The 54112-nt window shown below is 71.0% G+C and carries 56 protein-coding genes (1 of these 56 cut by a window edge); 15 read left to right on the forward strand and 41 right to left on the reverse strand.

Annotation, left to right across the window (positions count from 1 at the left end):
* Nucleotides 1–121 precede the first annotated feature (121 nt).
* From ABZ887_RS37575 to ABZ887_RS37600, 6 genes are all read right to left on the reverse strand, one after another.
* A complete protein-coding gene (locus ABZ887_RS37575) occupies nucleotides 122–1810 on the reverse strand; it encodes a DoxX family membrane protein (RefSeq protein WP_361299981.1) in 1689 nt (562 codons plus the stop codon).
* Nucleotides 1811–1927: 117 nt separating this feature from the next.
* Nucleotides 1928–2869, reverse strand: a complete 942-nt coding sequence (gene rlmB, locus ABZ887_RS37580) for a 23S rRNA (guanosine(2251)-2'-O)-methyltransferase RlmB (RefSeq protein WP_361299984.1) — start codon at nucleotides 2867–2869, stop codon at nucleotides 1928–1930.
* A gap of 117 nt (nucleotides 2870–2986) precedes the next feature.
* Complete coding sequence (gene cysS / locus ABZ887_RS37585; protein WP_361299987.1) at nucleotides 2987–4384, reverse strand: cysteine--tRNA ligase; 1398 nt, start codon at nucleotides 4382–4384, stop codon at nucleotides 2987–2989.
* A gap of 117 nt (nucleotides 4385–4501) precedes the next feature.
* Nucleotides 4502–4993, reverse strand: coding sequence for a 2-C-methyl-D-erythritol 2,4-cyclodiphosphate synthase (ispF, locus tag ABZ887_RS37590; protein WP_361299990.1), 492 nt, complete (start codon nucleotides 4991–4993; stop codon nucleotides 4502–4504).
* Complete coding sequence (ispD, locus tag ABZ887_RS37595; protein WP_361299993.1) at nucleotides 4983–5747, reverse strand: 2-C-methyl-D-erythritol 4-phosphate cytidylyltransferase; 765 nt, start codon at nucleotides 5745–5747, stop codon at nucleotides 4983–4985. Before ispD ends, ispF begins: the two co-directional genes overlap by 11 nt.
* A gap of 354 nt (nucleotides 5748–6101) precedes the next feature.
* Nucleotides 6102–6584, reverse strand: a complete 483-nt coding sequence (locus ABZ887_RS37600) for a CarD family transcriptional regulator (RefSeq protein WP_003953493.1) — start codon at nucleotides 6582–6584, stop codon at nucleotides 6102–6104.
* Between the two features lie 662 nt (nucleotides 6585–7246).
* On the opposite strand from ABZ887_RS37600, the gene ABZ887_RS37605 reads away from it, so the two are divergent.
* Complete coding sequence (locus ABZ887_RS37605; protein WP_361299996.1) at nucleotides 7247–7906, forward strand: DUF461 domain-containing protein; 660 nt, start codon at nucleotides 7247–7249, stop codon at nucleotides 7904–7906.
* A gap of 154 nt (nucleotides 7907–8060) precedes the next feature.
* On the opposite strand, the gene ABZ887_RS37610 is transcribed toward ABZ887_RS37605, so the two are convergent.
* Together ABZ887_RS37610 and ABZ887_RS37615 are read right to left on the reverse strand one after the other, a co-directional pair.
* Nucleotides 8061–8741 carry a response regulator transcription factor gene (locus tag ABZ887_RS37610; protein ID WP_010358452.1) on the reverse strand — a complete coding sequence of 227 codons (681 nt, stop codon included), beginning with the start codon at nucleotides 8739–8741 and terminating at the stop codon, nucleotides 8061–8063.
* Nucleotides 8738–9994, reverse strand: coding sequence for an ATP-binding protein (locus ABZ887_RS37615; RefSeq protein WP_361299999.1), 1257 nt, complete (start codon nucleotides 9992–9994; stop codon nucleotides 8738–8740). Before ABZ887_RS37615 ends, ABZ887_RS37610 begins: the two co-directional genes overlap by 4 nt.
* A gap of 223 nt (nucleotides 9995–10217) precedes the next feature.
* Here ABZ887_RS37615 and phoU point away from each other — a divergent pair, with 223 nt between their 5' ends.
* The 3 genes from phoU to ABZ887_RS37630 all read left to right on the forward strand — a co-directional run bounded on the left by phoU (nucleotide 10218) and on the right by ABZ887_RS37630 (nucleotide 11595).
* Nucleotides 10218–10907, forward strand: coding sequence for a phosphate signaling complex protein PhoU (gene phoU, locus ABZ887_RS37620; protein ID WP_361300002.1), 690 nt, complete (start codon nucleotides 10218–10220; stop codon nucleotides 10905–10907).
* Between the two features lie 147 nt (nucleotides 10908–11054).
* On the forward strand, nucleotides 11055–11210 hold the full coding sequence (locus ABZ887_RS37625) for a hypothetical protein (RefSeq protein ID WP_361300005.1): 156 nt from the start codon (nucleotides 11055–11057) through the stop codon (nucleotides 11208–11210).
* A 133-nt stretch (nucleotides 11211–11343) separates the two neighbouring features.
* The gene (locus ABZ887_RS37630; protein ID WP_361300008.1) at nucleotides 11344–11595 is read left to right on the forward strand and encodes an SCO4226 family nickel-binding protein; all 252 of its coding nucleotides are present in this window, start codon (nucleotides 11344–11346) and stop codon (nucleotides 11593–11595) included.
* Nucleotides 11596–11624: 29 nt separating this feature from the next.
* Here the strand turns inward: ABZ887_RS37630 and ABZ887_RS37635 are convergent, their stop codons facing one another.
* From ABZ887_RS37635 to ABZ887_RS37645, 3 genes are all read right to left on the reverse strand, one after another.
* Entirely contained in the window at nucleotides 11625–12620 is a 996-nt protein-coding gene (locus ABZ887_RS37635; RefSeq protein WP_361300011.1) for an alpha/beta hydrolase, read from the reverse strand.
* A gap of 126 nt (nucleotides 12621–12746) precedes the next feature.
* Nucleotides 12747–13937, reverse strand: coding sequence for a CapA family protein (locus ABZ887_RS37640; RefSeq protein ID WP_361300014.1), 1191 nt, complete (start codon nucleotides 13935–13937; stop codon nucleotides 12747–12749).
* A gap of 134 nt (nucleotides 13938–14071) precedes the next feature.
* Nucleotides 14072–14833 carry a phosphoglyceromutase gene (locus tag ABZ887_RS37645; RefSeq protein WP_361300017.1) on the reverse strand — a complete coding sequence of 254 codons (762 nt, stop codon included), beginning with the start codon at nucleotides 14831–14833 and terminating at the stop codon, nucleotides 14072–14074.
* 165 nt (nucleotides 14834–14998) lie between these two features.
* On the opposite strand from ABZ887_RS37645, the gene ABZ887_RS37650 reads away from it, so the two are divergent.
* A complete protein-coding gene (locus tag ABZ887_RS37650; protein WP_361300020.1) occupies nucleotides 14999–16255 on the forward strand; it encodes an MFS transporter in 1257 nt (418 codons plus the stop codon).
* A 59-nt stretch (nucleotides 16256–16314) separates the two neighbouring features.
* Here ABZ887_RS37650 and ABZ887_RS37655 read toward each other — a convergent pair whose 3' ends face one another.
* Together ABZ887_RS37655 and ABZ887_RS37660 are read right to left on the reverse strand one after the other, a co-directional pair.
* A complete protein-coding gene (locus ABZ887_RS37655) occupies nucleotides 16315–17508 on the reverse strand; it encodes a hypothetical protein (protein ID WP_361300023.1) in 1194 nt (397 codons plus the stop codon).
* A gap of 163 nt (nucleotides 17509–17671) precedes the next feature.
* Entirely contained in the window at nucleotides 17672–18136 is a 465-nt protein-coding gene (locus ABZ887_RS37660) for a DUF2000 domain-containing protein (protein WP_361300026.1), read from the reverse strand.
* Between ABZ887_RS37660 and ABZ887_RS37665 the strand changes: the two genes are divergently transcribed.
* The gene (locus tag ABZ887_RS37665; RefSeq protein ID WP_361300029.1) at nucleotides 18135–18959 is read left to right on the forward strand and encodes an AraC family transcriptional regulator; all 825 of its coding nucleotides are present in this window, start codon (nucleotides 18135–18137) and stop codon (nucleotides 18957–18959) included. The genes ABZ887_RS37660 and ABZ887_RS37665 overlap by 2 nt on opposite strands.
* Here the strand turns inward: ABZ887_RS37665 and ABZ887_RS37670 are convergent.
* The 4 genes from ABZ887_RS37670 to mshA all read right to left on the reverse strand — a co-directional run bounded on the left by ABZ887_RS37670 (nucleotide 18952) and on the right by mshA (nucleotide 23456).
* The gene (locus ABZ887_RS37670) at nucleotides 18952–19758 is read right to left on the reverse strand and encodes a hypothetical protein (RefSeq protein ID WP_361300032.1); all 807 of its coding nucleotides are present in this window, start codon (nucleotides 19756–19758) and stop codon (nucleotides 18952–18954) included. The two genes, ABZ887_RS37665 and ABZ887_RS37670, sit on opposite strands and share 8 nt — an antisense overlap.
* A 65-nt stretch (nucleotides 19759–19823) precedes the next feature.
* Nucleotides 19824–21476 (reverse strand): glycosyl hydrolase family 28-related protein, encoded by a 1653-nt coding sequence (locus ABZ887_RS37675; RefSeq protein WP_361300035.1) that lies wholly within the window; start codon nucleotides 21474–21476, stop codon nucleotides 19824–19826.
* A gap of 131 nt (nucleotides 21477–21607) precedes the next feature.
* Nucleotides 21608–22117, reverse strand: coding sequence for a YbjN domain-containing protein (locus ABZ887_RS37680; protein WP_361300038.1), 510 nt, complete (start codon nucleotides 22115–22117; stop codon nucleotides 21608–21610).
* Entirely contained in the window at nucleotides 22110–23456 is a 1347-nt protein-coding gene (gene mshA / locus ABZ887_RS37685) for a D-inositol-3-phosphate glycosyltransferase (RefSeq protein WP_361300041.1), read from the reverse strand. Before mshA ends, ABZ887_RS37680 begins: the two co-directional genes overlap by 8 nt.
* 307 nt (nucleotides 23457–23763) lie before the next feature.
* On the opposite strand from mshA, the gene ABZ887_RS37690 reads away from it, so the two are divergent.
* The 3 genes from ABZ887_RS37690 (at nucleotide 23764) to ABZ887_RS37700 (ending at nucleotide 27459) form a co-directional block, all read left to right on the forward strand.
* Complete coding sequence (locus tag ABZ887_RS37690) at nucleotides 23764–24558, forward strand: class I SAM-dependent methyltransferase (protein WP_361300044.1); 795 nt, start codon at nucleotides 23764–23766, stop codon at nucleotides 24556–24558.
* Nucleotides 24559–24747: 189 nt separating this feature from the next.
* Nucleotides 24748–25860: an NlpC/P60 family protein gene (locus ABZ887_RS37695; RefSeq protein WP_361300047.1), complete on the forward strand. Its 1113-nt coding sequence runs from the start codon at nucleotides 24748–24750 to the stop codon at nucleotides 25858–25860.
* A gap of 288 nt (nucleotides 25861–26148) precedes the next feature.
* On the forward strand, nucleotides 26149–27459 hold the full coding sequence (locus ABZ887_RS37700; protein ID WP_361300050.1) for a fused response regulator/phosphatase: 1311 nt from the start codon (nucleotides 26149–26151) through the stop codon (nucleotides 27457–27459).
* Between the two features lie 115 nt (nucleotides 27460–27574).
* On the opposite strand, the gene ABZ887_RS37705 is transcribed toward ABZ887_RS37700, so the two are convergent.
* The 3 genes from ABZ887_RS37705 to ABZ887_RS37715 all read right to left on the reverse strand — a co-directional run bounded on the left by ABZ887_RS37705 (nucleotide 27575) and on the right by ABZ887_RS37715 (nucleotide 29219).
* Entirely contained in the window at nucleotides 27575–27925 is a 351-nt protein-coding gene (locus tag ABZ887_RS37705; RefSeq protein WP_361300053.1) for a DUF2516 family protein, read from the reverse strand.
* Between the two features lie 110 nt (nucleotides 27926–28035).
* Nucleotides 28036–28668 (reverse strand): hypothetical protein, encoded by a 633-nt coding sequence (locus tag ABZ887_RS37710; RefSeq protein ID WP_361300056.1) that lies wholly within the window; start codon nucleotides 28666–28668, stop codon nucleotides 28036–28038.
* Nucleotides 28669–28745: 77 nt separating this feature from the next.
* Nucleotides 28746–29219 carry a helix-turn-helix transcriptional regulator gene (locus tag ABZ887_RS37715; protein WP_361300059.1) on the reverse strand — a complete coding sequence of 158 codons (474 nt, stop codon included), beginning with the start codon at nucleotides 29217–29219 and terminating at the stop codon, nucleotides 28746–28748.
* A 270-nt stretch (nucleotides 29220–29489) separates the two neighbouring features.
* On the opposite strand from ABZ887_RS37715, the gene ABZ887_RS37720 reads away from it, so the two are divergent.
* Together ABZ887_RS37720 and ABZ887_RS37725 are read left to right on the forward strand one after the other, a co-directional pair.
* Nucleotides 29490–30068, forward strand: a complete 579-nt coding sequence (locus tag ABZ887_RS37720; RefSeq protein ID WP_361300062.1) for a class I SAM-dependent methyltransferase — start codon at nucleotides 29490–29492, stop codon at nucleotides 30066–30068.
* A 62-nt stretch (nucleotides 30069–30130) separates the two neighbouring features.
* Nucleotides 30131–30799, forward strand: a complete 669-nt coding sequence (locus ABZ887_RS37725) for a class I SAM-dependent methyltransferase (RefSeq protein WP_361300065.1) — start codon at nucleotides 30131–30133, stop codon at nucleotides 30797–30799.
* A 91-nt stretch (nucleotides 30800–30890) separates the two neighbouring features.
* Here ABZ887_RS37725 and ABZ887_RS37730 read toward each other — a convergent pair whose 3' ends face one another.
* Together ABZ887_RS37730 and ABZ887_RS37735 are read right to left on the reverse strand one after the other, a co-directional pair.
* Nucleotides 30891–31259 carry a VOC family protein gene (locus tag ABZ887_RS37730; RefSeq protein ID WP_361300068.1) on the reverse strand — a complete coding sequence of 123 codons (369 nt, stop codon included), beginning with the start codon at nucleotides 31257–31259 and terminating at the stop codon, nucleotides 30891–30893.
* Nucleotides 31244–31888 carry a DUF6817 domain-containing protein gene (locus ABZ887_RS37735; protein WP_361300071.1) on the reverse strand — a complete coding sequence of 215 codons (645 nt, stop codon included), beginning with the start codon at nucleotides 31886–31888 and terminating at the stop codon, nucleotides 31244–31246. The genes ABZ887_RS37730 and ABZ887_RS37735 overlap by 16 nt, the downstream gene beginning before the upstream one ends.
* A 206-nt stretch (nucleotides 31889–32094) precedes the next feature.
* Between ABZ887_RS37735 and ABZ887_RS37740 the strand changes: the two genes are divergently transcribed.
* The gene (locus ABZ887_RS37740; RefSeq protein WP_361300074.1) at nucleotides 32095–33003 is read left to right on the forward strand and encodes a LysR family transcriptional regulator; all 909 of its coding nucleotides are present in this window, start codon (nucleotides 32095–32097) and stop codon (nucleotides 33001–33003) included.
* Between the two features lie 29 nt (nucleotides 33004–33032).
* On the opposite strand, the gene ABZ887_RS37745 is transcribed toward ABZ887_RS37740, so the two are convergent.
* The 6 genes from ABZ887_RS37745 to ABZ887_RS37770 all read right to left on the reverse strand — a co-directional run bounded on the left by ABZ887_RS37745 (nucleotide 33033) and on the right by ABZ887_RS37770 (nucleotide 40539).
* On the reverse strand, nucleotides 33033–33509 hold the full coding sequence (locus ABZ887_RS37745) for an HAD domain-containing protein (protein ID WP_361300077.1): 477 nt from the start codon (nucleotides 33507–33509) through the stop codon (nucleotides 33033–33035).
* 52 nt (nucleotides 33510–33561) lie between these two features.
* Nucleotides 33562–35565 (reverse strand): AAA family ATPase, encoded by a 2004-nt coding sequence (locus tag ABZ887_RS37750; RefSeq protein ID WP_361300080.1) that lies wholly within the window; start codon nucleotides 35563–35565, stop codon nucleotides 33562–33564.
* A 54-nt stretch (nucleotides 35566–35619) separates the two neighbouring features.
* Nucleotides 35620–36222, reverse strand: a complete 603-nt coding sequence (locus tag ABZ887_RS37755; RefSeq protein WP_361300083.1) for a TetR family transcriptional regulator — start codon at nucleotides 36220–36222, stop codon at nucleotides 35620–35622.
* Nucleotides 36223–36246: 24 nt separating this feature from the next.
* Entirely contained in the window at nucleotides 36247–37050 is an 804-nt protein-coding gene (locus ABZ887_RS37760; RefSeq protein WP_361300086.1) for a hypothetical protein, read from the reverse strand.
* Nucleotides 37051–37209: 159 nt separating this feature from the next.
* Nucleotides 37210–39318: an aminoglycoside phosphotransferase family protein gene (locus ABZ887_RS37765; RefSeq protein ID WP_361300369.1), complete on the reverse strand. Its 2109-nt coding sequence runs from the start codon at nucleotides 39316–39318 to the stop codon at nucleotides 37210–37212.
* A gap of 348 nt (nucleotides 39319–39666) precedes the next feature.
* Nucleotides 39667–40539 (reverse strand): winged helix-turn-helix domain-containing protein, encoded by an 873-nt coding sequence (locus ABZ887_RS37770; protein WP_361300089.1) that lies wholly within the window; start codon nucleotides 40537–40539, stop codon nucleotides 39667–39669.
* 175 nt (nucleotides 40540–40714) lie between these two features.
* Between ABZ887_RS37770 and ABZ887_RS37775 the strand changes: the two genes are divergently transcribed.
* Complete coding sequence (locus ABZ887_RS37775; RefSeq protein ID WP_361300092.1) at nucleotides 40715–40873, forward strand: hypothetical protein; 159 nt, start codon at nucleotides 40715–40717, stop codon at nucleotides 40871–40873.
* Here the strand turns inward: ABZ887_RS37775 and ABZ887_RS37780 are convergent.
* Both ABZ887_RS37780 and ABZ887_RS37785 read right to left on the reverse strand, forming a co-directional pair.
* A complete protein-coding gene (locus ABZ887_RS37780; protein ID WP_361300095.1) occupies nucleotides 40870–41664 on the reverse strand; it encodes an HAD family hydrolase in 795 nt (264 codons plus the stop codon). The genes ABZ887_RS37775 and ABZ887_RS37780 overlap by 4 nt on opposite strands.
* A complete protein-coding gene (locus ABZ887_RS37785) occupies nucleotides 41613–42482 on the reverse strand; it encodes a GntR family transcriptional regulator (RefSeq protein ID WP_361300098.1) in 870 nt (289 codons plus the stop codon). The genes ABZ887_RS37780 and ABZ887_RS37785 overlap by 52 nt, the downstream gene beginning before the upstream one ends.
* Nucleotides 42483–42625: 143 nt before the next feature.
* On the opposite strand from ABZ887_RS37785, the gene ABZ887_RS37790 reads away from it, so the two are divergent.
* Nucleotides 42626–42817, forward strand: coding sequence for a hypothetical protein (locus tag ABZ887_RS37790; protein WP_089101768.1), 192 nt, complete (start codon nucleotides 42626–42628; stop codon nucleotides 42815–42817).
* A 29-nt stretch (nucleotides 42818–42846) separates the two neighbouring features.
* Here ABZ887_RS37790 and ABZ887_RS37795 read toward each other — a convergent pair whose 3' ends face one another.
* The 3 genes from ABZ887_RS37795 to ABZ887_RS37805 form a co-directional block, all read right to left on the reverse strand.
* Complete coding sequence (locus ABZ887_RS37795; RefSeq protein WP_361300101.1) at nucleotides 42847–43767, reverse strand: winged helix-turn-helix domain-containing protein; 921 nt, start codon at nucleotides 43765–43767, stop codon at nucleotides 42847–42849.
* 317 nt (nucleotides 43768–44084) lie between these two features.
* Nucleotides 44085–45329 (reverse strand): GNAT family N-acetyltransferase, encoded by a 1245-nt coding sequence (locus tag ABZ887_RS37800; protein WP_361300104.1) that lies wholly within the window; start codon nucleotides 45327–45329, stop codon nucleotides 44085–44087.
* A 131-nt stretch (nucleotides 45330–45460) separates the two neighbouring features.
* Entirely contained in the window at nucleotides 45461–46054 is a 594-nt protein-coding gene (locus ABZ887_RS37805) for an aerial mycelium formation protein (protein ID WP_361300107.1), read from the reverse strand.
* A gap of 169 nt (nucleotides 46055–46223) precedes the next feature.
* Between ABZ887_RS37805 and dtd the strand changes: the two genes are divergently transcribed.
* Nucleotides 46224–46649, forward strand: a complete 426-nt coding sequence (gene dtd, locus ABZ887_RS37810) for a D-aminoacyl-tRNA deacylase (protein WP_294005195.1) — start codon at nucleotides 46224–46226, stop codon at nucleotides 46647–46649.
* Here the strand turns inward: dtd and ABZ887_RS37815 are convergent.
* The 8 genes from ABZ887_RS37815 to ABZ887_RS37850 form a co-directional block, all read right to left on the reverse strand.
* Nucleotides 46627–48501: a helix-turn-helix transcriptional regulator gene (locus ABZ887_RS37815; protein WP_361300110.1), complete on the reverse strand. Its 1875-nt coding sequence runs from the start codon at nucleotides 48499–48501 to the stop codon at nucleotides 46627–46629. The genes dtd and ABZ887_RS37815 overlap by 23 nt on opposite strands.
* Nucleotides 48502–48657: 156 nt before the next feature.
* Nucleotides 48658–49623, reverse strand: coding sequence for a folate-binding protein (locus tag ABZ887_RS37820; RefSeq protein ID WP_361300113.1), 966 nt, complete (start codon nucleotides 49621–49623; stop codon nucleotides 48658–48660).
* A gap of 10 nt (nucleotides 49624–49633) precedes the next feature.
* Nucleotides 49634–50110, reverse strand: a complete 477-nt coding sequence (locus tag ABZ887_RS37825; protein ID WP_361300116.1) for a Fur family transcriptional regulator — start codon at nucleotides 50108–50110, stop codon at nucleotides 49634–49636.
* A gap of 43 nt (nucleotides 50111–50153) precedes the next feature.
* A complete protein-coding gene (locus tag ABZ887_RS37830) occupies nucleotides 50154–50729 on the reverse strand; it encodes an FABP family protein (RefSeq protein WP_361300119.1) in 576 nt (191 codons plus the stop codon).
* Between the two features lie 226 nt (nucleotides 50730–50955).
* Nucleotides 50956–51930, reverse strand: coding sequence for a hypothetical protein (locus ABZ887_RS37835; RefSeq protein WP_361300122.1), 975 nt, complete (start codon nucleotides 51928–51930; stop codon nucleotides 50956–50958).
* Nucleotides 51927–52871, reverse strand: coding sequence for a hypothetical protein (locus ABZ887_RS37840; protein WP_361300125.1), 945 nt, complete (start codon nucleotides 52869–52871; stop codon nucleotides 51927–51929). Before ABZ887_RS37840 ends, ABZ887_RS37835 begins: the two co-directional genes overlap by 4 nt.
* Entirely contained in the window at nucleotides 52868–53665 is a 798-nt protein-coding gene (locus ABZ887_RS37845; protein WP_361300128.1) for a hypothetical protein, read from the reverse strand. The genes ABZ887_RS37840 and ABZ887_RS37845 overlap by 4 nt, the downstream gene beginning before the upstream one ends.
* A 98-nt stretch (nucleotides 53666–53763) precedes the next feature.
* Nucleotides 53764–54112: the 3' portion of a DoxX family protein gene (locus tag ABZ887_RS37850; protein WP_361300131.1), read on the reverse strand. Its footprint extends 11 nt past the window's final position; 349 of the gene's 360 nt are visible here — the last part of the coding sequence; its start codon lies off the right edge, out of view; the stop codon is at nucleotides 53764–53766.

The following is a 54112-nucleotide window of genomic DNA, read 5'->3' on the forward strand; positions in this document are numbered from 1 at the left end:
CCGTGACCCCGCCGTTCGGCGAGGGGCGCAGCTCGACCCTGAGGCCCTGCCGCTCGCGCAGCCGGTTGACCACGAACAGCCCTATCTGCTTGGCGGGGCTGCGGGCGGTGTGCAGCGGCCGTCAGCCGAGGAGGCCGCCCACCAGGCCCGGCTGGCCCGAGGAGGACGCGCCGCCGCCGGTGCTTCCCGTGGTGCTGCCGGTGCCGCCGCCCGTCGAGGACGTGCCACCGGTCGCGGTGCCGCCGGAGGTGGGGCCCGCGGTGGTCGGCGCCGGGGCGGTGTGCTGGGGCGGGGCCTGACCCGTGGTGCCCTGGGTCTCGCTGGGGGTCGTGGTGGTGGCGCCGCTCGTGGTGCGGTCGGCGCCCGGGGTGGTCGCCGCCTGCGAAGGGCTCGCCGAGGCGCCGCCGGAAGGAGGCGTGGACGCCGGCGGGGTGCTCTTGCGGGGCTTGGTCGGCTCGCCCGGCAGGGGGGAGCCCGGGAGGTTGTTGCGGGGCGCCTCGCCGGGGCCGGGGACGACCACGCGGCTGGAGTCGCGGACCGCACCGCCGAGCAGGGAGCCGATGAGGAGGGTGAGGCCGATGGTGACCGCCGTGACCAGGGCGCCCCGGCGCAGCACGTAGGCGCGCAGGTCCCAGATGTCGGAGTGGGGGCCGAGCCGTCGCCAGGCGCTGCCCGCGAGGCGGCCGTCCACGGAGTAGACGGGGGCGCCGGCGATGATCAGCGGGGACCAGGCGGCGAGGTAGATGATGTCGGGGGCGTCGTAGGCGGGAACGGTCTTCCAGCTGACGGTGACGATGAGCGCGGCGGAGAGCAGCGCGCCGACGACCGCGGCGACCCGCTGCCAGCAGCCGAGGACGGTCAGGACGCCGACGATCACCTGGAAGAAGGCGATGACGAGGCCGGAGCCGACCGGATGCTGGAGGGCGAACTGGCGCAGTGGCTCGGCGACCTCCCAGGGGTGCAGCGTGTTGAGCCAGGTGACCATGGAGCCGCGCTTGCCGCCGTCGAAGTAGACGGGGTCGCACAGCTTGCCCATGCCGGCGTAGATGGAGATGAAGCCGAGGAAGATCCGGAGCGGGAGGAGGACCACCCCGAGGTTCATCCGGCGGCCGGGGTAGTAGGCGTGCCGGGCCGGGTCTCCGTCGCCGGGCCGCCGGGCCGACCGCGGTTCCTCGAAGTCCTCGAACTCGTCGTCGCCGTAGGGTGGTCGGCGGTACCCGGAGTCGTCGTACGCCGGGTCGTGGTAGGCCGGTTCGTCGTAGGCGCTGCCCACCGCCGGCATGTTCGGGATGAGCCGGTTCTCGCCGGAGGCCGGGGAGCGCGGGTGACCGACCATCGGGGTCTCGACGGTCTGGTCGAGGGTGCCGTAGCCGCCGCCCACGCGCGGGATGACCCGGGTCGCGCCGGCCGGTTCGGCGGGCTCCTCGGCATGCCGGACGCTGCCGCCGCGGACGGCCTGGAGCAGCCGGTGGGCGCCGGTGTCGTCGGGCGCGGACTTGCCGCTCCAGACGACCGGGCGACGACGGCCGGGTGCCGCCCCCGCTCTGCCCGCCGTGCCGACGACCGGGATGCGCGCGGTGTCCTCGGTGGCGCTCAAGTGCCGTACGACCCGGGGAGATTGGGTACGCCGTGTCGATACGCCCAGCTGCACGCGGAAGCTCGCGTGGTTGACGATGACCTGCGCCGGATCGCTCGGCACCTTCACCATGCTCAGCGCGGGAGCGTCGTCGGGCCCGGAAGCGAATCCGGAGCGGAATCCCGACGAGCGGTCCCCCGTGGGTGTGCGGGGTGTTCTGGTGTCCACACTCATCTAACCGAGTGACGTGGAGTTAGGACACTGCTTTGACCGGCCGGATGTGTCCGGACCCCGTCAAGGATGTCCGGGACGCCGGAATTACCCCGCACGGATCAGGCTACGGACATCTGTTCACACCCGGCGGCGCGCCGCCTCGTACAGCACGATCCCCGCCGCCACACCCGCGTTGAGCGACTCGGCACCACCCGGCATCGGGATCCGGACCCGGAAGTCGCACGTCTCGCCGACCAGCCGGGACAGGCCCTTGCCCTCGCTGCCGACGACGATGACGACCGGGCCGCCCAGGGCCTCCAGGTCGCCGATCTCGTGCTCGCCGTCCGCGGCGAGGCCGACGACCACGATGCCGGCCTTCTTGTACGCCTCCAGGGCCCGGGTCAGGTTCGTGGCGCGGGCGACCGGGGTGCGGGCGGCCGTACCGGCCGACGTCTTCCAGGCGCCGGCGGTCATACCGGCCGCGCGGCGCTCGGGGACGACCACCCCGTGGCCGCTGAAGGCGGAGACCGAGCGGACGACCGCGCCGAGGTTGCGCGGGTCGGTCACGCCGTCGAGGGCGACGATGAAGGGGTCCTCGCCCTCGTCGTACGCGGCGTTCGCCAGGTCCTCGGGGTGGGCGTACTCGTACGGCGGGACCTGGAGGACCAGGCCCTGGTGGTTGAGGCCGTTCGTCATGCGGTCCAGCTCGGGGCGCGGGGCCTCCATGAGGTTGATGCCGCCGCGCTCGGCCGCGAGCTGGAGGGCCTCGCGGACCCGCTCGTCGTTGTCGATGAACTGCTGGACGTAGAGGGTCGACGCCGGGACGCCCTCGCGCAGCGCCTCCACCACCGGGTTGCGGCCCACGACCATCTCGGACGTGCCCTTGCCGCCCCGGCCGCGCACCACCGGACGGCGCTGGGCCTGCTTGGTCTTGGCGGTGGCGATGCGGTTCTTCTTGTGTCCCTTGCGCATCTCGGCGGGCGGGGTCGGTCCCTTGCCCTCCAGGCCCCGGCGCCGCTGGCCGCCACTGCCGATCTGCGCGCCCTTCTTGCCGGACATGCGGCGGTTGTTGGCTGCCATGGGTTACCCGTCTCCGTGAGCTTCGTTTCGTACGTACGTCTGGTGCGTCTTATGCAGTGTGCCGCCCGGAGGGCCGGGCGGCACAGTCGATCTTCACTGACCAGCGGGGGCCGGTCGCTAGGACCTGAGGGTCCAGCGCGGGCCGGACGGACCGTCCTCGATCGCGAGGCCGGACTGGTTCAGCTGGTCGCGGATGGCGTCGGCGGTCGCCCAGTCCTTGCGGGAGCGGGCGGACTCTCGCTGGTCGAGGACGAGCCGGACCAGGGCGTCCACGACCCCGTGCAGGTCCTCGCCCTTCTCGGTACCGCCGGACCAGTGCGGGTCCAGCGGGTCCAGGCCGAGGACGCCGAGCATGGCCCGGACCTCGGCGAGGCGGGCGACGGCGGCTTCCTTGTCGTCGGCGGCGAGGGCGGAGTTGCCCTGCCGGACGGTGGTGTGCACGACCGCGAGGGCCTGCGGGACACCCAGGTCGTCGTCCATCGCCTCGGCGAACGCCGGCGGCACCTCGGCCGAGGGCTCGACGGCTCCCCCGGCCAGCTCCACCACGCGCTGCACGAACCCGTCGATCCGCGCGAACGCCTGCTCGGCCTCGCGCAGCGACTCCTCGCTGTACTCGATCATCGAGCGGTAGTGCGGGGTGCCGAGGTAGTAGCGCAGCACGATCGGGCGCCAGTGCTTGACCATCTCCGAGACGAGCACCGAGTTCCCGAGGGACTTCGACATCTTCTCGCCGCTCATGGTGACCCAGGCGTTGTGCACCCAGTACTGGGCGAAGTCGTCGCCGTACGCCTTGGCCTGGGCGATCTCGTTCTCGTGGTGCGGGAAGATCAGGTCCAGGCCGCCGCCGTGGATGTCGAAGGCCTCACCCAGGTACTTGTGGGCCATCGCCGAGCACTCCAGATGCCAGCCCGGCCGGCCGCGCCCCCACGGCGTCTCCCAGCTGGGCTCGCCCGGCTTGACGGCCTTCCACAGCGCGAAGTCGCGCTGGTCCCGCTTGCCGGTCTCGCCCTCGCCCTCGGGCTGGCGGAGGTTGTCCAGCTCCTGGTTGGAGAGCTGGAGGTAGTCCGCGTAGGAGCGCACGTCGAAGTAGACGTTGCCGTCGGCCTCGTAGGCGTGCCCGCGCTCGATCAGCCCGCGCATCATCTCGATCATCTCCGGTACGTGCCCGGTCGCGCGGGGCTCGTACGTCGGCGGGAGGCAGCCGAGCGCGGCGTAGCCGTCGTTGAACGCACGCTCGTTCTCGTAGCCGATCGACCACCAGGGGCGGCCCTGGTCGGCGGACTTGGCGATGATCTTGTCGTCGATGTCCGTGACGTTGCGGATGAACGTCACGTCGTAGCCGCGGTATTCGAACCAGCGGCGCATGATGTCGAAGTTCAGGCCGGACCGGATGTGCCCGATGTGGGGCGCCGCCTGCACGGTGGCACCACAGAGGTAGATCGAGACACAGCCCGGCGCGAGCGGGGCGAAGTCACGGATCTGCCGGGCCTTGGTGTCGTACAGGCGAATAGTCACGGGACCTAGGGTAGTGGGCCGACGGTAGTGGGTGGGACCGGTATGTGCAGTGCCATGGGCGTGTGCGGGCAGTGGGGGTCGAGCGCGCAGTTCCCCGCGCCCCTCGAGTAGGACCGCTTACGCCTGTTCGACGACCAACGCCGTTGCCACCGCCATAAGACCCTCTCCCCTGCCGGGAAATCCGAGGCCGTCGGTGGTGGCCCCCGAAACCGAAACCGGTGCCCCGGCCGCGTCGGAAAGGATCTTCTCCGCCTCGTCCCGCCGCTTTCCGATCTTCGGGCGTGGCCCTACGACCTGTACGGCGACGTTCCCGATGGTGAAACCGGCGGCGCGGACGATGCGGGCGGCCTCCGTCAGCAGGGTCACGCCGGACGCGCCGGACCACTCCGGGCGCCCCGTGCCGAAGTGCTGCCCCAGGTCGCCCAGGCCCGCCGCCGAGAACAGGGCGTTGCACGCGGCGTGCGCGACGACGTCCGCGTCGGAGTGGCCGGCCAGGCCCGGGCCCTCGCCCTCCCACTTCAGGCCGGCGCACCACAGCTCGCGGCCCTCCTCGAAGGCGTGGATGTCGGTGCCGATGCCGACGCGCGGCAGTACGACCTCAGAAGCCATCGTTCAGCCTCCTGCGGGCCAGGACAGCCTCCGCGAGGACCAGGTCGAGGGGGCGGGTGACCTTGAAGGCCTCCTCGTGGCCGGGGACCACCACGACCCGCTCGCCGAGCTGCTCGACCATGCTGGCGTCGTCGGTGACGTTGTCGGTGACCGTCTCGTGGGCGCGGACCAGCGTCGTACGGTCGAAGCCCTGCGGGGTCTGCACGGCGCGCAGACGGGCCCGCTCGGGGGTCGCGAGCACCGGCTCCGGGTCGCCGGGGGTGGTGGCCGGCTCGACCTCCTTGACCGTGTCGGCGAGCGGGAGGGCGGGGACCACGGCCGGGGCGCCGTCGCGCACCGCCTGGATCACCGCGTCGACGGTGTCGACGGGGACGAGGGGGCGGGCGGCGTCGTGGACCAGGACGATGTCGTAGTCGGGGGGCAGCGCGTCCAGGCCGAGCCTCACCGAGTCCTGGCGGGAGTCGCCGCCGGGGACGACGAGGAAGTCGGTGCGCTCGGGGAGGGCGTGGGCGTCCAGGAGGGACTTGACCTCGGGCGCGCCGTCGGGCGGGGCCACGACCACGACCAGGGAGACCGCGCGGGAGGCGGCGAGGGCGCGCACGGCGTGGATGAGCATGGGCGTGCCGTTCAGCGCGCGTAGCGCCTTGGGAGCGCCCGGACCGAGCCGTACGCCCCGGCCGGCGGCGGGAATCACGGCTGCCGTGCGCAGTGCGGTACGCGGTTCCGTACGCGAAGGACGCGAATCGTCAGACATCGGTTCCTGTCAGGTTTGTGTGCGGGCCTGGCGTGGGTATGGCCTGGGAAGTGCCGGGCGCGACGCCTTGACCGGACCCTTCCGTGACACTGGTCGAGCCAGCAGCCCGGGCCCGGCACGCCTAGTATCGGGGGTTTCCACCGGGGCGGGTGCCGGGTCGCCGGCTACGAGCGCCCCGAAGAGAAGTGTCCCGGGTGGGTTCCCGGTCTGTTCCGGACACGTGCGCTCTGGCCACGTGCGTTCCGGACACGGACATGCCGCAGCGCCCGGCGACAGTTGCTGTGTCATCGGGCACCGCGGCATTTCGGGTGTGCGGAGTTCGTCGCGCCTAGCCGGACGGCGTCGGCGTCTGCGTCAGGACGCGAGGACCTCGTCGAGCAGGGCCTCGGCCTTGTCCTCGTTGGTGTTCTCCGCGAGGGCGAGCTCGCTCACCAGGATCTGGCGGGCCTTGGCAAGCATGCGCTTCTCACCGGCGGAGAGTCCGCGCTCGCGCTCACGACGCCACAGGTCACGCACGACTTCCGCGACCTTGATGACATCGCCGGAGGCGAGCTTCTCCAGGTTTGCCTTGTAACGACGGGACCAGTTCGTGGGCTCCTCGGCGTACGGCGCGCGCAGCACCTCGAAGACCCGGTCCAGCCCGTCCTGACCGACCACATCACGCACGCCGACGAACTCCGCATTGTCCGCTGGCACACGCACCGTCAGGTCACCCTGGGCGACCTTCAGCACCAAGTAGGTCTTGTCCACGCCTTTGATCTGGCGAGTTTCGATGGCCTCGATCAGCGCGGCCCCGTGATGGGGATAGACCACGGTGTCGCCAACCTTGAACGTCATGTGACAGGTACCCCTTCCGTGGCTATCCAGGGTAACACGGAAACCGGCGGTTCTGAATGGCGTTTTCGCAGGTCAGGGCATATCTCGGGGCTTGACAACAGCAACAGGAACGTGCTTCGCAGGCCGTCCGGAAGCAGGTATTCGCAGGTCGGAGCGGCTCTTCGGGCGAGGTGAAACGCGCACGTTACACACATCCGGACGCTCGCCCAGGCGGCCGAACGTCCCCATATGTCCGCTTCCAGGCGTGCGACTTCCGCTACTCCGTTCGGTTGCCGGAGCCGGATCCCGGACGTTTCCGGAATTGATCACGGAGTCCGACCGAACGGTACGTGAAGACGCACGTGAAGGGGGGCATGAAGCGGTGCGCGAAGGGGTGCGTGAAGCGGCGAGTGATCAATTTTCCCGGCGGTCGCGCATTCCTTCACGGAAGTTTTGCGCGGTGTTGCGGGTGGGTTATGTGAATGCCCGACGAGCGCTGCTCCAAAGTGACCGAAGAGTCACTTGCGCAGCCCCGGGGTACCCCCTGCTTGAGGGAAGCGAGGCGCTTGGGGAGGGTCGGGTGCGGCGGCGCGGGAACGGCTCGGTAACCTAAGGCCGCTGACAGACACTTAGGGCGGCTTTATAAAGGGAGTCGCCCGTGCGTTCAAGGAGTTGCCGCCGCCGTGAGCAGCAGCCTTCGACGCGGCGCCCTCGCCGCCTCCGCCCTCGCCTTCTCCGTCGCCGCGCTCTCCGCCTGCGGCGCCGGCAACAACTCGCAGACGCTGGAGGTCAAGCCGGACAACGCGGCGGCGAGTGTCGGCGACATCAAGGTCCAGAACGCGACCGTGATCACCCAGCCCGACCTCACGTCGACCGGGCCGGCCGTGGTCTCCGCGACGATCTTCAACACCGGCACCGAGCCGGAGACGCTCCAGTCGATCGTCGTCGCCGGCACCGGCAAGACCGCCGAGCTGCACGCCACGAAGTCGCAGCCGCTGACCATCGCGGCCGGCGGCCGGCTGATCCTCGGCGGCACGGACAACGCCTCCGCGGTGCTGGCCAGCAGCCGCGAGGCGGTCACCGACGGCAACGCCCAGAAGATCACGTTCACCTTCAGCAAGACGGGTGACGTGAGCCTGCGCGCGTTCGTCGTGCCGGCCGAGAGCTTCTTCACGGGCTGGGGCCCGAGCGCGGTGCCGTCGGCCTCACCGTCCACCTCGACCACCCCGCTCGCGGGCTCCACGGCGAGCGAGAGCGCGAAGGCGGGCAAGAAGAGCAAGGAGTCCGAGAGCGCCTCGGCCACCCCGACCGACTCGGCCTCGGAGTCGACGAACGCGGGCTGAGCGCGGCCTCAGCGGCGCAGCAACGCGAGAAGGGCGGTACCCCCGAGGGGGGGCCGCCCTTCGTCGTACAGCCGGCACCGCACACCGGCCGTACGCCCGTGAACCCGGCTCAGCGGTTACGGCTCGAACACCGCCGACTCGCCGGGCGGCCGGTCTACGGCTCGAACTTGTAGCCCAGACCACGCACCGTCACCAGGTAGCGCGGGGCGCCCGGGTCCGGCTCGATCTTGGCGCGCAGGCGCTTGACGTGGACGTCGAGGGTCTTGGTGTCGCCGACGTAGTCGGCGCCCCAGACCCGGTCGATGAGCTGCATGCGGGTGAGGACGCGGCCGGCGTTGCGCAGGAGCATCTCCAGGAGGTCGAACTCCTTGAGGGGAAGATCGACCTTGGAGCCGGAGACCGTCACCACGTGGCGGTCGACGTCCATGCGGACGGGGCCCGCCTCCAGGGCGGCCGGCGTCACCTCCTCCGGCTCGCCGCGGCGGCGGAGCACCGCACGGATGCGGGCGACCAGCTCACGGGAGGAGAAGGGCTTGGTGACGTAGTCGTCTGCTCCTATTTCGAGCCCGACAACCTTGTCGATCTCGCTGTCCTTGGCCGTCACCATGATGACGGGGACGTTGGATCGGCCGCGCAGCTGGCGGCAGACCTCGGTGCCCGGCAGGCCGGGCAGCATCAGGTCGAGGAGGACGAGGTCGGCGCCGTTGCGCTCGAACTCGTCGAGTCCGTCGGGGCCCGTGGCCGCCACGGCGACCTCGAAGCCCTCCTTGCGGAGCATGTACGACAGGGCGTCGGAGAAGGACTCCTCGTCCTCGACGACGAGCACTCGGGTCACGGAAGGACCTCCGGGGCGGGAAGCGGTTCGTACGGGGATGACTCGGTGGTACCGGCCTCGTCCTCGAGGTCGGGGTCGGGGTGCTGCGACGCGCGGTCACGGGCCGCGCCCGCCTCCGGCAGTCTGAGGGTGAACGTGGAGCCCTGGTTCTCGGCGCTCCACACCGTGACCTCCCCGCCGTGCGAGGCGACCACGTGCTTGACGATGGCGAGGCCGAGACCGGTGCCACCGGTGGCCCGCGAGCGGGCCGGGTCGACGCGGTAGAAGCGCTCGAAGATGCGCTCCTTGTCCTTGTCGGTGATGCCGATGCCCTGGTCGGTCACGGCGAGCTCGATCATGTCGCCGCCGGGCGCGCTGACCCGGCGGGCGGCTATCCCGACCCGGGTGCGGGCCGGGGAGTAGTTCACGGCGTTCTCGACCAGGTTGCCGAGGGCGGCGGCCAGCTGGCCGCGGTTCCCCCAGACGTGCAGGTCCGCCGTACCGCCGGCGGCCATGGTGATCTGCTTGGTCCCGGCCTGGTGCCGGCACCGGTCGATCGCCTCGGCGACCAGCTCGTCGACCCGGACGGGCTCGGCGTCCTCCAGCGGGTCGTCGTTCTGCACTCTCGACAGATCGATCAGCTCCTGGACCAGGTTGGTCAGGCGCGTGGCCTCGATCTGCATGCGACCGGCGAAGCGCTGCACGGCCTCCGGATCGTCCGAGGCGTCCATGACGGCCTCGGACAGCAGGGAGAGCGCGCCGACCGGGGTCTTCAGCTCGTGGCTGACATTCGCCACGAAATCCCGCCGTACCGCCTCGATGCGTCGGGCCTCGGTGAGGTCCTCCACGAGGAGCAGGACGAGCCGGGAGCCCAGCGGCGCCACCCGCGCGGAGACGGCCAGGGCCTCGCCCCGTCCGGTCCCCCGCCTCGGGAGGTCCAGCTCGACCTGTCGTATCTCGCCGTCGCGCCGGGTGTCCCGGGCCATCCCGAGCATCGGCTCGATGGCGAGTTTGCCGCCGCGCACGAGCCCGAGGGCGTACGCCGCCGAGCTCGCCTTGACGACCGTGTCGGCCTCGTCGAGGACGACCGCGGAGGAGCGCAGCACGCTCAGTACGGTGTCCACGCCCGGGGGCAGTACGGGGTCGGTGTGCAGAGAAGTCCTGGTCGGTCGCTTCTGGTCGCGTTCGCTCCAGCGGAACGCCAGCATGGCGATGACACCGGTAAGCACCCCGGCGATCGCTGCCGCTGCGGCGACCGCCGCGTTCACGTCCATGCAAACAGGTTAAGCAGGGGGTACGACATCCCCACAGTCCGCGAGGTGTCAGCTCGAACACTCGTCGCCCAGAGTTCACCTTGGAGCCAGTATTGGTTCATTTGGGGTGGCAGAAACGGTCGCGTTGAGACCGGAACGTGGAAGCGTGGGGTTCGCAGCTGGATTCGGCCACGGGCCCCGGCCCCCGGTGCCCCATGGAACACACGTAGGAGAGGGAACCCTGATGCGGGACGCGTACCACGAGGAACTCGATTCGATCGGCGACAGCCTGGTCGACATGGCCCGGCTTGTCGGATCGGCGATCGGGCGCGCCACGACGGCGATCCTCGACGCCGACCTCAAGCTCGCCGAGAGCGTCATCGAGGCCGACCAGAAGGTGGACGAGCTCCACCACGACCTGGAGGCGCGCGCGATAGCCCTGCTCGCCCGCCAGCAGCCGGTGGCGACCGACCTGCGGATAGTCGTCACGTCGCTCCGCATGTCCGCCGACCTGGAGCGCTCGGGCGACCTGGCCCAGCACGTGGCGAAGCTGGCCCGGCTCCGCTACCCGGCGAACGCCATCCCCCACGACCTGCACGCGACCGTCCTGGAGATGGGCCAGCTCGCGCAGCGCCTGATGGCCAAGGCCGCCGAGGTGATCATCACCAAGGACGTCGACCTGGCCCTCCAGCTGGAGCAGGACGACGACGAGATGGACCTGCTGCACCGCACGATCTTCCAGCACCTGCTGGACGACCGCTGGAAGCACGGCATCGAGACCGCCGTCGACGTGACCCTGCTCGGCCGCTACTACGAGCGGTACGCCGACCACGCGGTCGCCGTCGCCAAGCGCGTCGTCTTCCTGGTCACCGGCGAGCACGCGGACGCCCTCCAGCCCGACATCCAGCCGGTGACGGGCGCCGAGGGGGCGTGACCCCCGGCTGGGTGGGGGCTCGCGGGGTGCGGGTCAGGCGTGTGGGCGCCACTGTGCGCCGTTGATGCGCCCAGTGAAACGGGCATGGAATGGGCAAAGGCACCACGCCCTGCCTCCAGGGCACCTAGGGACCTCTAGGAGGGATCCATGGCCGAATCCCCCAGCACCACGCCCGACCCCACGCAGCAGCACGAGACCGACCAGCCCGTCGAGATCAAGAACCTCCTGGTCATCGGCGCCTGTGGCTGCGGCTCGGGCTGCGGCTGCGGCTGCCAGTCGGGCAGCCCCTGCCAGTGCGGCTGACCCAACGCTCCAGGCACGAGGAAGGGCCCCCGACTCCGGTCGGGGGCCCTTCGTGCTGGTGAGGGGCGGCGCGCGTGTCGGTACGGACGGGCGCAGCATGGAGAGGGAAGGGAAGGGACAGGAGGTGGCAGTCATGCCGCAGTTCATGGACGTACACCACGGGATGAAGGGCATCACCGCCGACCAGCTCAAGGAGGCCCACGAGGCCGACCTGGCGGCCGAGAAGGACGAGGGCGTCCACTTCGAGCGGGCCTGGGCCGACCCGGACTCCGGCCACGTCTACTGCCTCTCCGAGGCCCCCTCGGCCGATGCGGTCAGGCGCGTCCACGAACGCACGGGGCATCCGGCGGACGAGATCCACCAGGTACCGCTGTCGATCTGGTAGCCGTCGCCGTCTGCCCGTCACGCTGATGCTCAGGCGGCGGGCAGCCCGGCGAGCCAGTCGACGAGCAGCCGGTTGACCTCGTCGGGCCGTTCCTGCTGGATCCAGTGGCCGCAGCCGTCGAGGATGTGGGACGAGACCAGGCCCGGCAGGGTGACCGGGTACGCCTCGATCGCGTCGGCCAGCCAGGTCGTGGAGGCGTCGAGGCCGCCGCCGACGAACAGGGACGGCTGGGTGATCGGGGCGCCGTCGTAGGCCGCGAGGTCCTCCCAGTCCCGGTCCATGTTCCGATAGCGGTTGAGCGCCCCGGTCAGTCCGGTGCGCTCGAACTCGGCCGCGTAGACGTCGAGCTCCCGCTCGCCGAGCCACTCGGGCAGCCGGCCGGCGGGAAACCGGTCCCTGAGGGTCCCCCCGCCGCCGACGAAGTGCGGGTCGGGAGCGCCGGGTCCCGGCATGGTGTCGCCCGACAGAGCGCCGTAGAACCCCGCGAGCCAGCCCCGCACGTCCGGCTCGATCTCGGCCTCGGCACGCCCGGGCTCCTGAAAGTACGAGACGTAGAACTCCTCGCCCCCGCCATCCCCGCCATCCCCGCCCCCGCCGCTCAGCTGCGCGAAGACGTCACTGGGGCGGGGCCCGCCACGCGGCGTGTACGGAACGCTGAGCAGCCCCACGGCCCGGAACACCTCCGGCCTCAGCAGCGCGGAGTTCGCGGCGACGGCCGCGCCCCAGTCGTGCCCGACGACCACGGCCGACTCCTCGCCGAGGGCCCGCACGACGGCGACGTTGTCCGCCACGAGCTCGACCATGCGGTAGGCGTCGGTCGCGGCCGGCTTCGAGGACCGCCCGTACCCCCGTACGTCGACGGCGACCGCCCGGTACCCCGCCGCGGCGAGCACCGGCAGCTGATGCCGCCAGGAGTACCAGCACTCGGGGAACCCGTGCACGAGCAGCACGAGGGGCCCGGCCCCCTGCTCGACGAGATGGATCCGCCTTCCGGCCTCGACAACCAGCCGATGCTGCGCCGCCATACGCCCTCCCTGCCCTTCGGGATCGCCGATCTGCCGGCCTGACCGCCGACTCCCCACAGATCATGCGAAGCCACGCACCAGGACGCCGAGCCCGTTTGCCGATTCGGCAAACCCCGCCGACGAGCGCTACGGGCTCTGGATCGTCCCGTCCTCCGAGATGTCGGCGGCGTGCGGGCCGAAGTCCTCCTCGGACATGCTGGAGACGAGGTCGATCGCGTCGCCGCCCGGCTCCGGCGTGCCGGGCTCCACGATCCGGGTCGGGTGCAGGCGCCCGGACACGTAGGTGCCGTCGGCGCCGAGGGTGACCTGCAGCACGCCGCTGGTGGAGAGCGTGCCGCCGAGGCCGAGCACCTTGTAGCCGGAGAAGTTGCCCAGGCTGTAGGCGATCAGGCGGCCCTTGTAGAACTCCATGCCCCGCATCACGTGCGGGCCGCTGCCCACGACGAGGTCGGCGCCGGCGTCGATCACGGCACGGCTGAAGCGGTAGCTGTCGCCGCGGTCCTCGCCGACGAAGTACTCGGTGCCGGGTTCCACATGGGTGCGGTCCGAGCCCTCCGCGCCGGCATGCATCGTGACGATCACGATGTCCGCCATCGCCGCGGCGCGGGCGGTGAGTCGCTGTGCCGCGGGGATGTCCGTGAGGTCGTTCGCCCCTCGGTCGGGCGCGAACCCGATCAGTGCGACCCTGATGCCGCGTACGCGCTGGACGGTGATCTGACCCAGCCGGCCGGTGAACGGCAGGTTCGCGGAGCGCAGCGCGGCGAACGTGTCGCGCCGCCCCTCCGCCCCGAAGTCGTCGATGTGGTTGTTCGCCGTGTTCAGCACCGTGAAGCCGGCCTTTTTCAGCAGGCGGCCGTAGGACGGCGGCGCGCGGAACGCGAAGCAGTTCGGGCCCTCGATGTAGTCGCACTTGCTGGAACCACCGGTGGTGAGCGTGCCCTCCAGGTTCCCGAGCACCACGTCGCCTGCGAGCAGGTCGTCGACAGGGTCGAAGAACGAGGCACCGTCGTCCGGCGGCAGGTCGTCCGGCAGCGAGCCCATGACGATGTCTCCCACGGCGGCGATCCGCACGGTGCCGACAGGATGCGGCGGCGCCGGCGCACCGGGCCTCGTGGTCCTGATCGTGGGTAGGGGGGCCTGGGCGGAGCCGACGGAGACCGCGCCCTCGGTACCTGCGCCGGCACCGACGCCGAACACGAACGCCGCGACAACCACCACACCGCTCCCGACCAGACCGAGAGCGAACAGACGCCGACGGCGCACCGACTTCCGCCACTCGCGCCCCTGCCGGGGACGCCGTTCGACCAACCTGATCATTGGCTCATGTTACGAACCGAACACCCTCCCTCCACGGAGGGTCACCACCTGGCGTGTTCCCAACGCCGACCCCGGCCACCAAAAAGCCCCCGCCCTGCCAGGAAAACAGCAGGTCGGGGGCGCTCCGCGTCGCGTTACTTCTTCTTGCCCTGGTTCTTGACCGCCTCGATGGCCGCGGCTGCCGCGTCCGGGTCGAGGTACTGGCCGCCCGGGGTTACCGGCTTGAAGTCGGTGTCGAGTTCGTAGGCGAGGGGGATGCCGGTCGGGATGTTCAGGCCGGCGATGTCGGCGTCCGAGATGCCGTCCAGGTGCTTCACCAGGGCGCGCAGGCTGTTGCCGTGGGCGGCGACCAGGACCGTGCGGCCGGCGAGGAGGTCGGGGACGATGCCGTCGTACCAGTACGGGAGCATGCGGACGACGACGTCCTTGAGGCACTCCGTGCGCGGGCGCAACTCCGGGGGGATGGAGGCGTAGCGGGGGTCGGAGGCCTGGGAGAACTCCGAGTCGTCCGGGAGCGGCGGGGGCGGGGTGTCGTACGAACGGCGCCACAGCATGAACTGCTCCTCGCCGAACTCCGCGAGGGTCTGCGCCTTGTCCTTGCCCTGAAGGGCGCCGTAGTGGCGCTCGTTCAGGCGCCAGCTGCGGTGGACCGGGATCCAGTGGCGGTCCGCGGCCTCCAGCGAGAGCTGGGCCGTGCGGATCGCGCGCTTCTGGAGGGACGTGTGGACCACGTCGGGCAGGAGGTCGGCGTCCTTCAGGAGCTCACCGCCGCGGACTGCCTCCTTCTCGCCCTTCTCGTTGAGGTTGACGTCCACCCAGCCGGTGAACAGGTTCTTCGCGTTCCACTCGCTCTCGCCGTGGCGGAGGAGGATCAGCTTGTACGGTGCGTCGGCCATGGGTCAGAGCGTAATCCACGTATTCGGGGCGGAGTGCGGGCGCCCGTGGGGCGTCCCAGAGGGCGGACAGTTGACTGCATTTGTTAATTGAGTGGCTCAGGCGAGCGTCGCGGAAGTAAGTTCCGCAATGCCTGCACGCCACTTACACCTTGCCCTGGGGGAGCCATGCCGTCCGTCGCCCTGCGACGCGCCGTCCGGGAGACCGTCTCCGGTCTGCCCCGGGAGTTCTGGTGGCTGTGGACCAGCACCCTCGTCAACCGGCTGGGGGCGTTCGTCGCCACGTACATGGCCCTGTACCTGACGCTGGACCGGGGGTACAGCGCGTCCTACGCCGGGCTCGTCGCCTCCCTGCACGGGCTGGGCGGCGTCGTGTCCTCGCTGGCGGGCGGGGTGATGGCCGACCGGCTGGGGCGGCGGCCGACCCTGCTCGTCGCCCAGGGCTCCACCGCCGGGGCCGTCGCGCTGCTCGGGTTCGTCCGGGATCCGGTGGCCATCGCGGCCGTCGCCTTCCTCGTCGGCGTGGCCTCCAACGCCTCCCGGCCGGCGGTGCAGGCCATGATGGCCGACATCGTGCGGCCCGAGGACCGGGTGCGGGCCTTCTCGCTCAACTACTGGGCGATCAATCTGGGTTTCGCCGTGTCGTCCATGGGGGCCGGGTTCATCGCCGAGGTGAGCTACCGCGCCGGGTTCCTGATCGAGGCCGGGATGACCGCCGTCTGCGCCGTCCTCGTCTTCCTCCGGCTGCCCGAGTCGCGGCCCGAGCGCGCCGCCGCGGAGGCCGCCGGGGACAGGGAGGTCAGCCTGCTGACCGTGGTGCGCGACGGGCGGTACATGGGCGTGGTCGGGCTGTCGTTCCTCGTCGCCCTGATCTTCCAGCAGGGGTCGGTCGGACTGCCGGTCGCGATGGGCGAGGCCGGGTTCTCGCCCGCCGACTACGGCATGGCCATCGCCGTGAACGGGATCCTCATCGTGGTGCTGCAGATCCCGGTGACCCGGGTCATCCAGCACCGGGATGCGCGGTCCCTGCTCGTCGTCTCGTCCCTCCTCGCGGGGTACGGGTTCGGGCTCACCGCGTTCGCCGGGTCGGTCGGGGTGTTCGCGCTCACCGTGTGCGTGTGGACGCTCGCCGAGATCGTCAACGCGCCGACCCAGACGGGGCTGGTGGTGCGGCTCTCGCCGGTGCACGGAAGGGGCAGGTACCAGGGCATGTACACGCTGTCCTGGTCCGCCGCCGCGCTCATCGCGCCGCTGCTGTCCGGGGTCGTCATCGACCGGTTCGGGGCGCGGTGGCTGTGGGGGGTGTGCGCGGTCGTGGGGACGGCGGCCGCTTTCGGGTACGGGCTGCTGATGCGGCGGATCCCGGAGGAACGGGCTGCGGTCGCGGCGCCGGCGAGTGCGGAGGCCGGGGTGCGGGCGGCCTGAGCACGGGCGGGCCCCCGCCCTCGAAGACCGAGGGTGGGGGGCCTGCCTGCCTGGACGAGTCAGTCCGTGCAGCCCGTGATCGGGAACGGGACGCAGTTCGTCGGGACGTTGTGGGTGATGCTGGAGTCCGTGAGCGTGATCGGGACGTTCGTGCGCAGGCCTCCGGGTGCCGACGTGGAGGCGTTGTTGCGGACGTAGCTGTGGTCGAGCGTGACCGACCCGCTGCTGTTGAAGATGCCGCCCGCCTGGGACAGGTTCGTGCCGGCGTTCGGGCCGTTCGCGCTGTTGCGGATGACCTTGCTGCCCTTGAGGTAGAGCGTGCCGATCACCGTATTCGGCCCCGTACCCACGTTGGAGTTGTGGATGCCGCCGCCGTCACCTCCCGGGCCTCCGACGACGTTGCCGCTGACTTCCGACTTCTCCAGCGTCAGCGTCGCTCCCGCGTTCACGAGCCCGCCGCCCGCGACACCGGAGGTCGTGTTGTTCGCGATCTTGCTTTCGCTGATCGTCGTCGACGCGCCGCCGGTGTTGAGGACACCGCCACCGCTGAGGTTCGCGGTGTTGCGGCTGATGATGCTCGCGTGGATGAAGGCGATGCTGCCGTTCTGGAGGAGTCCGCCGCCGAGGACCTGGGCGTGGTTGCGGCCGATCTCGGAGTTGTCCACGGTCAACGTCCCCTGGCTGTGCAGCCCGGCGCCGTTGAGCGCGTTGTTGAACGCCACCCAGCTGCGTCGGATGTTCGCGGTGGCGTTCGTGGACAGCGCCACGCCGCCGCCGTTGAGCGATGCGGTGTTGTCGATCACGTCGACCCCCACCAGCCTGAGCTTGCCGTTGCTGTCGACGAGGATGCCCCCGCCGTTGCCGGTACCGGTGGACAGCGTGGCGTTGCCGCCGCGGACGGTGAGGTCCTGCAGGCGCAGGTCGCCGCCGGCGAGGACATGGAAGATGCGGAACGCGGGGGTCGCGTTCCCGTCGCGGACGATCGTCGCGCCGTTGCCCCTGATCGTGAGGGGCTGGGAGATGGTCGGCAGGCCTTCACCGGTGCTGAAGGGGGTGGTCAGGTGGTAGGTGCAGTCACGGGCGAGGGACAGGGTGTCCCCCGACGAGGCGCTGCTGATGGCGTTCGTCAGCGCTGCCGTGTAGCAGGGGACCGGCGTCGACGAGTCGTCGCCGGCGGCGGCTGTTCCGCCCGCCGCGCAGGTGAAGATCGTGGCCACGGCCGCGGCCACACTGGAGAATCGGATGTATCGCATGACTCTGACATGCGACATCCGCGAGGAAGTTGATCAGATTAAATGACCTGATCACCCGGTCACGCCACACGATTCCTTCGGTCGGCTCAGTCGGCCCCCGGGTCCCGTGGATGCACTCGGGGTCCCATGGATGCCCCGGGTTCCCGTGGATGCCCCCGGGATCTCACGGATGCATCCGCGCCCCCTTCAGCACCTTGTCCACCCCGTTCCGCGGCCCGTACACCGCCAGCCCGACCAGGTCCAGCTCCGCCGTCGGTACCGCCCGTACCGCCGCGCGGTTGTCGTGGTCGTTGCCGGTGGAGAAGAGGTCGGCGGTGAAGACCGCCCGGGGCAGGGCCCGGCTCAGGGACCGCTCGTGGGCTGCCTTGAGGGTCTCCTTCGTGCCCTCGAAGACCAGTACCGGCTGCCGGAACATCGGCAGGTACGCCACCCCGTCGGCGTCCTCGTACGGCTCCCCGACCACCTCGGGAAGCGTCGCGCCCAGGCCGCTGACCAGGAACGCGGTGACGTTGAGGCGCTGCCAGGGCTCCAGGTCCTCGCGCAGCAGCACGGCGATCTTCGTGTCGAAAGTGCTCATGCCCCGAGACTGCCGGGCGTCGTCCCTCCGGGTCTTGTACGTTCTTTGCATGGCCGCCCGGCAGTCCGCCCCACAGGAAGTCACCGCCTGGCGCCCCTCCGTCCCGGGCGTCACCGAGGTCTTCCACGCCCGTTTCACCGAGTACGCGTACCCGATGCACGTCCATGACGCCTGGACGCTGCTCATCGTGGACGACGGCGCCGTACGGTACGACCTCGAACGGCATGAGCACGGCACCCCGGACGACACCGTGACCCTGCTGCCGCCGCATGTCCCGCACAACGGCTCCCCGGCCACCGCGGACGGCTTCCGCAAACGCGTGGTGTACCTGGACGGGACCCTCCTCGGGGAGGATCTGATCGGCGCGGCCGTCGACGGGCCCGATCTGCGGGATCCCCTGCTGCGGCGGCGGGTCGGGCAGCTGCACTCCGCCCTCGCCCGCCCCGGCGACGAACTGGAGGCCGAGAGCCGGCTCACCCTCATCGGCGAGCGGCTGCGGGGCCTGCTCCGCCCCCGGCTCGAGGACGAAAGGCCGGAAAGGCCGGCCGATCCGGCCCTCGCCCGTGCCCTGCGCGAACTCCTCGACGAGCGGGTCGCCGACGGACTCGTCCTGGCGGCGGCCGCGCAGCTGCTGCACGCCCACCCGGCCCACCTGGTACGGGCGTTCAGCGGCGCGTACGGCATCGCCCCGCACCAGTACCTGATGTCCCGCCGGGTCGGCCGGGCCCGCCGGCTGCTGCTCGACGGCGTACCGCCCGGCGAGACGGCCACCACCACCGGCTTCTACGACCAGGCCCATCTCACCCGGCACTTCAGGAAGCTGGTGGGGGTGACCCCGGGGCGCTACCGCGACAGCGCGCGGTCCCTCACCTGACGTCGACGTAGTCGCCGGCGGAGGTCGCACCGCCCGTGGTGGCCGTGGCGCCGAAGGTCCAGCGGTAGTAGCCGTCGGCGGACGCCTTGACCGTGGTCTTCAGCGCGCCGGCCGAGTCGGCCTGCACGGTCTTCAGCGTCGTGTACGTGCCGCTGCCCTTCGCGCGGAACTGGAGCCTGGCCGACTTGCCGCCGAAACCGGTGTACTTGTGCTTCGCCCAGTCCGCGCGCGTGATCGCGCCCTTCACGGTGAGCGTCCTGCCCTTGGTGACGGGCTCGGGGGTGGCGTTGGCGGTGACCTTGGCCTTGCGCTTGACCTGCACGGAGCCGAATCCGGTCAGGTGCTCCTCGCTCTTGGGCTGGCCGTCGGAGCCCCAGACGCGCGCGAAGACCGCGATCTTCCAGGTCGTCGCGTCGTTGTTGGAGTCCAGGGTGTAGCGCGGTTCGATGTACAGCTCACCGTCGCACTCGGCGGTCGTGCTGCTGCCGTCGTAGTAGGTGACGCTGCTGGTGTAGATGCCGCCGTCCTCGGCCCCCTTGGCGGCCGTGGTGTCGTGGTAGAGGTACGGCCACGCGTTCACGTCGCTGACCTTGACGCCGGACGGCCAGGACATCCGGAAGGTGAAGTCGGGGGTCACCTCCGCGTCGGTGCCCACCACGATGGGCCTGCCCTGGTTCAGGACCAGCTCGGTCACCTTGATCCCGGTGTCGGCGGCCTGGGCCGTGGGCGCGGTGAACGCCCCCAGGGCCAGCGCCCCCGCGAGTACGACCGCCACCGAACCGGATCTGCCTGCGCGCATGCACGACCTCTTCTTGACCGACGAGGAAAGGTAAGAGTCCGGTAAGAGACCGGACTCGCGGCAGGCTAGCAGTCGAGGTCGCGCTGAGCCTCGTACAGGTTCCGCGGCCGTACCGCGTCCCAGGTGCCGTACAGCTCCAGGCGGGAGTTCAGGTCGCCGGTGAAGTCCGGTACGTCGGTCTGGTCGAACTCGGTGACCGTGTTGAGGCCGACCGTGGCGGAGCAGGGGGCGAGTCCGTCCAGTCTCATCAGGCCCGCGCGGCCGTTGGTCACTCGAACGTTCCAGTGGGTGAAGCGGGCGCCGAACAGCGGCCCGGCGTTGGCGTCGCCGCCGTGCCGGCCGTTGTTGTTCACGGTGATGTCGGTGCGGACGTTGGCGAACGGCAGTCCGCGGTGGGAGTCGAAGGTGCCCATCTCCATCTCGCCGCGCGACCAGACGTTGTAGGAGGAGAGCCCCTCGACGTTGATGCCGTGGAGCTGGGTGTCGGCGGGGGCGGGGACCGTGCGCTGTTCGACCGTGAAGTCCTCGATCAGGTTGTCGTGCGAGCCCTCGCGGCAGAAGTAGGGGTGGTGCTCGCCCCGGCCGCCGACCCGGGTGCGGCGCAGGGTGCAGGCGGAGGCGGCGACCAGGCCGAAGCCGTTGTCGACGTTGCGGACGGTGACGTCGTCCACCCAGCAGTCGTACGCGCACTGCAGGACGACCCCGTTGTAGCCCTTGTCGAGGAGGTGCGGGGACTGCGGGGTCTCCATGACGTCGAGGGTGAGCCCTTCGACGCCGGAGCCGGTCAGTTCACGGACGTGGGTGGTGAACTGGGGGTTCCACTCCGGGCGCAGGTCCAGCGGCAGGGGGCGTTCCAGGGTCACCCTGCGGCCGCGGACGGCCCTGACCCGGACGGGCCATTCGTAGGGGACGTACGACAGCAGTTTGGTCTTGTCCTCCCAGTAGTACGACGCCGGGCCGGGGCCGCCGCCCGACATGTGCTGGAGGAGGGTGTGGGCGGTGTCGTCGGCGATGCGGAGCAGGACCAGGCGGCCCGGGCGCAGGCGGGAGGGGTCGGTGACGGTGACCGTCCGGTCGCCCTGCCGGGCCGGTTCGACGGGCGTCAGCTGCTCCCACTCGTCCCGCTTGTTGCCCGTCCAGCCCTCGAAGGGCCAGGCCTGCGCCCTGATCGCGGCGACCAGGGAGTCCCAACGGGCCTTCGGCGCCAGCCAGATGAGCCCGCCCGCCCAGGACCACGCCGACTTCGTGCCGCCGTAGCGGGAGCCGTACGGGCCGATCAGCTCGGTGAGGTTCTTCGTCGCGTACAGCGTGGTACGGCCGCTGCCGGCGCCGCGCAACACCACGTTGTCGTGGCCGAGGAGGATCAGGCCGTCGATGCGGAAGGTGCCGGGCGGGATGGTGACCGTGCCACCGCCGGCCCTTCCGGCAGCGGCGATGGCACGGTTGATCGCGGGGGCGCAGTCGGTGACGCCGTCGGCCACGGCGCCGTACGCGCGGACGTCGGCCACCACGGGGAGCCGGCGGATGCGGGCGGCTCCGGCCCGGCCGACGTACGGGATCTGCGGGTGGGTGACGGGGGTGCGGACGAACTCCCGCCAGAGGGAGGGGACTTCGGCGTCCGACGCGCGGGCCGTGCCGCTTGTCACGGCGGTCGCGGCGACGGCCGTGGCGCCGGCGAGGAGGGCCCGTCTGGTCATGCCGTGGTGCGTGGTGCTCATTCCGTACGTCCTTCCCATGGCGGCTTTCATGGTTGTGAACGACGTTCATATGTGCGTCGGCCGTGAGCATGTCACGACGCCCCCACGCCTCGAAAGAGTCGTGCAGGGTAATTCAGGTACAGACCTGCAACTCAGTCGGCGGAGCGCTCGATCAGATGCGTGAACGCATCCAGATTCCGCGTCGACTCGCCCCGGGACACCCGCCACGCGTACTCCTTGCGGATCGCGGCGGCGAAGCCCAGCTCCAGGAGGGTGTTGAAGGCGCCGTCCGCGGCCTCCAGGACCTGGCCGAGGAGCCGGTCGAGGTCGGGGGCGGTGACGGAGGAGAGCGGGAGGCGGGCGGTGACGTAGACGTCGCCGAGGCGGTCGACGGCGTAACTCACGCCGTACAGCTTGAGGTTGCGCTCCAGGAGCCAGCGGTGGACGGCCGGTTCGTTCTCGTCCGGGTGCCGGATGACGAAGGCGTTCAGGGAGAGGGAGTGGCGGCCGACGCGGAGCGAGACGGTCGTCTTGAGCTTGCGGGTGCCGGGGAGCTGTACGACGTAGGTGCCGGACTCGGGGCTCTCCCACTCCAGTTCGGCGTCCTTCAGGACACCCTCGATGACCTGCGCGGCCTGCCGTTCCTGTGAAGCTTCACCCATGGGCCGAGCGTACGCGACGGCGGTGGGACTGGGTCGCGGCCAGGTAGACGTCGGCGGTGGCGGCGGCCGCCGTGTCCCAGCCGAAGCACTGGGCGTGCCGGGCGGCGGCGCTGCCGAAACGGTCCGCCAGGGACGCGTCGTCGGCGAACCGGCGCAGCACGCGCGCGTAGTCGGCCGGATCGTGGCCGCACACCAGGAAGCCGGTCTCGCCGTCCCGTACGGCCACGGGCAGGCCGCCGACCGAGGCGGCGAGGACGGGGGTGCCGGCCGCCTGGGCCTCTATCGCCACCAGGCCGAAGGACTCGCTGTAGGAAGGCATGACGAGGACGGAAGCGGCCCGGAACCAGTCCGCGAGCTGTTCCTGGCCGACCGGCGGGCGGAACCGGACGACGTCCGCGACGCCGAGCCGCGCGGCCAGCTTCTGCAGGCCCTCCGGCTTGGCGAGGCCGCTGCCGCTGGGGCCGCCGACGATCGGTACGACGATCCGGGAGCGGAGTTCGGGGCGCTCGTCGAGGAGGACGGCCACGGCGCGGAGCAGGATGTCGGGGGCCTTGAGGGGCTGGATGCGGCCCGCGAAGAGCGGGACCAGGGCGTCCTGCGGGAGGCCGAGGCGGGCGCGGGCGGCGGCGCGGCCGTCGGCGGGGCGGAACCGGTCGAGGTTCACGCCGGGGTGGACGACGGCGACGTTCGCGGGGTCGGCGCTGTAGTGCCGTACCAGCTCGTCGGCCTCTTCGGAGGTGTTCGCGATGAGGCGGTCGGCCGCGGCCACGATCTGGGTCTCGCCGATGACCCGGGCGGCGGGCTCGGGGGTGTCGCCGTCGGCCAGGTTGGCGTTCTTGACCTTCGCCATGGTGTGCATGGCGTGCACCAGGGGGACGCCCCAGCGCTGGGCGGCGAGCCAGCCGACGTGGCCGGAGAGCCAGTAGTGCGAGTGGACGAGGTCGTAGTGGCCGGGGCGGTGGCCGGCCCAGGCCTGCATCACGCCGTGTGTGAAGGCGCACAGCTGGGCGGGGAGGTCCTCCTTGGCGAGGCCCTCGTAGGGGCCGGCGTCGACGTGCCGGACGAGGACGCCGGGGGCGAGCTCCACGGTGTGCGGGAGGCCGCCGGAGGTGGCCCGGGTGAAGATCTCGACCTCGATGTTGATCGCGGCGAGGCGCTGCGCGAGCTCCACGATGTAGACGTTCATGCCGCCGGCGTCGCCGGTGCCGGGCTGGTGGAGCGGGGAGGTGTGCACGGAGAGCATCGCGACGCGGCGGGGCACGGTGGGACGCCGGGCCCGGCGGAGCCGGGTGGCAGCCGACGGGGAGCGGCGCCCGAGCCTGCTGACGTACTGGCTCACGTGGCGGTCCTCCTTTGTGCGGGCATGCCGGTGGGAGGACATCGCGTGCCCTCCAAGGGGGTGCAACGCGGAGGGGTGGATTCCCATTCCGGGGGGCGTCGATTTTGCCGATACGTTACTTGCCGTCGCTCAACCGTTCGAGGGTGGAGTGCGTAGGGGGCGGTTCGGTTGTCGGGTCGGGTGCGGGTGGGTGGGGGCTGGTCGCGCAGTTCCCCGCGCCCCTTACGGGGCGCCTCACTTCGGGGCGCCTCGCCTCGGGGCGCCTCGCCTCGGGGCGCCTAACCCCGGGGCGCTTACCCTCGTAGGCATGACAGCCCGCGCCGCCTCCCGCCCCGTGGGGAACGTGACGCGCGGGACCACCAATCCCAATCGGCTTCGTCGCATGGACCGGTGGATCGCCGCCGTGCACGGTGCCGCGTTGCGTCGGACCGTCGATCCCGTTGCCGTCGACCTCGGTTACGGTGCCGCCCCCTGGACCGCCGTCGAACTGCTCGGCCGGCTCCGTACCGTCGCGCCACGCGCGCGTGTCGTCGGGGTCGAGATCGAGCCCGCACGGGTCGCCGCCGCCAGGCCGTACGAGCGCGAGGGGCTCATCTTCCGGCACGGCGGGTTCGAGATCCCGCTCCCCGCGCGGCCGTTGCTCATCCGCGCGGCCAACGTGCTGCGGCAGTACGACGAGAGCGAGGTCGCCGGCGTGTGGCAGCGGCTGTGCGGGCGGCTCGCGCCCGGCGGGCTGCTGGTGGAGGGGACCTGTGACGAGATCGGGCGGCGGCACGTATGGGTCGCGCTCGGGACGGAGGGGCCGCGGACGGTGACCTTCGCGACCCGGCTGGGATCCCTGGAGCGGCCCTCGGACCTCGCCGAACGGCTGCCGAAGGCGCTGATCCACCGCAATGTGCCGGGCGAACCGGTGCACGCGTTCCTGCGGGACTTCGACCGCGCCTGGGCGGCGGCCGCGCCCTACGCGTCCTACGGCGCCCGGCAGCGGTGGATCCGGGCGGTCCGGGAGCTGACGGCCGACTGGCCGGTGACGGACTCGGCGGCACGCTGGCGGCAGGGCGAAGTGACGGTGGCGTGGGAGGCGTTGGCACCCTCGGACTGAGGGGGCCGCGGGCCGGGAACGATCTCGATGAGTCGTTCGTCACAAAGGCGGGAAGATCGTCATGCTCGGGGGGAAACCGGGGAGGAACCCGCCTGTCGTTACCTCTGTCGCTTTGCGGCACCACGTGGCACGATCCTCCACGCACCGTAAGTTACTGACGGTTAATCAGATTTTTTGGGGGGTCGGGTCATGGGACCGGACAAGCACGCCGTCCGGCCGGGTGGGCGCGGGATCCTGGCGACGGCGGTGACGGTGGTCTGCGCGGTGACGGTGCTGGCGGCGCCGGGCACGGCGTTCGCGGCCCCCAGCCCGACCCCCTCCCCCAGCGCCTCGGCCTCGGCCGGCGCCTCCGTGACCGTCCCGCAGGACAAGGACCTCGAAGCCGTACGGGAGAAGCTGGACAAGCTCTACCACGACGCGGCCGTCGCCACCGACGCGTACAACGCCGCCGAGGAGGCGACCCAGAAGCAGTCCGCCGAGATCGTCGACCTGGCCAAGAAGATCGTCAAGGGGCAGCAGAAGCTCGACGAGCTGAAGGAGCGGGCGGGCCGGGCGGCCGCCGCCCAGTACCGCACCGGCGGGCTGCCGGACAGCGCCCAGCTGATACTCAGCGACAACCCCACCCAGTTCCTGGACGGGGCCGGGCGGGTGCTCCAGGGCCAACGGGCCACCAAGGCCCTGATCAGGGAACTGACCCGGACCCAGCAGGACTTGAAGCAGTACGCGGCGGACGCGGCCGACCAGTGGAACAAACTGGAGGCAGGCCGCAAGGCGAAGGCCGCCGCGAAGAAGAAGATCAAGCAGCGGATCACCGCCGCGGAGAAGCTCGAGTCGACGCTCGAGAAGAAGCAGAAGGAGCGTCTCGCCGAGCTGGAGCGGGAGGCCGCCTACCAGGCGCAGACCGCCTGGCTGGACACCGGGATACTCGACGAGATCCACACCAAGGCGTCCGCGGCGGGCAAGAAGGCGGTCGCGTTCGCCACCGCCCAGCTCGGCAAGCCGTACGTGTGGGGCGCGGAGGGCCCGGACTCCTACGACTGCTCCGGGCTGACCTCACAGGCCTGGGCGAGCGCCGGGAAGCCGATCCCGCGCACCTCCGAGGAGCAGTGGAAGCAGCTCGAGCACATCGACGTGGCGGACATGCGCCCCGGCGACCTGATCATCTACTACGACGACGCCAGCCATGTCGCGATGTACATCGGCGACGGCGCGATCATCCAGGCCCCGCGCCCGGGGCGGACGGTGTCGATCGGCGGCGCGGGTTCGATGCCGATCCTCGGGGTGGTACGGCCGGACGCCTGAGCACCGCCAGGTGTTTTGGGCGTGATGTTCCTTTCGTGAGCTGCACCATGTGACCCAGTGCACCGCAACACCCGCCCAAACTCCGACAGCACGTGACCTTCGTCATTCCCGCAGGGCAGCCCTCTTGTCCAACTGCGGTACGGCACGCGGCATATGACAGAGGCCTGAGACAGAGCGACGCGGCTCACACCATTCCGTTGCGGTGGCCAGTAACGCTATGGTCCCCGTCTGGTGGGTCGAGGTCCCTCGCCCCGCCATGCCCTCGGGGGGAGGGAAGGAACCCAACAGATGCCCGTACCCGTACCGCGGCAGAGAGCGATCCCGGCCGTGGAGAGTGGTCAGGCGCCGGCCGCCGCGCCCGCACAGGGCGGCGGCCCCCTCAAGGAAGAGGCCAACCGCACGGAAGCCGTCGCCCAGAACACCGGCGGCACCACTCTCACGCTGCTGCTGATCGAGGACGATCCGGCCGGTTCACCGGTGCTGCCCGAGTTGCGGGACGCGTCCGGCACCTCGATCCGCGTCCGCACCGCCCGCAACCTCACCGAGGCCGAGCGGCTGCTGACCGACGACGTCCACTGCATCCTGCTGGACCTGGCGCTGCCGGCGCCGGGCGGCAAGGACGCAGAGGGCGAGCTTGCCGTGCTCAAGCACGTGCTGGAGCTCGCGCCCCGGCACGCCGTGCTCGCGCTCACCGCCTCCGGCGACACCGAGCGCGGCACCGAGGCCGTGCGCGTCGGCGCGCAGGACTACCTCTTCCGCGACGAACTGGACGGACGGCTGCTGAGCCGCGCCATCCGGTACGCCGTCGAGCGCAAACGTTCCCTCACGACCGAGCGGAAGCTCGCGGAGGGGCGGCTACGTGCGCAGGAGAACCGCCGTCTCGAGCGCGGTCTGCTGCCCACCCCGCTGCTGGAGGGTTCCGCGCTGCGCTTCGCCGCCCGCTACCGCCCCGGCCGCTCCCGCGCGCTGCTCGGGGGCGACTTCTACGACACCGTGCGCACGCCCGACGGGACCGTGCACGCGATGATCGGCGACGTCTGCGGGCACGGCCCGGACGAGGCCGCGCTCGGGGTGGAGCTGCGGATCGCCTGGCGGGCGCTGACCCTGGCGGGGCTGAGCGGCGACGATTTGCTGGGCACCCTGCAGGAGGTCCTTGAGCACGAGCGCTCCGACGAGGAGATCTTCGCGACGCTCTGCACCGTGGACATAGCGCCGGACGGGCGCCGGGCCGGGCTGTGCCTGGCCGGGCATCCGGCGCCGCTGATCGCCCGGCCCGGGCGACCGGCCGAGCTGCTGCCGTACGACAACAACGGCCCGGCGCTCGGGCTGCTGAAGGGGGCCCGCTGGCCCCGGATGCAGGTGAAGCTGGGCGCCGCGTGGAGCCTGATGCTCTACACCGACGGCCTGATCGAGGGCCGGGTGGGCTCGGGCGGCGAGCGGCTGGGGCAGGAGGGGATGGTCGAGATGGTCCGGCGGCAGCTGGCCTCCGGCCTGACCGGGGAGGCGTTGCTGCGGGCGGCGGTGAACGAGGTGCGGCAGCTCAATGGGGGTGAGCTGACGGATGATGTGGCCGTTGTGCTGCTGGATCGGGGGGTTTGAGCGGCCGCTCGCCGTTTCCGGTTTCAGTGGTCGGCCGACTGCGGGTGCGCTGTGGCTGGTCGCGCAGTTCCCCGCGCCCCTTTGGGGCGCGCCCCAGCGGGCGCGCCTTGAAAAGTCAGCGGCCGCCGTTGTACGGGCCGTACGGGCCGTCGCTGCTGCTGCCGCCGCGGCGGCCTCGCCAGCCGCCGCCACCGCCCGACACCTGCTTGACCGCGGGGCGGACGTCGACGATGTAGACGATGCTCCCCACCAGGCCCGCGATCGGGAGGATGGAGAGGATCGAGAAGAGGTAGCTGACGACCAGCGCGATGGCCAGGATGATCAGCCAGAACATCTTGTTCTGCTTGTTGGCCGCGCGAAAGGCGTCCTCGCGCCGGAACACGGCGTCGACCAGCCCGAACGCGGCCAGGGCCATCAGGACGATCTTCAACAGTCCCAGGAACCCTGCGAACCCCAACATCAGCATGCTGCCACCGCCCGCTCTCTCCCGATCCCTACGCGGCCACCGTACCCGTAGAACGGGCCGGGCACCCTCAAGGTGCCCGGCCCGTACGTTCTGCTGACGCGCACGCCGATTTACTTGGCCGGCGGAGTGGTCTTCCTGACCGGGGTGGCCTTGCGGGGGGCCGGGGTCTTCTTGGCGGCCGGGGCCTTCTTCACCGCGGTCGGCTTGGCCTCGGCGGCCTTCGGCTCCTCCGCCGGCTTCTCCTCCGTCTTGACCACGACCGGCTCGGGCTTGCCCTCGACGGCGATGGCCAGGTCCTCGATCTCGTCGGCGGCCTCGCCGCGCCAGGTCTTCACGGCCTGCTCGCCGTGCTCGGCGACCTTCTCGTAGGTCTCACGGGCCTTGACCGCGTACTCGGCGGCCACGCCGACCCCGCGCAGGGCGAAGTCCTGGGCGGACTCGCCGAGCTTCTTGAGGTCGCCGTCGAGAGAGACGATGAAGTCGTTGACCTTCGTCTGGAGGTTGGCCTGCGCCTCCTTGGCCTTGGCACCGGCCTCCTTGGCGCGGGCGGTGGCCTTCTCCTGCACGGCCTTCGGGTCGGTGTGGCGGACCGCGTCGATGCGGGCCGGGGCCTCGGCGCGCAGCTGCTCGACCAGGCCGGGGACCTTCTTGGCCTGCTGGAGGGCCAGGTCGGCGGTGCCTGCGGCGAAGTAGAGCGGAGTCGGGTCGCTGAGGGTCTTGCGCAGGTCGTCGGTGATGGCCATGGTGATGGTCCTCCCGTATTAAAGTTCGGCTGAGGGTTTTGTGATCCGCGGCGCGGCGGCCGGCGCGCTTGGCCGGCTCATCCGGCCGTCCGCCGCGGATCGGTCTCACTGTCGTCGGTTCCGCTGTCGTCGGTCTCGCCGTCGGCGTCGTCGCCCTCGGCGCCGGGGACGTCCGTGTCGCTCGCGCGCTCCTCGCCCGACCCGAAGCCGTTCTCTTTCCTGAACGACTCGTAGATCTGCAGCAGCACCTGCTTCTGCCGCTCGTCGAGGGTGGGGTCGGCGAGGATGACCGCACGGGTCTCCACCTCGTTCAGATCCCGCTCGGCGTCGAGGATTCCGGCGCGGACGTACAGCGTCTCGGCGGAGATCCGCAGGGCCTTGGCGACCTGCTGCAGCACCTCCGCGCTCGGCTTGCGCAGCCCGCGCTCGATCTGGCTCAGGTACGGATTGGACACCCCGGCGGCATCGGCGAGCTGCCTGAGCGACAGCTGCGCGTTGCGCCGCTGTTCACGCAGATACTCACCGAGATTGCCGACGTTCAGCGATGCCATGCCTCCACAGTGCCCCACCTCCGCTAACAATTGCAAGCACCTGCTTGCAAAAGTGTGCCGCGCCATACCCGGATGGCCGACCGGGGCCGGGTGGAGCCCGGTGGAGTAGGCCGGAGCCGGGTGGAACAGGCCGGAGCCGGGTGGGACGCGGTGGAGCCGGGTGGGACGCGGTGGGGGCAAGTCGGCCGATTCGTCCGCGGTCTGCGATCACCGACAGAGCGACAAGATATGACCTTGCCCGCAAGGACACGGCTCTCGCATCATCTGCGGATGGACGACACACCGAGCCGCCGCCCGACCGCCCTGCCCGCATTGCGTTCCAAGGCGCGCGACGCGGGCTTCGTCAGGTCCAGCGAAGACCGCACGGGAAGCCTCCTGGCAGCACTCGCCGCCGCCCGGCCCGGGGGCCGGATCCTCGAACTCGGCACCGGAGTCGGGGAGGGCACCGCCTGGATCCTCAGTGGCATGGACCGTGCCGCCCGTCTGACCACCGTCGAACTCGACCCCACCGTCCAGGCCATCGCCCGGGAACAGCTGGGCACCGACCCGCGGGTGACCTTCGTGTCCGGGGACGCCGGCACCTGGCTGGAGGACTTCGACGGCGCCCCCTTCGACCTCGTCTTCGCGGACACCCGGCCGGGCAAGTTCACCCACCTCGACCGAGCCCTGGGCCTCGTGGCTCCCGGCGGGACCTACCTGATCGACGACCTCGTCCCCCAGCCCGGCTGGCCGGAGGGCCACGAAGCCTCCGTCAAACGCCTTCTGACCGAGCTGGACGAACGCGAGGACTTCCGATGCGTACGCCTGGCGTGGGCAAGCGGACTGCTGATGGCGGTACGCACGGCCTGACGGCCGGGGGCCGACCGCGATCACCGACTCCCTCACCCGGCAGCACGACGGAGGTGTCCGCCATGTCCGACCCCGGCAGCCAGACCGCCTACTGGGACGCCGCCGCGACCACCAAGACGTTCACGCACCCCCTGCACATGCCGTGGCTGGACGGCGTCGACCGGCGTGCCGCGGTCCTGGACCACGGGTGCGGCTACGGCCGGACCATGCACGCCCTCCAGCAGCAGGGCTTCACCGAACTCCGCGGCGTCGACACCTCACCGGGGATGATCTCCCGGGCCCGCACCCTGCATCCCACGCTGCGCTTCGCCGTGGCGGCCCCGCCGCCGATGCCGGACCACCCGGACGCGAGCGTGGACGTGGTACTCCTCTTCGCGGTGCTGACCTGCATACCCGACGACGACGCACAGCGACGACTGGTCGGCGAACTGAGCCGCGTGCTCAAACCGGGCGGACTGCTCTACGTCAGCGACCTGCTGCTCCAGGACGACGAACGCAACCGTGACCGCTATGCCAGGTTCGCGGCACGCAACGGCACCTACGGGGTCCACGGGGTGTTCGAGACCGGCGACGGCGCGGTCTGCCGCCACCACCCGAGCGACTGGTTCACGTCCCTTCTCGCGGACTTCGAGATCGCCGACACCCGCCGCATCACCGTGGCCACCATGAACGGGCACGAGTCCGAGGGAATCCAGCTCCTGGCCCGCAAGCCGGACCGACCCGTCCGCTGAGGCCACGTCGGCGCCACGTCGGCGGCACGCATGCGTACGCGTCCGCCGGATCAGAAGTGGGTGGCGATCCCGAAGGCCCGGCGGAGCTGCCTCATGTGGTGATGCAGAACGGATGGCCGACCGGATCGGTGAGGACCCGTGCCCTGTCCCCGTGCGGCTGGTGGTCCGGCCTGCCCGCGCCCAGCTCCAGCAGCCGGGCTTCGGCCTCGGCCAGGTCCTCGTCGATCCTGAAGCAGATGTGGAGCTGCTGGGGAACGGTCTGGCCGGGCCAGTTCGGCGCCCGGTAGCCGTCGACCCGCTGGAAACCGATGAGAAGTCCGTGCTCACCGTTGAGACCCGCGAAGTCGGCGTCCGACTTCGGATGCGGCTCAAGACCGGTGGCCTGCTGGTAGAACGCCGCGAGAGCCGGCGGGTCGGGGCAGTCGAGCGTGATGGCGACCAGCTTCATCTGCAGGGACATGGGGCCTCCGGGCCGGGCAGTGGACGTCCGCGATGAACACCCTGGGGACTCGCGAGAACCGCGCGGCACGCGGACCAGGCCGGCTCGCTCAGCAGCGGGCGGAAGCGGGTGAACAGGGCGAGGAGCCGGTCTCCCCACCGCTCGCGGAAGGACGGGTCGACGCGGGCGAGATCGAGTTCGTTGGCGGCGGTCAGCTCGGCGAGGTCCCGGCGCAACCGGGGTTCGGGGACACGGCTGTGGCCGGTGAAGCGGTCGCGGAGGGCCGCGTCGGGGTCGGCGAGCACCGGATGGGCGGCCTTCCGGTCGCACGAGGCGTAGAGGTACACGATCGCCTCGGCCTCCGCGCCGATCGCCGTCACGAGTTCGGTGCGGCGGTCCAGGGACAGCAGGGCGGTGGGGAAGCCGTCGGTGCCGTAGAACGCGTGGCACAGGCCCGCGAGTTGGAGGGCGGGGCGGGCGCCCCAGGCGGCTAGTTGCTCCTGGACGCGCTGGAGGTGCACGAGAAGCGTGCCGCCGGGATGGTCGATCTCCGCGGCCCCGAGCGCGCGCAGCAGCGCGACGGCACGAGCGGAGGCCTCAGGGCTTGCGGGGGATAAGGAGGATGCGGGGGAAGCTGGGGAAGCGGACACGAGGCGGGTTCCTTCCGTCGCTCGGGTCGGCACCCGTCCGTTGCCTCCGCCAGGGGTCCGGACCCCCGCGAAGGCGCCGGACGGGTTGCCGCCCAGGGCCCTGTGCCGATCATCGCGAGTGCGCCGACCCCAGTCAATCCTAAGGATTTCTCGCCAGCCCCAAGCTCTGACTTGGATGCGGTGACCACCGTGGATACCTTCGGCTCATGACTCTGGACGACCTGCGTGTCTTCGTGGCCGTGTGCCGGGCGGGCAGCCTCAGCGCCGTCGCCCGGGAGCTGGCCTGCACCCAGTCCGCGGTCAGCCAGCATGTGAAGCGGCTGGAACGGGAGACCGGCGTCAGCCTCCTGGAGCGCCAGTCACGAGGAGTCGTACCCACCCACGCCGGACGGATCCTGTGGGACGCGGCCGCCGACGGCATCGCCGGTCTGGACTCGGCCCTGCGGCGCCTCGGCGACCTCGTCGACGGCGACGGCGGCTCGGTACGCGTCACCACGGGCGGAACGACCGTACGCCACTTCATGTCCGAGGCCGTCGTCGCCTTCCGGCAGCGCTACCCGAAGGTGAGCCTGGAGTTCCAGACGGAGACCTCCGGCCGCCGCTGCTTCGACGCCCTCGCCGCGGGCAACCTCGACCTCGCCTGGGTCACCCTCGGCAGCCCGGTCCGCGGCATCGAGCAGCGCCCGGTGGTGGACCTGCCCTGGGTACTGGCCGTCCGCGCCGACGACCCGCTTGCCCGTCGGGCCCGTGTCGAGGCCGCCGATCTCGCCGGTATCCGCCTCATCCGGCTGCCGCAGAGTTCCGTCTCGGGTACCCGGCTCGACGCCGCGTTCACCGAACTGGGCGTCCGGACCAGCTCCGACACCGGCGTCGCCGACTGGGACACCGCCCTCCTGCTGGCGGAACTCGGCCTCGGTCACGCCGTCGTACCCGCACTGCCCGGCCGCCGGGCACCCGGCGACGCCGACCCCCTCCGGCTCGTCCCCGTCACCGACCTGCCGCCCCTGACCGTCGGCTGGGCGGTGCGCCGCTGGGACGCGCTCTCCCCGCTCGCCCGGATCTTCGCCGACACCGTCGCGGACTGCGTCACCACGAGCGCGCCGCGCCCGGCGTGAGACGTCAGCGCCGCGCCGGGCGTGAGGCGTCAGCGTTGGGCCGTCAGCCAGTCCTCCAGTACCGCGAAGTCCGCCTCCGTCAGGCCGAACTCGTGGTCGACGCGGTGCAGCAGGGCGGGCCCCGGGTGGTGGGCGGCGACCCAGGCGCGGTCGGCCTCGGTGAGTTCGTCGTCGATCCAGACGAACGGCCGCCGCCCCGCCCACGCCACCAGCGGCCGGGTCTTCCAGTGCAGCAGGGCAGGGGGCCGGTCCTCGTCCGGCCACTCCACGACGGGCAGCGGGGGCAGGCCCAGCCACGGGGCGACGCAGGCGTTGGCGTCGTCCATCCAGGTGGTGGCCCAGACGAGCTCGCAGCGGAGGGCGCGCAGGCGCGGGCCGAGGGCGGGGTCGACGCGGGTGAGCAGGGGGTTCGGTGGGGTGTGGTCGGTCTCGTAGACCGGGTAGGGGTGGTCGGCGGGGGCGCCGAAGGGGATGAGGGTGCCGTCGATGTCTAGGAAGAGGAGCATCGGGGACAGGATGGCAGCGCAGAGAGTGCCGGGAAACTGTTCCTCGCCTCTCTCAGAACGGCAACGGCCTTCCGTGCACCACGTCCAGCCGGGACACCGCCCTGGTCAGGACCACGTACAGCCGGTGCAGCCCTCTCTCCTCCCCCTCCGCCACCGCCGCCGGTTCCACGGCCACCACGTGGTCGTACTCCAGGCCCTTGACCACGCTCGCCGGGACCACGGCCACCCGTGCGCCCAGCTCGTCCGGTCCCGCCGGTTCGAGGTCGGCGGCCGTCAGCGCCTCGCGTACGGCGGTCACCTGTGCGTCCGCGGCCACGACCCCGACCGACCCCTCGTGGGCCAGGGCCTCCCGCACGGCGGTGACCGTCGCCGCGTGCACGTCGTCGGCCGGGCGGATCCGCACCTCGCCGTCGCCGCGGTAGGACTCGGCCGGGGGTACGTCGGTGCCCAGGCGCCGCAACAGCCGGTTGGTCAGGGCCACGACCGCCGCCGGGACACGGAAGCCGGTGGTGAGCGGGACGACGGTCGCGTCCGGCTTGCCCAGGTGGCCCAGTACGGTGCCCCAACTCCGCGCCGACCAGGGCGTGGTGGCCTGCGCGAGGTCGCCGAGGACGGTGAGGGAGCCGAAGGCGGCGCGGCGGGCGATCGCCCTGCACTCCATGGGGGACAGGTCCTGGGCCTCGTCGACGACGATGTGGCCGTACCCCTCGGGGTGTTCGACCAGCCCCGCGACCTCGTCGAGGAGGACCAGGTCGGCGGCCGACCAGCGGGCCGACTTGTACGAGCGGGGCGGGCGGGCCCAGAGCAGGTCCCGCTGTTCGGAGGGGGTGAGGAGCCCGTCCGCGGCCGCCGCCAGCACCTCGCCGTCCGTGAGGAGTTCGGCCACCACCTCCTCCGGGCGCACCTTGGGCCAGACGGTGTCGAGGCAGGCGCTCATCGCCCGGGAGCGTTCCAGGCGCCGGGTCCAAGCGCCGGGCTGCGGGCCCGCCCGCCGTTCGGCCTGGAGCTGTACGGCCCGCATCGCCCGCCCCCGCACCCGCTCCCGCCCGACGGCGTACGGCGGTTCCTCGTCCCGTACCCCCTCGACGATCTCCGTGAGTGTGCCGGCGGGCACCCGCCAGGTGTACGTGCCGTCGGAGAGCGAGAGCGGGGTGACGGCGTCCGTGCGGACGTGGGCGAACAGGGCGCGGCGCAGGACCTCGGCCATCCGCGGGTCGTGCTTGAGCGCGGCGGTGCGCTCGGGGTCGGTGCCGGTGACCGGGTGGCGGCCGATCTCCTCGGGCAGGGTCGCCTGCCGTACGCCGGTCTCGCCGAGGGCCGGGAGGACCTCGGAGATGTAGGAGAGGAAGGTGCGGTTGGGGCCGAGGATCAGGAGGCCGGAGCGGCGGATGCGCTGCGGGTGGGTGTAGAGGAGGTAGGCGGCGCGGTGCAGGCCGACGGCGGTCTTGCCGGTGCCCGGGGCGCCCTGGACGCAGACGGAGTCGGCGAGGCCGGCGCGGACCAGGTCGTCCTGGTCGGGCTGGATGGTGGCGGCGATGTCGCGCATGGGGCCGACGCGGGGCCGTTCGATCTCATGGGTGAGCAGCGCCCCCGTCCCCGACTCCCCCTTGCCGAGCCGTTCGTCCTCCATCCCCGTGAGGTCGGCGGAGTCACCGCGGCTGCCGGGTGCCCAGCCGAACCGACGCCGTACCGCCACGCCCTGCGGGTCGTCGGGGCCGGCCTGGTAGAAGGCGCGGGAGACGGGGGCCCGCCAGTCGACGACGAGGGGCGGGGCGGTCGGCTCCTCGCTGATCCGCAGCCGGCCGATGCGGTAGCTCTGCCCCGCGTGCTCCCCCGCCTCGAAGTCCAGCTTGCCGAAGAACAGCGGGCCCTGTGGCAGCTCGCGCATCTCCTTGGCCCGGCTGCGCAGCCGGTACCCGAGCACCTCGGCGTCGGCACCGGACGCGGAGACGTCCACCCCGGTGACGACGTGCTCGACGGCGCCTTCGACCATGCGGGCGAGGGCGGCTCGGCAGGTGTCGTGGTAGGCGCGTTCGCGGTCGAGTTCCTGCTGCATGGGGACAGCGTAGACGAGAAAACGTAACCGGGTTAAATTTTTAACCCGAACCCGTCAGTCGTCCGCGACAGCCCGCTCCAGCCGCCCGAACGCCTCCTCCGCCGCCCGCACCGCGTCCTCCCGCACGTCCTCGACCTGCTCCCCCGCCACGATCCGCCGCCAGTTGTCCTGCGCGAGGATCCGCTGTACGGCGATGATCTGGCCGGCGGCCAGCCGGTCCGCCAGGGTGCCGCCGAGGGCCTCGGCGAGCGCGGCCTCCGACCGCTCCAGGTAGGCGTACTGGCGGGCGACCAGGGTGGGGGTGCTGTTGAGCAGGGTGTGGAAGGCGAGGACCTGGGGGTGGTCGTTGAGCCCGGTGATCGGGTCGCCGCGCCGCAGGCCGTCCAGGAAGTGCGCCCTCAGTACCCCGACCGGCGACCCGGCCCCCGTGACCAGCCGCGCGGCCTCCGTCTCGTGGTCGGCGATGCGGTGCAGGACCAGGTCCTCCTTGGCCGGGAAGTACCGGAACAGCGTCGGCTTGGAGATCCCGGCGGCGGCGGCCACCTCGGCGACCGACACCGCGTCGAACCCCTTCGCCAGGAACAGCCGCACGGCGATGTCCGACACGTCCTCGTACATCCGCCGCTTCTTGCGCTCACGCAGGCCCATCTCACCCATGGGGCCGAGCCTACGCAGCGGGGGTCAGGCCGACGGGACCTGCCGCCAGTGCGGGAGCTTCGCAAGGCTCCACAGGTCGTCGAAATGTTTGGCCCAGGTCGCCACCGCCGCCTCGGCGACGCCCTCCCGGGACCACACGTTCAGGTCGGTCCGGTACCCCTTGGGGTCGTAGTACTCGTCGCCCAGGTGGTGCAGCCGCATCCGCACGGACAGGTCGTACAGACCGTGCAGCACCTGTTGCCGGTTGAAGATGCAGATCTTGTCGCGCGGGATGCCGGGATAAAGGCGGTACTCGCACTCGACACGCACCCGGCCGGTCGCCGTGAGCCGCTCCGCGAGCTCGGAGAGGATGCCGTCGTACTCACGGCACCGCTGCTCCATGCGCTTGCGGAAGTCGGGATCGTCCACGGGCAGGTCCTGCTCCCCGACCTTGGAGGGGACCGTCATCGGCTGACCGAAGTCCGGGACGAGCATGCGGACCTGCACTCTGCGGGTGGGGCCGGGGTGGTCGAAGAGGTCTTCCAGGCGGTGGTAGAGCGTGGTGTAGAGCGTCTCGCCCGTGTAGCCGAGAAAGCTGATCTCCACTCTCCGCGCCTCGAAGGCCTCGCTCACGAAGCTCCCCAGCTGACTGGAGTTCACCAGCGCCCGGCTCGGGGCACGGACGGATGACGTCAGCTCCTTCACCTGGTCGTAGAGCACATAGCCGACCAGGCTCAGCAAGGCACCGCCGAGATAGGCCTTGCCCTCCAGGGCGTCCCCGACCGGCTTCACGAACTGGGCCGTGAGGCCGGTGACGAAGATGCCGAGCAGCAGGACGCGGGTCACCACCGGCTCGACCCGCTCCTGAAACCGCCTCAGCCGGGATGGCCCGGTGTCGTCCGTCGAACCCCCGCTCCGCCCGGACATACCCGCCCCCTCCGCGCGACGCTGCCCGGCCGACGCCACGGACCCATGGGCAAACGCGTATTCGGTCCAGTCATGGTCCCCCTAGGCCAGGGCACGGGCAAGATGGGGATTCGCCGTTGCGCGGGCCGGCAGCCCCAGGGAGCCGATCGCCGCCGCCAGTGTCATGGCGTACGAGTCCACGGCCCGGCGGACGTTGGGAGCGTCCAGGCTCGCTCCGGTAACCAGCCGGTCCAGGTCCACGTAGGCGGACCGGACGATCTCGATCCACCGGTAGACCCGCCAGTCCTGCTGCCAGGCATGGGTGTAGGCGGCCGGCAGCAGGCGCTCCCAGCGCCGGAACATCCGGTCACGGATCTCCGGCCGGGTCGGGGTGAGATGCATGTGCCGCACCAGGTCGTACAGCGGGTCGCCGACGACCGCCATCTCCCAGTCGATGATGGTGAGCGCCATGTCGTCGTCCCTGCGCACCAGGTTCCAGGGGTTCAGGTCACCGTGCAGGAGGATCGGTCTGCGATCGGTCACCTCGTGCCGGGCCAGTATCTGCCGCAGCCGCTCGGCATCCGGCAGGCCGAGCTGCCTGGCGAGTTGCTGCGACTCCTTGGGCAGGTACCCGACCAGCAGGACGAGCTGGTCGCTCAGGTAGTTGTAGAAGTTGTAGCCCGCCATTCCGGCGGCCGGGTCGAGCTTGGCAAAGTCGACGTCCTTCAGCGCACAGAGCTGGTCGATGAGCCGGTCCGCCTCGTGCGGAAGCAGGCCGTGCACGGGATGGTTGGGCGGCCGGTCGATGTCGAGCGGCCCTTCGTAGGTGTGAATGGCGAAGCTGTCTTTCCGGTACTTCCCCGGATAGCTCTCGCCGAGGGCCAGAATCTTCGGTGCCGCGACCGGAACCCTGGAGGTCTCGATGGCTCTGAGCACGGCATGCTCACTGAGAAAACTGCGTTCGCGACGGAATACCTTCTGCACTTTGCGTCGCACCACAACCGGGAAATCGATACCGGGAACGCGCACCACGGAATTCAGGTGACCGGTTCCCTTGAACACCCGGCCGGCCGGGGCCGCGCCCTCTGCGTGCAGCGCTCCCGGCACGGCCAGAAAAGGAAATTCCGGGCGCTCGGGGAAACGTTTGTCCGGCCTCCAGGGCACGGTGACGAATCTGGAGAAAAGCCCCTTGCGTGCCTCGCCCCGGGAAATCCGCCATCGGAACAGCACACGCTCGATCTCGGCCTCGCTGGGCAGGTGCCGCAACCTCAACGGCGCCTGCGCCACCTCCAGGGCACGGCGCACCGCCACCGTGGCCCCGTCCAGGCCCTTCTGGTCGAACGATTCGTCCAGGGACGTCGCGGCCCGCATCACGTCCGGGTAGACGGACTGCGCCTGCTCGAAGGCGACGTAGTGACGCAGGTCCCTGCCCACGCCGTTGACAGCTCCGGGCCGGGTGCCCTCCATGGCCCGGGCCCAGGCCTCGACCACCTCGGACCACGCGTGGTCCGGGTACTGCATACGCACCAGATGAGTCGCCAGGTCGTGGAGCGGGTCGCCGTAGGTGGCCAGTTCCCAGTCGACACAGATGAGCGACGGGTGACCGCCGTAGGGGACGATCAGGTTGTCCCGGTGCAGGTCCGCGTGGAGCAGGCTGTACGGCCGACGCACCATCACCGGCACCCGCTCCGCGAACCTGGTGAGTGCGTCCTCCGGGATTCCCAGCGCCGCGAACAACCCGCCGAAGAGGGTCAGGTTGGCCCGCCGGATCTGCTGGTCGGCGCAGTGCGCCAGCGTCTGCAGAAACCCCTGGCTACTGGTCCACGAGGTCGGCAGGGGCGGCAGTGTGGCCCGGCGCACCTGGGTCATCTGCGCAAGGAGCTGGGCGATTTCCTCGATCAGCAGCCTGTCGACGGGTTTGCCGTTGCCGCAGACGCTGGACAGCGGCACTCCTTCCACATAGCTGTGAATGGCGAACCCGTTTCCCTCGACGAGGCATTCCGGCACATTGGGCAGCGCGGTTCTGACGGCTCTGAGGATCTGCTCCTCGTTCCGCCAGGTCCTGATCACCACGGGCAGCGCGTCGGCACGCCGGATGCGTACCGTCACCGACATACCGGGGTCACGCCCCAGCAGCTGCGCCATGCGGCTGGTCAACGGCAGGACGTAGTTCTTGTTGTGGTGCCCGCTGTGCGCCTTGCCGCGCTGCATGGCAGGGCGCACGATGTCCTGGTAAAGCGCATGATGTGCGCCGGGTTTGGCGCGTTCCCCAAAGGAAATAGGGGGAACAGAAGATGCGCCCACTGGCCGCTCCGGAATTGCTAACGCTGGCTGGAAAGTACGGCAAACGGTAAACGCGGCTGACTGCCCGCACGACCAGAGGCGCAATCGAGTAGCCACAACGGGTGGGTTCGGTGCCCCGCTGCGTCAGGTCGTTCTGAGAACGGTGTGTTTGGCCTTCTCATACGTAGGAACCGGAGCGGTTGCTCAGATAATGCGGGCATGCTAGCGCACCGCGGTTGTCCCCACCTTTGGTCCGGCCAAGACCTGACAGAAGCGCTACTCGGCGAGCAGGTTCCAGACCGACTCGAACCAGGACCGCATCTTCAGCACGAAGACCGATCCCGGCGAGTCCGGATCGGCGTCCGCGACGTGGTGCGTCAGCATGGCTCCCAGTCCCAGCACGTCGAGCGCGTCGATCTCCTCGCCGGTGTCCAGGATGATGAGCCGTTGGATGACCTCGTAGAGGGCGTGCAGCACCTCTGTCATGTTGATGACGTAGAGCTTGAAGGCCGGCACCAGGCGCACATGCCTGATCTGGAAGTCGACGGACGGCACCAACCGCTCGGCCTGCAGATCCCGCAGCGCGGTACGCAGCGATTCCGTGTGCCGGTCGGTGATGGCGCGCATCCGCTCCTGCAGCCGTGGATCGTCCTTGTCCTGCCTGATCACCGGATACGGCAGGTCGAGCTGAGGATCAGGCAGCAGCAACCGTACGACGATGCTGCCGGGGGCGATGGCACCGGCCCGGATCCGCTCCGCCTGGAGCCGGATGTGGGTGTCGAGGGACTCCGAGGTCAACGTGAAGACGTCCAGGGAGACTTCGGACTGCTCGAACGCCTCGCTGATCAGCGGCCCCAGCATCATCACCTGCCGTGACCTGCTGGCCTTGGCCGTGGTGGACTGCACACGCTGGATCTTGACGACCCGAGCCGGGCTGCCCTGGCGGGATTCGATCCACCCCTCGTTGCCCAGTTCGCGCACCACCCGTTGGACGGTGTCACGGGACACCCCGAACTCCTTGGCGAGCTTGCCCTGCGCGGGCAGTTCGGCACCCAGCTGGTACGTTCCGTCAACCATCCGGGTCCGCAGCGCCTCCGAAACCTGCCGGAACGCCTTGCCACCACCGTCACGTACCTGCCTGGCCGCCATACAGCGAACTTTCCTCCCACAGCCGCCATGCAAACACAATCCGGTCGGACAGGAAGCCAGGCAGCATTGCCGGTTAACGGATCAACCTGCCCGGGCATGCCTGATACTGACCGGCAACCAGGCAGGTGGGCCCGGGTGCTGCACGGTCGACCGAAGCTTTCAGGGGGCGGACGCCATGGAGTTACGGGCACTCGGGATCACGGTACAGATCGACGACCTGCTGCAACTGGCCGTCACCCTGTCGAATGTGATCGCCATCCTGGTGGCATGGCGCCGCAAGCGCATCGCTCCCCCGGACACCCCGCAGCAGACAGACCCGCCCGGCACCGCCTAGTACCGCAGTATCTCCAGCAACGGCCACAAGGACCCCACCACGTGCTCCGCGCCGGCCTCGGCCAGGAGCTTGGCCTTCCGGGCGTTACGCGCGTAGCCCAGAAACGGCACCCCGGCCGTCCGGGCCGCCTGGAAGTCCGTGGGTGAGTCGCCGATCATCAGGGCCGCGCCGGGGGCGGCGCCCATCGCGTTGAGGGCGCGGTTGAGGCAGTGCGGGTCGGGCTTGAGGCGGTGCAGGTCCTGGGTGCGGCCGTAGATGTGCGGGGCGAAGCAGGGGGTCAGGGCGCGGTCGTCGAGGTAGGCGCGGACCACCCGGGGGGAGTTGTTGGTGGTGACCGCCATGCGGGCGCCACGCGCACGCCACGTCTGGATGACGATGTCCGCGAACGCCGTGGGCATCGCCGTCGACGTGGCCCGCAGTTCCTCCTTGGTGAGACGTTCCTCCAGCTCCGCGACCAGGTCGCTGCCCGGGTGCCGGCGGTCCACGGCGCGCAGTACCAGGTGCGGGTCGAGGGAGTCCCGCTCCGTGTCCGTGACCAGGCTGTGCAGGCCCCGGTCCGCCAGCCACTCGACCAGGTCGCCGGCCACGCCTGCCGCCGAGTGGCCCGCGAACAACCGGCAGATCGGCCCGTCGAAGTCCCAGAGGACGACACGGGCGTCTCTGACCTGTCGGGTGAGCTCTTCGGTCGTGTTCTTGCGCTCGGTCGCCACCAGTTCAGTCTGCGTCGTATCAGAAGTCACTAAGAGAGTGTCAGGTCCGTCGTGATGGTTTCCCAGAGGGCGTCGAACCACTTCTGTGATTGCTCCACGAACGCGGCGTCCCGCTGGCTGGTTCTCTTCTCGAAGGAGAAGAGGAGGGATTCCGAGCCGACGGCGTCGTACATGTCGAGCAGGCCGTCCTCCGTCTGCTCCTCGCGGCGGGTGACCGTGTAGTACGCGAACAGCGCCTCCGCGCCGTTGAGCAGGTACAGCTTGATCGGCGGGGTGAACGGCAGGGCCCGGAAGGTGACGTTCACGTCGATCTTGTGGGTGGAGCGCAGGCCCTGGAGGTTGTACTGGAGCACCTGGCCCTGGGCGTTGCGCATGCCGAGCCAGCGGTTGTGGACCGTGTCGTCGTCGCCCTCGACCGCCGTCGGGAAGGCGAGCGCGATGTCCCGGCTGGGCAGCAGGACCCGGACGTCGATGCGTTCGGGGCGGAACCGGCCCTCGTGGATCATGCGCAGCGGCTCGGCGAGGGCCGGCAGCAGGCTCTGGGCGGTGAGGCAGGCGGCGTCGATGCGGACGTGCTCGGCGGCGAACGCCTCCGTCATACGGGGGCCGAGGCCGACCATCGTCGGCTGGGGTTCGTCGAGCACCGGGGCGGACGGCTCGGCGATGCGCGGCGGGCTGCCCTTGCCGACGTCGACGAGGAAACCGTCGTCCTGCAGTGCCCGCACGGCCTGGCGAACGGTGCCCCGCTCCACCCGGAACTCCTCGGCCAGTTCGGCCTGGGTGGGCAGGCGGTCGCCGGCCTTGAGGTCGCCCGAACGGATGCGTTCCCGCAGGGCGTCGGCGATCTCCTTGGGTGTGCTGCCGCCGTTCACTGCCACGTTCTCCTGAGTCACGACCAAACGCTACAACTTTGATCCATCTGGCGGGAGTTGTTTGAAGGTTGTTTATAAGTAGTGGCCAACTGGGGACAACTTAATCAGAGTTGGTTACCAACTTGGTCAAGTTGGCGGAAGCCTTGCTTCCCGACTGATGGGGGAACACCATGCCCGCCGCCCTCGCTCTCGTCTCCGCCGTCTTCGTCATCGGCTTCGAGCAGATGGTCCAGTCGAAGTACGGTGCCACTGGCATTATCGGCCTGCTCTTGCTCACCGTGGGGATCAAGGCCAAGAGCCCGGCGTTCAGCTCCGCCGGCGCCGTCCTGCTCGCGCTGATGCTGACCGGGCCCGCCCTGTAGGGACCGTCCTGCAGGGACCGACGGGCCGCCTAGGCCGTCAGGTGCAGTTCCGAACTGATCGTCTCCCACAGGGCGTCGAACCACCTCGTGGACTGGTCCACGAACGTGGTGTCCCGCAGCCCCGCGCCCTGTTCGAAGGCGAAGAGCATCGACTGCGTGCCCTCGGCGTCGTACGTCTGCAGGTGCTCATGGTCGATCTCCCGCTCGTGGCGCCCCAGTGTGTAGTACGCGAAGAGCGCCTCCGCCCCGTTGAGCAGGTACAGCTTGACCGGCGGGGTGAACGGCAGGGCACGGAAGGTGACGTGCACGTCGATGCCGTGCGTGGCGCGCAGCGCCAGCAGGTTGTGCCGCAGCACCTGCCCCTGGGCGTTGCGCTGGGCCAGCCAGCGGTCGTGCACCGCGTCCTCGGCCGAGGCGTCGGCCGCCACCGCCGTCGGGAACGCGAGGTCGATGTCCCGGCTCGGCAGCAGCACCCGGACGTCGATCTTGGCCGGTTCCAGACTCCCCGCGTGGATGAGCCGTAGCGGCCCGCCGAGCGCGAGGTTGAGCGAGACCGAGGTCAGGCAGAGCGCGTCGATCCTCACGTGCGAGGCCGCGAAGGCCGCCTCTATGCGGGGGGTGAGGGCCACCATGGTCGGTTGCGGCGGTGCCTCCGGGCCCCTCGCGGGCCGCGCCGGGCCCTGACCCTGGGCCACCGTCGCCGGAGCGCCCTTCGACACGTTGGTGAGCAGGTGCTCCGACTGCAGGATGCGCAGGGCCTGCCGTACGGCTCCGCGCTCGACGCCGAACTCGTCGGCCAGTTTGGCCTGTGTGGGCATGCGCTGGCCCGGCCGCAGCACCCCGGACCTGATCCGGGTGCGCAGCTCGTCGGCCACCTCGCGGTGTGACGCCTGAGGCCGCTGTGACCTCTTCCGCCCATTGACGGAGGCGAGTTCCGGGTCCACGGACAAACAGTACAACTTCCCGCCATCTTTCGGCAGTTCACGGGAAGGTGGTTATGAGTCGCATCCAAGTGGAGATAAGTACTCTTGAGTTGGTCACCAACTCAAGCAACATGGTCATACTTCCTCGGCGGTTGGCCATCCGGGTTCCCTTCCGGAGGGGAGCCGGGAGCCCGGTCCACCAGGGCCGACTGTCGGGGCGCACGACCAGCACACGGCACAGTCACAACTGAACACCGACAACCGAACACAGGCAGACCCGCACAGTCACAACTTCACAGCTCGCTACGGATCGAGTACCGCCCCCGGGAGGAAGGAGACCCGTCTCAGAAGATGTCCGGGCACCAAGGACGCCCGGACGTGCGCAGCAGGGCGTCGGCCTCCCGGGCGGCGCCCACTCGCTCTTCCCGGACCCGTCCGAGCGCGTGCAACCGCGCCACGGACTGGTCCCCGAGCCAGACGCTCGCCAACTCGGCGATGTCGAGGGTGAGTTCGGGGGTGTCGGTGGTCGGGGTGCAGGACGCGCCTTCGGGGGAGGCGTCCAGCCGGAACCGGCCGCCGGCCAGCCCCTGCCGGTCCGCCACCTCAAGGACCAGCGAGCCCGCCCTGTCGTACGTCCGCGCCTCCAGAGCCCGTACGACGTCCAGGATCCGCACCCACAACCAGTCCGCCTGGTTGGTGACGCGTGCGGCGCGCGGGTCGGGCAGGTAGTGCGGCAGCAGGTCGTCCGGCGACCGCCAGCCGGTCTTCACCCGGGTGATCCAGTCGATCGAGCACAGGTAGTGCCACAGCGCGCGCTCGGCCGCCGGGGTCGTGCCGAGCAGCCAGTGCACCTCGGCCGTGTTGTACGGCTGCTTGCCCTGCCAGTTGTCGTCCGACTCGTAGGACGCGATGCCCTCCACCTCGCCGGCCGCCGAGCGGTACACCGCGAAGTAGGGCTCCTTCCACTCCTCGTCGAAGCGGACCACGCCGGTGCGCAACTGCCACCACAGGTCGGTGCGGCTGACCGCGCCGGGGGTGCTGCGCCGGATGCGCTCGTGCAGGTCGGGGCCGAGCTTGCGGATGTCCTCGCCGTCGACGAGGTCGATACGGCCGCCGTCCCCGGGGCTCGACCAGCGCGGGTCCAGGCCGGACCGCGGGACCTCGATCGTCCACTCCGTCAGCGTGGTCGCCGGGCCGAAGCCGTAGCGGCCGTAGATCTGGTACTCGGCGGCGATCAGGGTCGCGACGACGTCGCCGCGCTCCTTCGCCGCGGCCAGGTCCTGGCTCATCATGCGGGTGAGCAGGCCGCGTCGGCGGTGGGTGGGGGTCACGGTGACGTTCGAGATGGCGTCGGCGGGGACGGTCGCGCCGCCGACCGCGGTCAGCTCCTGGTCGAAGGAGCGGAACGTCGCGACGCAGCGGGGGCCGTCGAAGGCGCCGAGGAGTCTGCCCGGGACGAACTGCCTTCGGCGGGCGTCGAGTTGGTCGGCCGAGAGGGTGGGGGTCTGGAGGAAGCCGGTGGACAGGGCGCGGTGCCAGTCGGCGAGTTCGGGTTCGGTTATGGGGCGGACTTCGACGGCGTCAGTCATGACAGCACGGTAGGTGGTGGGTCGGGGTGGTGCCGATCGAATTTCGGGTGCGGGTGGGTGGGGGTTGATCGCGCCCACGCGGCGGAGCCGCATATCGATACAGTCCCGCGCCCCTTTCGGGGCGCTTCGCTTCAGGTCAGTAGATCGTCGACCTGTGCCTCGCCCTCCCGGTACCTGCGGGTGATCTCGCCGCTCGAGTCGTCGGCCGTCCGCTGCAGGCGCTGCCGCCGCCGCGACACCTCCTGTTCGTAGCGGACCAGGCGGCCCATCGCCGCCGTCAGCTCGGTGTCCGTGCGGGCCCGCAGGTCGGAGAGTTCGACCTCGGCCAGCATGTCGGCCGCCAGCCTGCCGTACTCCTCGTTGTGCGGGGTGCCCAGGGTGACGTGGCGGGCGGAGGAGCGGTGGCGGGCCGGGGCGTCCGTGAGGATCTCCGGGAGGCGGTCCACGACGGAGGCCGCGCCCGCCGGGGAGCGGCGGGCCAGCTCCGCGCGCAGGATGTCGATACGGCCCTGGAGCAGCCGTCGTACATAGCTCAGGTCCGCCTCGTCGCGCTGGGCGTCCCGGCGCAGGACGCGCAGTTCGGGCAGGCTCAGGCGGGCCAGGTCGTGCTCCGGTGGTTCCGCGGGCAGCGGGATGTCCTCGCCGCGCTGTACGGGCGGCCGGTGCAGGCTCTGCGCGCTCTGCGTGCCCTGCGTCCTCAGTCGCCCGGTGCTCGGTGTGCTCATGCGTCTCAACCGTCCCCTCGACCGGCGTGTGGAAGCATGGTGCCACCCCAAGTGGCCGCAATGTGACCGAGTGCCCCCGAACGGCCCTAGTTGGGACGTTAAGGATCAATAATGGGCCCCGTGGCAACCCCCTGCGAGGGCCGGGCGGGCACCGGGCATGATGGTCCGCATGCGAGCGGTGGTACAGCGGGTGGACGGCGCGAGCGTCGTCGTGGACGGCGAGACGGTCGGCGCGATCGAGGGCGAGGGCCTGTGCGTGCTCGTCGGCGTGACCCACGAGGACACGAAGGAGAAGGCGGCCCAACTCGCCCGGAAACTCTGGTCGATCCGCATGCTGGCGGACGAGCGGTCGTGCAGTGACGTCGACGCGCCGCTGCTCGTCATCAGCCAGTTCACGCTCTACGGCGATGCCCGCAAGGGGCGGCGGCCGACCTGGAACGCGGCGGCGCCCGGGGAGGTGGCCGAGCCGTTGGTGGACGAGGTGGTCGCGCAGCTGCGGTCGCTGGGGGCGACGGTGGCCACCGGGCGGTTCGGGGCGCAGATGCGGGTGTCGCTGACGAACGACGGCCCGTTCACCGTCCTGCTGGAGATGTGAGCAGCTTCCGGCAGTCCCGGGCCAGGGCCGCCATGCCGAGCTCCTCCGCCGTGCCGAGCGCGGTCCGGGCCAGACCCTGGGCGGCGGCCCGGGCGGCAGTTTGGGCGGCGGGCGAGCCGGTACGGAGCCGGGCGCGGGCCTCGTCGAGGCGGAGCCGGGCCATCTGCGCCGGGTAGCGCTGCGCCAGGCGTACGGCGCGGGCGAGGTGTCCGAGCGCGGTCTCCGGTTCGCCGGCGACGAGCGCGAGCAGGGCGCTGAAGCGGGCGGTGGGGCCGAGCAGCACGGTGGGCCAGCCGGCCAGGACCAGTTCGTCGCCGTGCGCGTCGAGGAGGGCGCGCAGCGCCGGGACGTACGCCGACACCTCGGTACGGCGGTCCGTGCGCTCCGCCAGTTCGGCGCAGACCAGGGCGAGGGTCGCCGCGGTGGGCAGGGCCCAGCCGCTCGGCGGGAACCGGGTGAAGCCGTCGGCGTCGGCGGCGAACGCCCGCAGCTGGTCGGCGGCCTGTTCGTACCGTCCGGTCTCGCACAGCGCCAGGGCGAGGCCCGCCCGCCACACCGGGAAGTAGCCGCGGCGCTGGACGCCGGCCATCCGCGGGGAGGCGAACAGCTCGGCCAGGCGGCCCTGTTCGTAACGCAGCCAGAACTCCTGGCCGAGCACGGTCTGGCTCAGGGCGTCCGCCGGCATCGACAGCCCCGTCTCCATCGCCGCCGCCACCTCACCGGCCTCCCCGAGGATCCATCCCTCGGCGGCGCCGAACTCCCCGCGCCACAGGTTCATCAGGGCGTCCAGCGTGCCCTGTTGCCAGTGCGCGAGGCGGCTGCGGTGCCGGGCCGCGTACTCGCGGTGGCGGCTGAGGGTCGCCTCGGCGGCGGGCACCCGGCCGGTGCGCAGCTGGTCGATGGCGAGGGCGACCAGCGCCTCCCCCTGGAAGTAGGCGGAGTGGGAGCGGACGGCGAGGTCGCGGAGCTCGGTGGAGAGGGCCAGCAGGGTGCGGGCGGGCTCGAAGTCGTACAGCGCCCAGCGGGTCTCGGTCAGCACCTCGCAGCGGGCCTCGTCGCCGACGCCGCCGGGTGTTCCGGGCGGCCGGCGGCCGCGCTCGCGCAGCTCCGCCAGCGCCTGGCGGGCCAGCCGGGCGCCGGTGCGGGGTTCGGCGCCGGTGACCGCGGTGTCGTCGCCGATGGCCATGGCGAGCTTCTTGGCCCGGTGGGCGGTGAGCTGGAGCCGCAGCTCCACCGCCCGGGTGTCCTCGCGGCCGGCCAGCGCGGCCAGGCAGGCGTCGATGCGGAACAGCAGGTCGCGGTCGACCTGCCCGGGGTCCGACCAGCGCCGGGCGCTGCGGACGACGGCGTGCGCGCGGGCCAGTTCGTCGCCGCCGGCGGCCTCGTAGGCGGCCTGGTAGTGCCGGCCCGCCTCGTACATCTCGCCGAGCAGGTGGCGGGTGTCGCCACGCCGGATGTGCTGGTCGAAGGCGGCGCCGTAGCCGCTCGGCCGGGCGGGCGGGTCGACGGCCGGGACCGGGACGGAGGCCGGGGCCGCGACGGAGGCCGAGGCCGGACCGGGGGGCGGGCGACGCCGGGTGGCGCGGCCGGGCTGGTCGGCCTCGGCCCGTTTCTCGTCCCGTCTCTCGTGCTGCTCGGGTCCGGGCGGCAGCAGGGCGAGCAGGGCGCCGTCGGCCCGCAGGGCGGCGTCACAGCGCTCGGCCAGCAGCCGGCCCGGGGGCCGCAGGCCGTTCTCCACCCGGCTGAGATAGCTCTTGCTGTAGTGCACCCGGCGGGCCAGCTCGGCGAGGGAGAGGTCCGCGGCCTCCCGGCGGACGCGCAGCGCCTCGGCGAACTCCTCCTGCGGTGTCACGGCGCCTCCCCCCGGGGGCACCCCGCTCATCGGATCGAACACGTGCACACCGTGTCCAAGTGGTCGCTGCCCGTTGCCAATTATGGAGTGTCAACGGCATATCCCGCAGCGAGCTTGCGGAGATCCACAGCCTGTGGACGGATCCCCGCGGCGGGGCTACGGCTCGACGATCACTTCCTGTGCCGCGGCCGTCTCCCCCGCGATCAGCCGGGCGTCCGCCGGGACGTTGCGCTTGACCAACGCCAGGGCCACCGGCCCCAGTTCGAAGTGGCGTACCGACGTCGTCACGAAGCCGATCTTCCGGCCGTCCTCGCCCTCGTCGGCCACCCGGATCTCGGTCCCGTGCGGCGGCAGGTGGACGTCGCTGCCGTCCAGGTGGAGGAAGACCAGGCGGCGCGGCGGCTTGCCGAGGTTCTGCACCCGGGCCACGGTCTCCTGGCCGCGGTAGCAGCCCTTCTGGAGGTGCACCGCGGTGCCGATCCAGCCCAGCTCGTGCGGGATGGTCCGGTGGTCGGTCTCGAAGCCGAGCCGGGGCCGGTGGTGCTCGACGCGCAGCGCCTCGTAGGCGAGCAGCCCGGCGGCCGGACCCGCCTTCTGTGCGTACGACTCCAGGTCGGCGCGGGGCAGGAACAGATCACGGCCGTATGCCGTCTCGCGGACGACGGCGCCGTCCGGCACCTCGGCGATGGACCCGGCGGGCAGGTGGACGACGGCGAAGTCGTCCGTCCGGTCGGCGACCTCGACCCGGTAGAAGAACTTCATCGACTCCAGGTAGGCGATCAGCGCCTCCTGGGTGCCGGGCTCGACGTGCGCCCAGACGGTCGTACCGTCGTCGACCAGGTACAGCGCGTGCTCGATGTGGCCGTGCGCGGAGAGGATCAGCGCCTCGGTGGCCTCGCCGGCCGGCAGCGCGCTGACGTGCTGGGTGAGCAGCAGGTGCAGCCAGCTCAGCCGGTCCTCGCCGGTGACGGCCACGACCCCCCGGTGGGAGAGGTCGACGAAACCGGCGCCGTCGGCGAGCGCGCGCTGCTCGCGGAACAGGTCGCCGTAGTGCGCGGCGACGCCTTCGTCCACGCCCTCGGCGGGCACCGCGCCGGGCAGGGACAGCAGAGGGCTCTTCATATGAGTAAGCCTACGACTCGGTAATTGAACTCTGGACGGACGCCGACGCGGGAGACGCCCCCTTGCCCCTCTTCAGCGCACAGTCCTTGCAGCGCCCGAAGATCGCGAAGTGCTTCATGTCCGTCTCGAAGCCGAAGTCCCGCCGCAGCTTGGCGGTGAACTCCGCGGCCACCGCCACGTCCGCCTCGATCACGTTGTCGCAGTCGCGGCAGACCAGGTGGATGTGGTGGTGCCGGTCCGCGAGGTGGTACGTCGGCGCCCCGTGCCCGAGATGGGCATGGCTGACCAGCCCGAGCTCCTCCAGGAGCTCCAGGGTCCGGTAGACCGTCGAGATGTTGACCCCCGACGCCGTCTTCCTCACCTCACCGAGGATGTCGTCGGGGGTCGCGTGCTCGAGGGTCTCCACGGCTTCGAGCACGAGTTGCCGCTGCGGCGTCAGCCGGTAGCCGCGCTGCCTTAGGTCGCTCTTCCAGTCGGTGCTCACCACACCGAAAGTCTAGAACTACTTCCAATGTTCCGAACTATCGGAACTACTTGAAGAACGCGATGCCGTCGTCCGGCATGTCGTCGGGGAGGGCCTTGGCCCAGCGCTCGACGTCCTCCGGGGTGACGACCTTCTTCAGGTGGGCCGACATGTAGGGGCGCAGCTCGACCTCGGGGGTCTGCTTCTCGCCGACCCACATGAGGTCGCTCTTGACGTAGCCGTACAGCCGCTTGCCGCCGCTGTACGGGGCGGAGGCCGCCGTCCGGGCCACGGCGTCGGTGACCAGGTCGATCTGCGGCGTCTTCGCGGCCATCTCGCCGTACCAGATCTCGATCACGCCGTCGTCGCGGACCATCGTGACCTCGACCTTGCGGTCGGCGTCGATGCGCCAGAAGCCGGACTCCGACTCCAGCGGACGGACCTTGTTCCCGTCGTTGTCCAGCACCCAGGTGTGGGAGTGGTACTCCAGGAAGTCCCGCCCGTCGTGGCTGAAACTGACCTCCTGGCCGAAGTTGCACTTCTCCGAGCCCGGGAAGTCGTGGACGCCCGCGCCGGCCCAGCTGCCGAGCAGGAAGGCGAGCGGGACCAGGTCCTTGTGCAGGTCGGACGGAATCTCGATCATGAGTGGGGGTTCCTAGGGTCGGACTCGGTTCAGCGCTGGCCCTGGTACAGCTTCTTCACGGTCAGCCAGGCGAAGGCGACGACGCCGACGCAGACCAGGACCAGCAGGGTTTCGAAGAAGGCTTCCACGGGTGCTCCTTGAGCGAAGGCGGGCGTACGTACAAGAGCCGGGCCCCAGCTTACGCGGCCCGGGCCCGGCCCTCTTGGCGAGGTACGCCCGCGCGGGGTCAGCCCAGCAGCTCGCCCTGCAGGGTCACGGTCTGCCGGAAGGGCACGGCGAGCGCGCTGCCCTTCCGGGACTGGACGATCACGGCGACGGTGTCCCCGGAGGCGAGATACGCCTCGCGGACCTGTTCGGCGCCGTACGGCCTGGCCTCGTGGACCAGGACCGTGCGCACGTCCGCCACCTGCGCCGCCTTCGGGAGGAGGTCGTCCGGCTCGAACGCGTCGCCGCCCCGTACCCGGTAGATCGGCGCCTCGTTCACCGTGAGCTCGTCGCCGAGCACGTGGTCGGCGACCGCCCCGGTGTCGAACTGCAGCAGGTAGACGCGGGTGTGCGTGCCGTCGGCGGTGGTCCAGCCGCGGGCCGCGATGTGCCGCAGCCCGTTGTCGGTGAGCCGCTGGCCCACGTCCTCGCGGTCCGGCGCGAGCGAGAACTCCTTGAGGAACGTCTTCGTCGCCAGCCAGCCGTCCGTCCCCTTGAGCGACGCGTCGGCCCTCGCGCCCTTCGGCGCGGGCAGGACGAGTTCGCGCAGGTCGGCGTAGTGGGTGCCGGCCGGGTTGCGAGCGTCGTCGTTCGGGCCGGGGCTGCCGGCGGGCAGTGGGGGTTTCACGAGGACGGGGTACGCCCAGCGGCCGTCGGAGTGCGTGGCGAGACCGGGGACGTCGGTGCGGTCGAGGCCGGCGATGCCGTACGCCGTCCCGCCACCGACCACCGCGAAGACGGCGACCGCGGCACCCCAGCGGAGCGCGGCGCGCAGCAGGCGCCGGTCCTTGGGAGCGGGCTGCCTGGGCTGGGCCTCGGGGTGCTCGTCGGGGCGTTCCTCGGGGCGCTCCTCGGGGCGTTCCTCGGGGCGCTCCTCGGGGCGTTCCTCGGGGCGCTCCTCGGGGCGCTCCTCGGGGGCGGCTGCAGCAGTGGCGTCGACGGCAGTGGCGTCAGCGGTGACGTCGGGTTCCGGTTGCTGGTTCACTTCCATGGTCATACGGCCGCCCCCGGCTCCTTGATGCGGTCGAGCTGTGCGCGGAGCATGTCCGCCGCGCTCTGCTTGTCCAGCGGCTTCGCCGCGGTGGCCGTCGCGGTGACCAGGATGTCGCCCACGTAGCCGGAGCAGAACATCGTGTCGAGCTTCACGTCCTTGCCGGCCGGCGTCAGGAAGCACGCGGTCGAGTCCTTGTACCCCTTGATCTCCGGGCCCTTGCGGAACACCTTCAGCGCGTCGAAGAGCTCCTTCTGGACACCGGCCGTGGAGCGGACCGTCCGCTCGTTCCCCATCTGCGCCAGCACGATCTCCATCGTGTACGGGTAGCCCGGCGCGTCCTTGCTCACGTAGCTGCGCATCGCCATGCCCCTGACCGGGTTCCGGTCCATCTGCCGCTCCAGCTCCCGCCGCTGCGAACGCGGCAGGTCCTTGATCGACTCCTTGCGCAGCAGGGTCGCCTGCGCACCGGTCAGCGCGGCGTCCGACCCGAACTCGGCCATGTCCGGGCCGCGCCCGTACGTGTCGGAGCCGTACGGCAGCAGCATCCCCCGGAGACCGCCGGCCGAGGCCGCCTTCGTCTCCTTGGCGGCCTTCGGAAGGCTCCAGACGGGGGCGCCGGGGTCGCGGTCGGCGTCGTGCACGGCGACGACGGTCCAGGCCCCGGCGCCGAGCACGGCCGCGGCCAGGACGCCGGAGGCGACGAGGACGGCGATACGACGGGGGGCACGGGGGCGCTTCGGGGTGGGGGCGGCGGGGGCGGGGGCCGCGAGGGCCGGGTCCGGGGCGTCGGCCGCGGGCTCGGCAGGCGTCGACTCGGCGGGCGTCGACTCAGTGGCCGCAGGCTCGGCTGCTGTCGGCTCGGCGGGCGTCGACTCGGTGGCCGCGGGCTGCTGGGCGGGGGTCGGCTCGGGGGTCACGGAGGTTGTTTCCTGGTTCTCGCTCACAGCTGCTCCATCTGCCGCTTCGCGAGGTCCAGCACCTTCGCCTTCGGGATCGGCTTCGTGTCGTAGATCCAGACCTGCATCTCGATGTCCCCGCGCCAGGCGTGCGCCTCCGCCGAGTACAGGCTCACGCCGTAGGAGGTGTCGGGCTTGGAGCGGACGTACACCATGCCGTCGCCCGTGCCGGGTATCGGCCAGCTGTGGGTGTCGTAGTTGTCCGGCGTGATGGCGTAGTAGTTGCCGTCGGACGCCGCGTCGGCGGCCTCCGTGCCGGTCTCCTCCTGGCGGAACTGGACCAGCCTGATCTGCACGCTGAACGTGCTGCCCTCACGCCAGTCGGTGACGGCGGCCCGGCGGAACTCCTCGTCCTCGGTCAGGCTCCGGAAGGCCCCTGCCGGGTACTTGAAGGTGTCCGCGTACTCGGCGAGGTCCATCCACCCGTCGTCACCCACCTCGACGACTCCCCTGCCCGCCCCGCGCGGCTTCTTCAGCAGCAGCTTGCGCAGATCGCCGTCGACCTTGACCTTCCGGTCCCGGGCGGCCGACAGCGGCTCCGGACCGGCGCCCTTCGCCTGCGCGATCGACGGCTGGGAGAGGGGCGGCAGGGCGGTGGGCTCGCGGTCGGCCTGCACGAGGTAGCCGACGCAGGTGCCGGCCACGACGCCGAGTACGGCGGCGCCGGCGATCAGCGCGGCGGTACGGCGAGGCGTTGCCGACGGTGTTGCCGGTGGTGCCTCGGGCGGTGTCTCCGGTGGTGTTTCCGGTGGTGTTTCCGGAGGTGTATCTGATTCGTCCATTTCGTCCCCCTGTGCACAACGGGAACGTGAATTCCTTGATCCACGCCCCACAGGAGACTCATGGTCCGTTCAGTGAGTTGTACAAGGATTAATCACGATCAGGACACCGCCGCCAGCCAGCCGGTCACCGCGGCCACGAGCGACAGCGCGACATTGAGGCCGACCTGACGGTCCCCCATCCTCAGATGGACTCCGATCGCGCCCACCTGGAGAACGGCGAAGCCGACGGCCGCGACCAGGGCCAGCCAGGGCGCGACACCCGTGAGCCGCGGCAGCACCAGGCCGACCGCACCGAGCACCTCGACGCCCCCGATCGCCCGCACGGCCGCCATCGGCATGCCGTCCACCCACGCCATCATCGGCCGCAGCCCCTCCCGGCTCCGTAGGACCTTCAGCCCGCCCCCGTAGAGGTAGAACAGCGCGAGCAGGCCGGCCACGGCCCAGTAC

Origin of the sequence: Streptomyces sp. NPDC047061, from assembly GCF_040643955.1 — a bacterium.
In the GTDB taxonomy this organism is placed as follows: Bacteria; Actinomycetota; Actinomycetes; order Streptomycetales; family Streptomycetaceae; genus Streptomyces.

Coding starts and splice junctions, on each gene's coding strand:
- ABZ887_RS37775 (WP_361300092.1), top strand. CDS start 40,715: ATGGAGTTACGGGCACTCGGGATCACGGTACAGATCGACGACCTGCTG.
- ABZ887_RS37665 (WP_361300029.1), top strand. CDS start 18,135: ATGGCCGCCCGGCAGTCCGCCCCACAGGAAGTCACCGCCTGGCGCCCC.
- ABZ887_RS37575 (WP_361299981.1), bottom strand. CDS start 1,810: ATGAGTGTGGACACCAGAACACCCCGCACACCCACGGGGGACCGCTCG.
- ABZ887_RS37690 (WP_361300044.1), top strand. CDS start 23,764: ATGACAGCCCGCGCCGCCTCCCGCCCCGTGGGGAACGTGACGCGCGGG.
- ABZ887_RS37650 (WP_361300020.1), top strand. CDS start 14,999: ATGCCGTCCGTCGCCCTGCGACGCGCCGTCCGGGAGACCGTCTCCGGT.
- ABZ887_RS37730 (WP_361300068.1), bottom strand. CDS start 31,259: ATGTCCCTGCAGATGAAGCTGGTCGCCATCACGCTCGACTGCCCCGAC.
- ABZ887_RS37765 (WP_361300369.1), bottom strand. CDS start 39,318: ATGCAGCGCGGCAAGGCGCACAGCGGGCACCACAACAAGAACTACGTC.
- ABZ887_RS37720 (WP_361300062.1), top strand. CDS start 29,490: ATGGACGACACACCGAGCCGCCGCCCGACCGCCCTGCCCGCATTGCGT.
- ABZ887_RS37845 (WP_361300128.1), bottom strand. CDS start 53,665: ATGGACGAATCAGATACACCTCCGGAAACACCACCGGAAACACCACCG.
- ABZ887_RS37670 (WP_361300032.1), bottom strand. CDS start 19,758: ATGCGCGCAGGCAGATCCGGTTCGGTGGCGGTCGTACTCGCGGGGGCG.
- ABZ887_RS37675 (WP_361300035.1), bottom strand. CDS start 21,476: ATGAGCACCACGCACCACGGCATGACCAGACGGGCCCTCCTCGCCGGC.
- ispD (WP_361299993.1), bottom strand. CDS start 5,747: ATGTCTGACGATTCGCGTCCTTCGCGTACGGAACCGCGTACCGCACTG.
- ABZ887_RS37700 (WP_361300050.1), top strand. CDS start 26,149: ATGCCCGTACCCGTACCGCGGCAGAGAGCGATCCCGGCCGTGGAGAGT.
- ABZ887_RS37680 (WP_361300038.1), bottom strand. CDS start 22,117: ATGGGTGAAGCTTCACAGGAACGGCAGGCCGCGCAGGTCATCGAGGGT.
- ABZ887_RS37755 (WP_361300083.1), bottom strand. CDS start 36,222: ATGGGTGAGATGGGCCTGCGTGAGCGCAAGAAGCGGCGGATGTACGAG.
- phoU (WP_361300002.1), top strand. CDS start 10,218: ATGCGGGACGCGTACCACGAGGAACTCGATTCGATCGGCGACAGCCTG.
- ABZ887_RS37830 (WP_361300119.1), bottom strand. CDS start 50,729: ATGATCGAGATTCCGTCCGACCTGCACAAGGACCTGGTCCCGCTCGCC.
- ABZ887_RS37655 (WP_361300023.1), bottom strand. CDS start 17,508: ATGCGATACATCCGATTCTCCAGTGTGGCCGCGGCCGTGGCCACGATC.
- ABZ887_RS37770 (WP_361300089.1), bottom strand. CDS start 40,539: ATGGCGGCCAGGCAGGTACGTGACGGTGGTGGCAAGGCGTTCCGGCAG.
- ABZ887_RS37660 (WP_361300026.1), bottom strand. CDS start 18,136: ATGCAAAGAACGTACAAGACCCGGAGGGACGACGCCCGGCAGTCTCGG.
- ABZ887_RS37695 (WP_361300047.1), top strand. CDS start 24,748: ATGGGACCGGACAAGCACGCCGTCCGGCCGGGTGGGCGCGGGATCCTG.
- ABZ887_RS37705 (WP_361300053.1), bottom strand. CDS start 27,925: ATGCTGATGTTGGGGTTCGCAGGGTTCCTGGGACTGTTGAAGATCGTC.
- ABZ887_RS37625 (WP_361300005.1), top strand. CDS start 11,055: ATGGCCGAATCCCCCAGCACCACGCCCGACCCCACGCAGCAGCACGAG.
- ABZ887_RS37725 (WP_361300065.1), top strand. CDS start 30,131: ATGTCCGACCCCGGCAGCCAGACCGCCTACTGGGACGCCGCCGCGACC.
- ABZ887_RS37630 (WP_361300008.1), top strand. CDS start 11,344: ATGCCGCAGTTCATGGACGTACACCACGGGATGAAGGGCATCACCGCC.
- ABZ887_RS37645 (WP_361300017.1), bottom strand. CDS start 14,833: ATGGCCGACGCACCGTACAAGCTGATCCTCCTCCGCCACGGCGAGAGC.
- ABZ887_RS37800 (WP_361300104.1), bottom strand. CDS start 45,329: ATGACTGACGCCGTCGAAGTCCGCCCCATAACCGAACCCGAACTCGCC.
- rlmB (WP_361299984.1), bottom strand. CDS start 2,869: ATGGCAGCCAACAACCGCCGCATGTCCGGCAAGAAGGGCGCGCAGATC.
- ABZ887_RS37745 (WP_361300077.1), bottom strand. CDS start 33,509: ATGCTCCTCTTCCTAGACATCGACGGCACCCTCATCCCCTTCGGCGCC.
- ABZ887_RS37600 (WP_003953493.1), bottom strand. CDS start 6,584: ATGACGTTCAAGGTTGGCGACACCGTGGTCTATCCCCATCACGGGGCC.
- ABZ887_RS37740 (WP_361300074.1), top strand. CDS start 32,095: ATGACTCTGGACGACCTGCGTGTCTTCGTGGCCGTGTGCCGGGCGGGC.
- ispF (WP_361299990.1), bottom strand. CDS start 4,993: ATGGCTTCTGAGGTCGTACTGCCGCGCGTCGGCATCGGCACCGACATC.
- ABZ887_RS37835 (WP_361300122.1), bottom strand. CDS start 51,930: ATGACCATGGAAGTGAACCAGCAACCGGAACCCGACGTCACCGCTGAC.
- ABZ887_RS37615 (WP_361299999.1), bottom strand. CDS start 9,994: ATGGACGTGAACGCGGCGGTCGCCGCAGCGGCAGCGATCGCCGGGGTG.
- ABZ887_RS37635 (WP_361300011.1), bottom strand. CDS start 12,620: ATGGCGGCGCAGCATCGGCTGGTTGTCGAGGCCGGAAGGCGGATCCAT.
- ABZ887_RS37640 (WP_361300014.1), bottom strand. CDS start 13,937: ATGATCAGGTTGGTCGAACGGCGTCCCCGGCAGGGGCGCGAGTGGCGG.
- ABZ887_RS37750 (WP_361300080.1), bottom strand. CDS start 35,565: ATGCAGCAGGAACTCGACCGCGAACGCGCCTACCACGACACCTGCCGA.
- ABZ887_RS37715 (WP_361300059.1), bottom strand. CDS start 29,219: ATGGCATCGCTGAACGTCGGCAATCTCGGTGAGTATCTGCGTGAACAG.
- ABZ887_RS37820 (WP_361300113.1), bottom strand. CDS start 49,623: ATGAAGAGCCCTCTGCTGTCCCTGCCCGGCGCGGTGCCCGCCGAGGGC.
- ABZ887_RS37710 (WP_361300056.1), bottom strand. CDS start 28,668: ATGGCCATCACCGACGACCTGCGCAAGACCCTCAGCGACCCGACTCCG.
- ABZ887_RS37790 (WP_089101768.1), top strand. CDS start 42,626: ATGCCCGCCGCCCTCGCTCTCGTCTCCGCCGTCTTCGTCATCGGCTTC.
- ABZ887_RS37805 (WP_361300107.1), bottom strand. CDS start 46,054: ATGAGCACACCGAGCACCGGGCGACTGAGGACGCAGGGCACGCAGAGC.
- dtd (WP_294005195.1), top strand. CDS start 46,224: ATGCGAGCGGTGGTACAGCGGGTGGACGGCGCGAGCGTCGTCGTGGAC.